We start from the raw sequence: 56,303 nt of genomic DNA on the forward strand, positions 1-56,303 counted from the left end.
TTAGTTATCCAAAAGGAATCCCAACCCCAGCCAAAGCTGAAGTACGGGGTAATTTGGCATTGAACATAGTGCACGCTGTTGAGTTCTCAAGGATCGGACGCACCCGACTTCAGGCCTTTCGGCTGTCGCTCCGGGGCAACTTCTCTACCTTACCACTTCGTTTTCGCCTGTCAAATCGATTGGCTTCTTCGGAGTGGGTTTCGATCCTACGACCCGAGACCGAGAGCTTCAAGAGCCATCTGGATTTCGGAGAGGATCTGGTCCCTCTTGAGGCCGGGGAGCTCTTCGGCTCTCCCGCACCTTTGGGGTGACGGGTAATGACTATACGCACGCCCCGAGACCCGCGCAAATCCACCGAGTCACCTCGGCGTGTCGCGCGGAATCTCAGGCCAGGCGCACTCCCGCGAGAGTGCGCTTGCCACGACGGATCACCGCGACGCCGCCCGCGAGCGCGGCACCCTCGAAGGTGGCCTGCTCGTCGTCGACCTTCGCGTTGTTCAGGTACACGCCACCCTGGGCGAGCGCGCGCCTGGCCTCGCCGAGGCTCTGCGCGAGTCCGGAGTCGACGAGCGCCTGGACGACGGTGGTCGACTCGGTGGCCTCCGTGCCGGGGAGCTCCCCCACTGCGGCCGCGAGCGTGTCGGCGTCGAGCGCCGTGAGATCGCCCTGCCCGAAGAGCGCCTGCGACGCGGCGATCGCCGCGTCCGTGGCCTCGACCCCGTGGACCAGGGCCGTCACGTCGTACGCGAGGGCGCGCTGGGCCTCACGACGGAACGGCGCCTCGACCGTGGCCTGCTCGAGCCGCTCGATCTCGGCACGATCCCGGAACGTGAACACCTTGAGGCGGGGGATCACGTCGGCGTCATCGGTGTTGAGCCAGAACTGGTAGAACGCGTACGGGCTCGTGAGCCGAGCATCCAGCCAGACGGCGTTGCCCTCGCTCTTGCCGAACTTCGTCCCGTCGGAATTGGTGATGAGCGGGGTGCCGATGGCGTGCACGCTCACCCCCTCGGCGCGGTGGATCAGGTCGGTGCCGCTCGTGAGATTGCCCCACTGATCGCTTCCCCCGGTCTGCAGCACGCAGCCGTACGACCGGTAGAGCTCGAGGTAGTCCATCCCCTGCAGGATCTGGTAGCTGAACTCGGTGTAGCTGATGCCCGCATCGGAGTTCAGCCGCGCGGACACGGCGTCCTTCTTGAGCATCGTGCCCACACGGAAGTACTTCCCGATGTCGCGGAGGAAGTCGATGGCCGAGAGCGGCTCGGTCCAGTCGAGGTTGTTGACCATCCGGGCCGCGTTCTCGCCCTCGAAGCTGAGGTACCGCTCGATCTGTCCTCGCAGGTAGCCCACCCACTCGGCCACAGTCTCGCGCGTGTTGAGAGTGCGCTCGGCCGTCGGCCGGGGATCGCCGATCAGCCCGGTCGATCCGCCGACGAGTCCGAGCGGCTTGTGGCCGGCCAGCTGCAGCCGCCTCATCGTGAGGATCTGGACCAGGTTGCCGAGGTGCAGGCTCGGGGCCGTGGGGTCGAAGCCGCAGTAGTACGTGATGGGAGGACCGGCGAGCAGCTCCTTGAGAGCGGCGGCGTCGGTGGAGACGTGGATGAGTCCGCGCCAGACGAGTTCGTCCCAGATGTCGTCGAACGACTCGTCGTTGTGCTGCGCGGACAGGGTCGTCGTGGCACTGTCCATCACGCCTCCGAGCGTATCAGCGCTGCACGCCCCGATCCGCGCGGACGGATCGCAGCGACGGATGGACCTTGTACGGCGAGACCGTCGGCTCGTCCCGCAGGGCGAACCTCCACCGGAACGGATCGGCCCCGCCTGGGCCGCTGACGCCGGTCCGCAGCGTCTCCTCGTAGCCGGAGGCCGGAACGGAGGGCAGCTCCAGGTGGAAGGGCGGACGGTCGACGTCCGCGCCGTTGTCGGCCATCGAGATCCCCAGCGCCACGACGAGCCGGGCCGGTCCGCGGGCGAGGTCGCGCGCGGAGACCTTCTCGCCTCTCCGGTTGCGAGCCAGGTCCTCCCCCGCCACCACCTCGCCCGCCCGCAGCAGCACGGCGGAGGCGGAGCCCTCCGGCGAGCACACCACGTTGGCGCAGGTGTGCATGCCGTAGGTGAAGTACGTGTACAGCGTGCCGGGACGGCCGAACATCACCGAGTTGCGCGGTGTCCGGCCCCGATGGGCATGCGAGCCAGGGTCCTCCCCCGTCCCGAGATACGCCTCGACCTCCGTGATCCGGAGCGAGACGAGTCCCGCTGGTGAGTCGTGGCTGAGCACGGCTCCCAGCAGCGCCGGCGCGACCACGACGGCGGAGGCGGCGAGGTCGACGGGCATCCGGGTCAGAACAGCTTCACGCCGAGCGAGAGCGACACCACGATCGCCGCGACGACGATCGCGGCGGCCACGCCGATCAGCGTCCAGACCGCCCACGAGGGAAGGGGCCGGCGCCAGAACCCCGGGTCGCCGGGATCGCGTGGGGGCTTCGACGTGCTCATCCGAGCCTCCCTTCCCCGTGCGAGAGCGCCGCGGCGAGCGTGCGGATGCGCGCGGTGAGGTTCGCCAGCTGCTCCCGGACCCGCTCGGGCGCCGTGCCGGCCGCCCCGGCCCGGCTCGCCACCGAGCCCTCGATCGTCAGCACCTCGCGCACCGCCGGGGTGAGGTGCGGCGAGAGCGCGGCGTACTGCTCGTCGGTGAGCTCGTCGAGCTCGAGCCCGTGCATCTCGGCGAAGCGCACCAGCGCCCCCGTGATCTCGTGAGCGTCGCGGAACGTCACGTGCTGCTTCACCAGCCACTCGGCGACGTCGGTCGCCAGCGAATAGCCCTGCGGAGCCAGCTCGGCCATCCGCTCGGTGTGGAACTCCATCGTCGCGACCATGCCGGTGAAGGCGGGCAGCAGGACCTCGAGCGTCTTGATCGAGTCGAAGACCGGCTCCTTGTCCTCCTGGAGGTCTCGGTTGTACGCCAGAGGCAGACCCTTGAGCGTCGCCAGCAGGCCGGTGAGGTTGCCGATCACCCTGCCGGCCTTGCCGCGCGCGAGCTCGGCGATGTCGGGGTTCTTCTTCTGCGGCATGATCGACGAGCCCGTGGAGTACGAGTCGGAGAGCGTGACGAAGCCGAACTCCTTGGTGTTCCAGAGGATGATCTCCTCGGCGAACCGGGAGAGGTCGATGCCCACCTGCGCGCAGACGTACGCGAACTCGGCGACCAGGTCGCGCGATGCGGTGCCGTCGATCGAGTTCTCGACGACCGCAGAGAAGCCGAGCTCGGCGGCGATCGCGCCCGGGTCGAGGCCGAGGGTGTTGCCCGCCAGCGCACCCGAGCCGTAGGGCGAGGCATCCGCCCGCGCGTCCCAGTCGCGGAGACGCTCGAGATCGCGCACGATCGGCCAGCAGTGCGCGAGCAGCTGGTGCGCGAGGAGCACCGGCTGCGCGTGCTGCAGATGGGTGCGGCCGGGCATGATCGCGGTCAGGTGATCGCCCGCCTGGGCGGCGATCGCGTCGACCAGGTCGACGAGCAGGGTCGAGAGCGTGCGAGCGTGGTCGCGGAGGAGCATCCGGACCAGGGTGGCGATCTGGTCGTTGCGGCTGCGCCCCGCCCGCAGTCGACCGCCCAGCTCGGCGCCGGCGATGTCGATGAGGCCGCGCTCGAGGGCGGAGTGGACGTCCTCGTCCTCGGGGAGCGGACGGAACGTGCCGTCGTCGACCGCCGTCGAGAGCGCGTCGAGCGCGGAGAGCATGCCCTCGAGCTCGTCGTCGCTGAGATACCCCGCCCGGGCGAGCGCCCGCGCGTGGGCTCGAGACCCCGCGATGTCGTACTGCGCGAGCTGCCAGTCGAAGTGCGTCGAGCGGCTGAGCTCGATCAGCTCCGGTGCCGGCCCGCCCTTGAAGCGACCGCCCCAGAGGGCGCCGGCCTCTCCGGACCGGTTGGCGACCTCGCTCATGCGGCCGCTCCCGCCCCCTCGAGCAGCCAGACCAGCAGCGCCTTCTGCGCGTGGAGGCGGTTCTCCGCCTCGTCCCAGATGACGCTCTGCGGGCCGTCGATGACGTCGGCCGTGACCTCGAACCCGCGGTCGGCGGGGAGGCAGTGGAGGAACAGCGCGTCCTCCTTCGCCGCGGCCATCAGCTCGCCGTCGACGGTGAAGGCGCCGAAGGTCGCGACCCGCTCCGCCTTCTCGTCCTCCTTGCCCATCGACACCCACGTGTCGGTCACGACGACGTCGACGCCCGACGCCGCGTCGACCGGGTCGGAGACGACGCGGACGGAACCGCCGGTCTCCGCCGCGCGGCGTTCGGCGTCGGCGATCACCTCGGCCGTCGGGGCGTAGCTCGCCGGGCAGCCGATCGTGACGTGCATGCCCGCGGTCGCTCCCGCCAGGAGGTACGACTGGGCCATGTTGCTGCGGCCGTCGCCGAGGAAGGCGACCTTCAAGCCGGCGAGATCGCCGCGGTGCTCACGGATGGTCAGCAGGTCGGCGAGCAGCTGGCAGGGGTGGAAGTCGTCGGAGAGCGCGTTGACCACCGGCACCCGGGTGCCGAGCGCCATCTCCTCGAGCCCCGACTGCGCATAGGTGCGCCAGACGATCGCCGCGACCTGGCGCTCGAGCACCCGCGCGGTGTCGGAGGCCGTCTCCTTGCCGCCGAGCTGACTCGACGCGGTGCTGATGATCAGCGGGCTGCCGCCGAGATCGGCGATGCCCACCGCGAACGACACCCGGGTGCGGGTGGACGACTTGTCGAAGATGACCGCCACCGTCTGCGGTCCCTCGAGCGGGCGGGCCTGGAATCGGTCCGCCTTCAAGCGCTCCGCCAGGTCGAGGATCTCGGCCTGCTCGGCAGGGGTGATGTCGTCGTCGCGGAGGAAGTGCCGTGTCATGCGTCGCCTTCGGGTGTCTCGTCGAAAGGTTCAGGATAGCGGTCGGCTACGCGCGCTCGACGGCGGCGAGGGCCGCGGCGAACCGGGTCGCGAAGGCCGCCACCTCGTCGTCGCCGATGATGAGGGGCGGTGCGATCCGGATGCTCGAGTCGTTGGCGGCGTTGACGATGAGGCCCTCGGCGAGCGCCGCCGCGTTGACCTCGTTGGCCACGGGCTCGGTCAGGCCCACGCCGATGAGCAGTCCCCGACCGCGGATCTCCTCCACGAGCGGGGAGCCGATCGCGGCGATCGCCTCGCGGATCTCGGCCCCCCGGCGCGCAGCGTTGGCCACGAGACCGGAGTCCTCGATCTCGGTGAGCACGGCGTTGGCGGTCGCCGCGGCGAGCGGGTTGCCCCCGAAGGTGGACCCGTGCTGTCCGCGCTGGAAGAGGTCGGACGCGTGGCCGAACGTGACCAGGGCGCCGATCGGGAACCCGCCGGCGATGCCCTTGGCGATGGTCACCGCATCCGGCACGACGCCGTCGTGCATGTAGGCGAACCACTCCCCCGTACGGCCCACCCCGGTCTGGATCTCGTCGACGATGAGGAGCGCCCCGTGCTGCTCGGTGAGCTCACGCGCGCGGACGAGGAAGCCCGGCGGGAGGTCGACGACCCCGGCCTCGCCCTTCACCGGCTCGACGAAGAGCGCCGCGACGGTGTCGTCGATCGCCGCCTCGAGGGCTTCGATCGTCGTGTCGATGTGCTCGACGTTGCCGGGCAGGGGCTCGAACGCCTCGCGCATCGGCGGCTTGCCCGTGAGGGCGAGGGCGCCCATCGTGCGTCCGTGGAACGAGTTGGTGAGCGCGAGGACCCGGCGACGGCGGCCGTCGCCGACGTTGAGGCGGGCGAGCTTGAACGCCGCCTCGTTCGCCTCGGCGCCGGAGTTGCAGAAGTAGGCGCGCCCGGAGTCACCCGCGCCGGTGAGGCGGCAGAGCCGCTCGGCGAGCTCGAGCTGCGGCGGCGTGGAGAAGTAGTTCGAGACGTGTGCGAGGGTCGCCGCCTGACGCGACACCGCCTCCACGAACACCGGATGCGCGTGCCCCAGCGAATTCACGGCGATGCCGGCGAGGAAGTCGAGGTACTCGCGGCCGTCGACGTCCCACACACGCGCTCCCTCACCTCGCACCAGGAAGAGCTGCGGCGCGCCGAGGGTTCGCATCATGCGGTCGGCAAAGCGCTCTCTCCAGTGGGCGGCGAGTGCGTCGGTGTCGTCGTGGGTCACGATCTCCTCCGGTCAGTGGGCGGCGGCGGGCACGACCTCGGTGCCGACACCGCCTGGGGTGAACACCTCGAGCAGCACGGAGTGCGGCTCGCGGCCGTCGATGATCGCCGCCTTGGCGACGCCCGCGTCGACGGCGTCGAGGCAGGCCGCCATCTTCGGGATCATCCCCGACTCGAGCGTCGGCAGCAGGGCGCGCAGCTCCTCGCTGTCGATGACCGAGACCAGCGAGTCGCGGTTCGGCCAGTCGGCGTAGAGCCCGGCGATGTCGGTGAGGATGACGAGCTTCGCGGCGCCGAGAGCGGCGGCGAGAGCACCGGCGGCCGCGTCGGCGTTGACGTTGAGCACCTGGCCGGGCTCGTCGATGTCGGGGGCGATGGACGAGACCACGGGGATCCGGCCGGCGTCGAGCTGGGCGAGCACCGCCTCCGGATTCACCCCGACGACGTCGCCGACCAGTCCGATGTCGACCTGCTCGCCGTCGACCTCGATCGTGCGTCGGCGTCCCTCGAACAGCCCCGCGTCCTCACCGGAGAGGGCCGCGGCGAGCGGACCGTGCTCGTTGATGTGGCTGACGATGTCGCGGCTGATCTGCCCGGTGAGCACCATGCGGACGACCTCCATGGCCTCCGGGCTGGTGACGCGGTATCCCCCGCGGAACTCGCTCTGGATGCCGAGCCGGTCGAGCATCCGCGTGATCTGCGGACCGCCGCCGTGCACCACGACGGGCCGGATGCCGGCGTACCGGAGGTAGACCATGTCCTCGGCGAACGTCCGCTGCAGGTCGGGATCGACCATCGCGTTCCCACCGAACTTCACGACGATGACCTGGCCGTGGAACCGCTTCAGCCACGGCAGCGACTCGATGAGGGTCTCGGCCTTGACGTGCGCGAGTCCGGTGTCGGCGGCGGGGTTCGTGATCATCAGCTGGCGTACGCGCTGTTCTCGTGCACGTAGTCGTGCGTGAGGTCGTTGGTGAAGATCGTCGCGGTGGCGTCGCCGGCCTTGAGGTCGATGAGCACGTGCACCGCGCGGGGCGTGAGGTCGACGAGGTCGCGGCTCTCGTACGGCTCGCCGGTGCGGCAGATCATGACGCCGTTCATCGACACGTCGACCGCGTACGGGTCGAACCGCGCCGCGGTCGTCCCGAGCGCGGCGAGCACCCGACCCCAGTTGGGGTCGTTGCCGAACACGGCGGCCTTGAAGAGGTTGCTGCGCGACACCGCGCGCCCCGCCTCGACCGCTTCGTCCTCGCTGGCGGCGTTCACGACCTCGATGGCGATGTCGTGGCTCGCGCCCTCCGCATCCGCCTGCAGCTGCAGGGCGAGGTCGCGGCACAGCTCGGTCAGCGCGCGCGTGAAGTCGGCCTCGTCGGGCACGACACCGGAGGCCGCGGAGGCCAGGAGCGTCACCGTGTCGTTCGTCGACATGCACCCGTCGGAGTCGAGGCGGTCGAACGTCACCCGCGTCGCGGCGCGGAGAGCGCGGTCCAGTGCGTCGGACGCAAGGTCGGCGTCGGTCGTCAGGACGACGAGCATGGTCGCCAGCCCCGGAGCGAGCATCCCCGCGCCCTTGGCCATGCCGCCGATCGTCCAACCCTCGGGCGAGGTGTGCACGGCCTCCTTGGGCTTCGTGTCGGTGGTCATGATGGCGATCGCCGCGTCGGCCCCGCCGTCTGCGCGGAGCGCCGCGGCCGCGAGCGGCACTCCCCCGACGACGGCGTCGCGGAAGGCCTGGTCGCCGACGCCGATGAGGCCGGTCGAGCACACGATGACGTCGCCCGCCGACACCTCGACCGCCTCGCCGACCGCCTCGGCGGTGGCGTGGGTGGTCTGGAAGCCGAACGACCCCGTGTAGCAGTTGGCGCCGCCGGAGTTGAGGACCACCGCCGAGACCCTGCCGTCGGTGATGACCTGCTCCGACCACAGGATCGGGTTGGCCTTGCACCGGTTGGACGTGAAGACCGCCGCGGCCGCGTTCGACGGGCCCCGGTTGACGACGAGGGCGAGATCGGGCGACCCGCTCGACTTGATGCCGGCGCGGATGCCGGACGCCTCGAACCCGGCGGGGGCGGTGACGCTCACGGGGCGACTCCGTTCACGGGAAGGCCGAGGGTCTCCGGGAGACCGAGGGCGAGGTTGGTGGACTGGATCGCGGCACCCGCGGTGCCCTTGACGAGGTTGTCGAGGACCGTGACGGTGACGACGCGCTCGGCGTCCTCGTCGATGGCGAGCCCGATGAGGGCCGTGTTGGCGCCGAGAGCGTCGCTGACGTTCGGGAACCGGCCCTCGGGCAGCAGGTGCACGAACGGCTCGTCGGCGTAGGCCAGCTCCCACGCGCTGCGGACGTCGGCCGCGCCGACGCCGGGCGCGAGACGCGCGGTGCTCGTGGCCAGGATGCCGCGCGCCATCGGCACGAGCACGGGCGTGAACGACACGGAGACGCCCTCCCCGCCCGCGAGAGTGAGGTTCTGCACGATCTCGGGCACGTGGCGGTGGACTCCCCCGACGCCGTACGCGTGCGCGCTTCCGAGCAGCTCGCTCGCGAGCAGATCGGTCCGCAGCGACTTGCCCGCGCCGGACGGCCCCACGGCGAGGACCGCCACGAGATCGGCCGCCCGGATGACCCCGGCCCGGATGCCCGGGGCGAGGGCGAGCGACACCGCGGTCACGTTGCAGCCGGGGACGGCGATGCGGTTCACCCCGGCGAGCGCGTCACGCTGCTTGCCCCCGGATCCGAGGATGAGCTCGGGCAGGCCGTACGGCCATGAGCCGAACCACTCGCTCCGATAGAAGCGCTCCCAGTCCGCGCCGCTCGTCAAGCGGTGATCGGCCCCGCAGTCGACCACGAGTCGAGCATCCGACAGCGCGTCGGCGAGCTCGCCCGACTTGCCGTGCGGAAGCGCGAGGAAGACCACGTCGTGACCGCGGAGGTTCTCGACCGTCGTGTCGACGAGCGTCAGCCCGGCGTAGGAGCGCAGGTGCGGATGCGCGGCCAGAAGCGGCTGGCCGGCGTTCGCGTGCGCGGTGACGGTGCGCACCTCGAACTCGGGATGCGAGGCGAGCAGCCTGAGGATCTCTCCCCCGGCATAGCCGCTCGCGCCGGCGATCGCGACGGAGTAGGTCATGGGTCCAATCTATCTGCCGCCCGCGACGCCCGCGGGCGGCCTCGTCCCGTCACTCGCGGACGGCGGCTCCGTGCTCCTCGGCGGCGCGCGCGGCGCCGGCGAGCTTGGCCTCGCTGGCCTCGGCCGCCGTCAGCGTGCGGTCGTTCGCCCGGAAGCGGAGCGCGAACGTGAGGGACTTCGTCCCCTCCGGAAGGCCGGCGCCGCGGTAGTCGTCGACCAGCTCGATCGACTCGAGGAGCTCGCCGGCACCCGCGGAGACGGATCGCTCGACATCGCCCGCGGGGACGTCGACCGCGACGACGAGCGAGAGGTCCTGGGTGGCGGCGGGGTACCCGCTGATCGGATGCACGTCCGCGAGCGGTCTCGCCGCGGCGAACAGCGCATCCCAGTCGAGCTCGACGACCGCGACCACACGGGGCAGGTCGAGCTCCGCCGTGAGCGCGGGCAGCGCCTCGCCGGCGAAGCCGACGGAGCGCTCCTCGCCGTCGCGCACCGCGAACACCTCGGCGGTGCGCCCCGGGTGGAGGGACGCGTGGGTCCCTTGCGCGATCCGCACCTCCACGTCGAGAGCCTGCGCGATCGTCCGCACCGCGTCGAGCGCGTCGGCGATGCCCGCGGGCACCGCCGGGCGGCCCGGGCGGCGCTCGAGGGCGTCGCCGAGGAAGAGCGCGGCGACGTGACGCGGCTGCGGCGGGATGCTCCGGTGCAGCTCGTCGAGCACGGCCTCCTCGGGCAGCTCGGCGCCCGCCGGGAGCGACGCGACGCCGTACGCGACGCCCTCGAGCGGCTGGAAGACCAGCCCGACCTCGAACAGCGCGAGGTCGGTCATCCCGCGCGAGACGTTGCGACGGGCGACGTCGAGGAGCCCCGGGACGAGCGCGGTGCGGAGGAACGGCGCGGCCGGATCGAGCGGGTTGGCCACGCGGACGGCAGGGACGGCCGCTCCCGTCGCCGACCCGAAGGACCGCGTCTGCTGCTCGGACGAGAACGGGTACGCCAGCACCTCGGTGAGGCCGGCGGCCGCCAGCGAGTCGCCGGTGCGCCGACGGGCGCGCTGTCCGGCGGTGAGGCCCCGGCCGGGAGGAGCGACGGGGAGCACCGAGGGGATGCGGTCGTAGCCGACGATGCGCGCGACCTCCTCGGCGAGGGTCGCCTTGTCGGTGAGGTCGGGACGCCAGGACGGCGGCGTGACGACGAGCACGTCGTCCTCGCGCTCCACGGCGGAGCCGATGCGGCGCAGGGAGTCGACGATCTCGTCGTCGGTGAACTCGGCGCCGATGAGCTCCGGCACGTATCCGATCGGCAGGTGGATAGCCGCCGGGTCGGCATGGGCGACGTGCACCGAGCCCAGCGCATCCGCCTGGCCGCCGCCGAGCTGCTCCAGCAGCTCCACGACGCGCGCCGCGGCCGCCTCGGCGACCTTCGGGTCGACCGAGCGCTCGAAGCGCTTGGACGCCTCGCTCGGCAGCTTGTGGCGACGAGCCGTCCGCGCGATGGACACCGGGTCGAAGTTCGCCGCCTCGACGAGGACGTCCTTCGTGGTCGAGGAGATCTCGGTCTCGGCGCCGCCCATGACGCCGGCGAGGCCGATGGCGCCGCGGTCGTCGGCGATCACGAGGTCCTCGGTGTGGAGCGTCCTGGTCTGGCCGTCGAGGGTCACGAGAGTCTCGCCCGACGCGGCGCGGCGCACGACGATGCCGCCCTGCAGCTCGTCGAGGTCGTACGCGTGGATGGGCTGCCCGTACTCGAGCATCACGTAGTTCGTGATGTCGACCACGAGCGAGATCGAGCGGATGCCGGCCAGCTTCAGCCGGGTGACCAGCCACGGAGGAGAGGGCCGGGTGGCGTCGACCCCGCGGACCACGCGGGTGATGAAGACGGACGCGCCGACACGCCCGCGGATCGGGGCCTCGTCGACGATCGCCACCGGGAACCCGGACGCCGGCGCCGGCGTCACACGGTCGACCGGGTCGCGGAAGGCCGCGCCCGTCGAGTGCGAGTACTCGCGGGCGATGCCGCGGATCGAGAACGCATAGCCGCGGTCGGGGGTGACGTTGACCTCGACGGCCGAGTCGTCGAGACCCAGCAGGGCGATCGCATCCGTCCCGACCTCGGGGTCGAGCCCCAGGGTGACCAGGCGCAGGATGCCCTCGTGCTCGTCGCTCAGCCCCAGCTCGCGGGCGGACGCGATCATGCCGTCGGAGACGTGACCGTACGTCTTGCGGGCGGCGATGGCGAAGCCGCCGGGCAGGACGGCGCCCGGGAGCGTCACGACGACCTTGTCGCCCACGACGAAGTTCCGGGCGCCGCAGACGATGCCACGGACGTCGTCGCCGCCGTCGGCGGCGCGGTGGCCCTCGGGCGCGACGCGCACCTGGCACCAGCGGATGGTCTTGCCGTTCTTCTGCGGCTCCTCGGTGAAGTCGAGCACCTCGCCGACGACGACCGGGCCGCTCACCTCGAAGTGGTGCGAGCCCTCCTCCTCGAGGCCGACCTTGACCAGGGCGGCGTGGATGTCGTCGATCGAGGCGCCCTCGGGGAGGTCGACGTACTCTGCGAGCCAGCTGACGGGGATGCGCATGTCAGACCACCATTCCGAACTGCTGACTGAACCGGACGTCGCCCTCGACCATGTCGCGCATGTCGTTCAGGTCGTTGCGGAACTGGAGGGTGCGCTCGATGCCCATGCCGAACGCGAAGCCCGAGTACTCGTCGGGGTCGATGCCCGCCGAGCGGAGCACGTTGGGGTTGACCATGCCGCAGCCGCCCCACTCCACCCAGCGCGCACCGCCCTTGGCGTTCGGCTGCCAGACGTCCATCTCGGCGCTCGGCTCGGTGAACGGGAAGTAGTTCGGACGCAGGCGGATGCGCGCCTCGTCGCCGAACATCTGCCGCGCGAAGTGCTCCAGGGTGCCGCGCAGGTGGGCCATGGTGAGACCGCGGTCGACCGCGATGCCCTCCACCTGGCTGAACACGGGCGTGTGGGTCGCGTCGAGCTCGTCGGTGCGGTAGACCCGCCCGGGCGCGATCACGTACACCGGCAGGTCGCGCTCGAGCAGCGAGCGCACCTGCACCGGCGAGGTGTGGGTGCGCAGCACGAGGTGCGACGACGGCGGGTCGATGAAGAAGGTGTCCTGCATCGCTCGAGCAGGGTGGTCCTCGTCGAAGTTGAGGGCGTCGAAGTTGAACCACTCGCTCTCGACCTCGGGGCCCTCGGCGACCTCCCACCCCATCCCGACGAAGATGTCGGCGATGGTCTCCTGCAGGAGGGTGAGCGGATGGCGGGCACCCAGCCGGCGCCGCGGGGCGACGGCGGTCACGTCGACCGCCTCCGCCTCGAGTCGTCGCTGCTCCTCGAGCGTCGCGACCTCGGCCTCGCGCTCGGCGAAGGCCTGGTTCACCCGCGCGCGCGCCTGTCCCACGAGCTTGCCCGCGGCGGCCTTCTGGTCGCCGGGCAGGGACTTGATCCGGCCGTTCAGCGCGGCCAGGGGCGAGGACTCGCCGATGTGAGCCGCCTTGGCGGCACGGAGCGTGGCCGAGTCGGTCGCGCCGGACAGCGCCGCGAGAGCGGCGTCGACCGCCTCCGCGACCTCGGCTTCCGAAATGGCGTGGGCATCAGACACGAGGACCGATTCTAGTCGCCCGCGGCGACCGGCTCGATCAGGAGCGGTGGGCGAACGCGCTCTCGTACAGGCACACCGAGGCGGCGGTCGCCAGGTTCAGCGACTCGGCCTGCCCGTAGATGGGCAGCGACACGACGCGGTCGACCAGCGTGAGATGCTCGTCGGTCATGCCCCGGGCCTCGTTCCCGAAGACCCAGGCGGTGGGCTGCGCGAGCACGCCCTCGCGCCGGATCGAGAGGAGGTCGTCGCCCTTGATGTCGGCCGCGAGACTGACCAGACCCGCAGCCGAGGCCCTCGCGAGCACATCCGACAACGTGGCCTCGATGGCGACGGGGAGGTGGAACAGCGACCCCGTGGTGGATCGGACGACCTTGGGGTTGTACAGGTCGACGCTCCGGCCGGTGAGGATCACGGCGTCGGCGCCTGCCGCATCCGCCGCCCGGATGATGGTGCCCGCGTTGCCCGGGTCGCGCACCTCCTCGAGGACGGCGATGAGCCTGGGTTCCCGCGCGAAGATCTCCTTCACGGCGGTCGGGAACTGCCTGCACACCGCGACGAAGCCCTGGGGGGTCACGGTGTCGGCCATCGCGTCGAGCACCTGCTCGGTCACGAACTCCACCTCGATGCCGTTCGCCTCGGCGAGGGCGCCGATCGCCTCGTGACGCTCGAGCGCCGTGGGGGTGACGAACAGGTCGACGACGAGCTCGGGATCGAAGCTCAGGACCTCGCGGACGGACTGCGGTCCCTCCACGAGGAAGAGCCCGGTCTCAGACCGGGCTCCTCTCTTGGCGAGCTTCGCCACAGCCCGGACGCGCGGTGAACGCGGATTGTCCAGCATGAGGCGAGGCTACAGGCGACGTGACCTACGCAGCGGTCTTCGGCGCCGACGTGTCGGCGGGAAGGGCGGCACGGGCGCTCTCGACCAGCGCAGCGAACGTCGCGGGCTCGTTCACGGCTAGCTCGGCGAGGATGCGGCGGTCGACCTCGATGCCGGCCAGGGCCAGACCCTGGATGAAGCGGTTGTAGGTGAGGCCGTTCTGACGCGACGCGGCGTTGATGCGCTGGATCCAGAGGCGACGGAAGTCGCCCTTGCGCGCACGGCGGTCACGGTAGGAGTAGACGAGGGAGTGGGTGACCTGCTCCTTCGCCTTGCGGTACAGGCGCGACCGCTGACCGCGGTAGCCCTCGGCGCGCTCGAGTACGACGCGACGCTTCTTGGCGGCGTTGACCGCCCTCTTCACTCTTGCCATCTGACTCTTCCTTCAGGTCGTCTCGTCGGCGCTGATCAGCGGCCGAGAAGCTTCTTCACGGTCTTGGCGTCGGCCGGGGACAGGACCTGGTCCTGGTTGAGGCGCGCCTTGCGGCCGGGGGCCTTCACCTCGAGGTTGTGGCGCATGCCGGCCTGCTGCTTCATGATCTTGCCGCTACCGGTGATCTTGAAGCGCTTCTTCGACCCGGAGTGGGTCTTGTTCTTGGGCATCGGGGTTTCTCCTTGTGTGTGGGTCAGTTGCCGGCCGGCTCGGCCGGTGCAGACTCCTCCGACGCGCTCTCGCGCGGCGGGCGGGTCTCACGCTTCGCATGGGCTTCGGCCTTGGCCTCCGCCTTGTTCTTCAACGGGCCGATGACCATGACCATGTTGCGGCCGTCGATGGTGGGGTTCGACTCCACCTGACCGAACTCGGCGACGTCCTCGGCGAAACGCTGAAGCAGACGCACGCCCTGCTCGGGACGGGACTGCTCGCGGCCGCGGAAGAGGATCATCGCCTTGACCTTGTCGCCCGCCTTGAGGAAGCCCTCGGCGCGCTTGCGCTTGGTCTCGTAGTCGTGCACGTCGATCTTCAGGCGGAAGCGCACCTCTTTGAGGATGGTGTTCGCCTGGTTGCGGCGGGCCTCCTTGGCCTTCTGCGCGGCTTCGTACTTGAACTTTCCGTAGTCCATGATCTTCGCGACCGGGGGCTTGGAGTTCGGTGCCACCTCGACGAGGTCGAGGTCCGCCTCCTGGGCAAGCCGAAGCGCGACGTCGATGCTGACGACGCCGACCTGCTCGCCACCGGGACCCACGAGGCGGACCTCGGGGACTCGGATACGGTCGTTGGTACGGGGATCGCTGATGCGTAGCTCCTTAGTTCGTTCGTGTCGAGCGCCCGATCCGGGGCTCGCGAAGGCGGAGCTGCTCACCGTGCGGCATGAGACACGCCGACACACCACGCACCCTGTCTGCTCGTCCGCCGGCCGGGGCCGTCGTCACGAGCGGAGTGCATTCGACCCGGTAACCTGTTGAAGCGGTATGCGCGGGTGGGAGAATCTCCACTTTCGGGCCGAGGGCGAGCCTCAGCCGCATAGAGTCTAGCAGACACTCCGTCCCAGCAGTGAGGAACCCGATGAGCGACGCCCACGACCACGCGATTGACGACGAGACGCTGGAGGCCGAGGCGCTCCGCGACATCGCGGAGGTCCCGGCGATCGAGGTCATCACGACCACCGCGGTGCACCTCATGAGCGCCGCCGCCGTCAAGTGCGGGCTCGCCGACGATCCCTCGCTCGAGACCGACCTCGACGAGGCCCGCAAGCTGATCACCGCCCTCGCCGGCCTGGTGACAGCCTCGGCGCCGTTCCTCGGCGATCAGCACGCGAGGAGCCTCCGCGACGGGCTCCGGTCCCTGCAGCTCGCGTTCCGCGAGGCGTCCCCCATCCCGGACGCCCCCGGCGAGGGCCCCGGCGAGAAGTACACCGGCCCGGTGTCGTAGTCGCGTCAGCGGAGCCTGACGGCCATCGAGTCGACGGCGCCGGCGATCACCTCGTCGGCCGCCCACGACTCCTGGAGGCGTCCGAGCAGCGCGGTCAGCGCGGCGGCGTCGAGGCCCGGCACGAGCGAGAGCTCGACCACCACCTCGGGTGCCGCGAGCCGCGCATTCGGATCACCGGCGGCGAGGGCGATCGCGGTCACGCTCGCCTCCCCCGCCACCGAGGAGCGGAAGGCCGCGAGGACCTCGGGCGACTCGACGGCGGGGCTCCACGGGGTGTCCTGCGCGATCGCCCAGAGCGCCGGACGACGCACGGCGAACTCGGTCGGCGACGCCGGATCGAGCACCAGGACGTCGGTCCGCTCCGCCGCGGCCGCGAGTGCCGCGCGTCGGGAGGCGACGGGGATCGGCCGAGCCGCGGGGTTCCACCGCGCCAGCGCCTCGACGCTGCTGAACACCGGCAGGACCGTGCGTCCATCCGGACCGGCGACGGTGACGAGGGAGAGCTCCTGCGTCTTGTCGACGCGTAGCCCCTCGGCCGTGTGCCCCTCCTCGCCGGCATGGGCGACCAGTGGGACCAGGAGGCGCGCGGTCCGCACGGCGTCGACCACGTCGGCCTGTCCGGCACGGCCCTCGCGGAACGCCGTCAGCGCCCCGATCAGCGCGGCCGACGCCGCACCGTCGTCGCGCTCGTAGCCGTGGGACTCGAAGTGGCGCCCCTTCCAGGGCTGCCCGGCGGAGTCGGCCAGCCGCGGGTCGTGGTCAGCGGCCGGCGACATCCAGCGCCTCAGCCAGCGTGAACGCACCCGAGTACAGCGCTCGGCCGACGATGGCGCCCTCGAGGCCGGCCGGCACCAGCTCGCGCAGGGCGACCAGGTCGTCGAGGCTCGAGATGCCGCCGGAGGCGACGACCGGACGCTCGGTGCGCGCCATCACCTGGCGCAGCAGGTCGACGTTGGGGCCCTGGAGCGTGCCGTCCTTCGTCACGTCGGTGACGACGTAGCGAGCGCAGCCGGCGTCCTCGAGCCGGGCGAGGACGTCCCACAGATCGCCGCCCTCCTCGGTCCAGCCGCGGGCGGCGAGCGTCGTGCCGCGCACGTCGAGACCGACGGCCACCGCCTCGCCGTACTGAGCGATGACGCTGGCCGCCCACTCGGGGTTCTCCAGGGCCGCTGTCCCGAGGTTCACGCGCTTCGCCCCGCTGTCGAGAGCGGTCTCGAGGCTCCTGTCGTCGCGGATGCCTCCCGACACCTCGACCGACACGTCCTTCGCCTCGCGGATGATCCGCTTGATCAGCGCGAGGTTGCTCCCCCGCCCGAACGCCGCGTCGAGGTCGACGAGGTGGATCCACTCCGCACCCTGCTCGGCCCAGTCGACCGCGGCGTCGACGGGATCGCCGTGGAAGGTCTCCGTGCCCGCCTCGCCCTGCGTCAGCCGCACGGCCTTGCCGTCGGCGACGTCGACCGCGGGCAGCAGGGTCAGCGCGGGCGCGGTGGTGAACTCTGTCATGGTGCTGGTGCTCTCCTCGGGTGGCGGACGACGGTCAGCGCAGACTGCCGATCCAGTTCGACAGCAGGCGGATGCCCGCCTCACCCGACTTCTCGGGGTGGAACTGGGTCGCGCTCAGCGGACCGTTCTCGACCGCGGCGATGAAGGGCTCCCCGTGGGTCGCCCAGGTGACGATCGGGTGCGCGCGGCGGCCGTCGTCGTCCATCTCCCACTCGCGAGCGGCGTACGAGTGGACGAAGTAGAAGCGCTCGTCGTGGAGACCGTCGAACAGGACCGAGTCGACGGGCGAGTCGATCGTGTTCCATCCCATGTGCGGGACGACGTCGGCCTCCAGCAGCTCGACCGTGCCGGGCCACTCCCCCAGCCCCTCCGTCTCGACGCCGCGCTCGATGCCGTTGCCGAACATCACCTGCATGCCCACGCAGATGCCGAGCACCGGTCGGCCGCCGGCGAGCCTGCGGTCGATGAGCTCGTCACCGCGGACGGCCCGAAGCTGCGTCATCACCGCGTCGAACGCCCCGACGCCCGGGACGAGCAGGCCGTCCGCCGCCATGATCGTCGCGCGATCGGAGGTCAGCGTCACCTCGGCTCCGGCGCGCTCGAGCGCCTTGACCGCGGAGTGGACGTTGCCGCTCCCGTACTCGAGGACGGCGACCGAGGGACGGCCCGTCACAGGGCGCCCTTGGTGGACGGGATGCCCGTCACCAGCGGGTCGTACGACTTGGCCTGACGGAACGCGCGGGCGAAGGCCTTGAACTCCGCCTCGGCGATGTGGTGCGGGTCGCGTCCGGCCAGGAGCGTCAGGTGCACGGTGAGACCGGCGTTGAACGTGATGGCCTCCATCACGTGCCGGACCATCGAGCCGGTGAAGTGCCCACCGATCAGGTGGAACTCGAACCCCGCGGGCTCGCCGGTGTGCACGAGGTAGGGCCGGTTCGAGATGTCGACCACGGCCTGCGCCAGGGCGTCGTCGAGCGGCACGAGGGCGTCGCCGAAGCGGGAGATGCCCGCCTTGTCGCCGAGCGCCTGCTTGATGGCCGTGCCGAGCGTGATGCCGATGTCCTCCACGGTGTGGTGGACGTCGATGTCGATGTCACCTGTGGCACGGACCCTCAGATCGGTGAGGGAGTGCTTGGCGAACGCCGTCAGCATGTGGTCGAAGAACGGGACCGAGGTCTCGAGATCGGCCACTCCGGTGCCGTCGAGGTCGAGCTCGAGGTCGATGCTCGACTCGCTGGTCTCCCGGTGGATGCTCGCGGTGCGGGGGGAGGACGCCATGGCGACCATCCTACCGAGCCGTGTACTCGGCCATGGCGTCGAGGAACGCGGTGGTCTCCGCCTCCGTGCCGGCGCTGACCCGGAGGTGGTTCGGGATGCCGAGGTTGCGGATGATGATGCCGCGCGCGAGCAGCCACTCGAAGAGCGCCTCGGGGTCGTCGACACCGCCGAACAGGACGAAGTTGGACGCGGTCGGCCAGACCTCGTAGCCGAGCTCGCCGAGCCGCTCAACGATCCGATCGCGCTGGCGCTTGATGTCGTCGACCATCGCGAGCATCTCCGGCGTGTGGTCGAGGGCGGCCACTGCGGCCGCCTGCGTCAGCGCCGAGAGGTGGTACGGCAGGCGCACCAGCCTCAGCGCATCCGCCACCGCCGGGTCGGCCGCCAGGTAGCCCAGACGAGCGCCGGCGAAGGCGAACGCCTTGCTCATCGTGCGCGACACGAGGAGTCGCTGACGTCCGGGGAGGAGGCTCAGCGCGTTCGGCGTCCCGGCGGGGGCGAACTCCTCGTAGGCCTCGTCGACCACGACGACACCGCGCGCCGCCTCGTAGGCGGCCTCGATGGTCTCGAGCGGCAGCGGGGTGCCGGTGGGGTTGTTGGGCGCGCAGAAGAAGACGAGGTCGGGATCGGTCTGCTCGATCCATCGCACGGCGGTCTCGGGCGAGATCTGGTAGCCGGGGTCGCGTTCGCCCTCGACCCACTCCGTCCCGGTGGAGGAGGCGATGATCGAGTGCATCGAGTAGGTGGGCGGGAACCCCAGCACCCTGCGGCCCGGGCCGCCGAACGCCTGGAGGATGTGCTGGAGGACCTCGTTGGAGCCGTTCGCCGCCCAGATGTTGGCCTCGGTGAGCCCGTGACCGAGGTAGCGGGCCAGCGCCTGGCGGAGCTCGGTGAACTCGCGATCCGGATACCGGTTGATCGTGAGGAGCGACGCGGCGATCCGTTCGATGATGTCGCGGGCGACGTCCTCCGGGATCGGATGCGTGTTCTCGTTGACGTTCAGCTCGACCGGCACGTGGAGCTGAGGTGCGCCGTACGGCTGGCGGCCGCGCAGATCGTCGCGGAGAGGCAGTGCATCGAGCGGAGTGGTCACCCCCCGAATCCTACCGATCGGACGGATCCTCCCGACCGCGCGGGACCGCTCAGTCGGCGTACTGCTGGGGCACGGCCAGCTTCTGACCGGGCTGCACCTCGGAGCCGACCAGCCCGTTGAGGTTCTGGATGGACGCGATGACCTCACGCGGATCGGCGCCCGGCGCGAGGTCTTCGGCGATCGCCCACAGGCTCTGACCCGCGTGGACCGTCACGTAGGAGAACTCGCCGGAGCCGGACGAGTCGGTCGCGGTGGCGGAGCCGCCGCCGAACAGGGCGAGGAGACCGAAGGTCAGGGCGAGGCCGAGACCGAGGACGGAGGCCAGCACGACCTGCCCTCTGCGCGTGATGCGCAGACGAGTGCGCGTGACGGGTGCTGCTGCGGTTGCGGTGGTGCTCATCGGTGCCTCCTCGTGGAGATCGTCGCGGCGACCGGCCGGGGCCGCCGCGACGAAGCTGTGTTCCGAATATACGTTCTACTCTTCGAACCGTCAAGATCCGATGCGATCGAAGACATCCCGCGACACGCTCGAACACGCGTGCGTTCTCGAGTCGTTCTCGGATACAGTTTCGATCGACAGGTGAAGTGAATCACCCGCCACCGACATCGAAGCGCAGACCACCGACATCGGCCCCGGGAGAGGGGCGGGAACGACGGAACGAGGATCCAGTGGGCACCGAGAACGGCCGTACCAGGCGACGCAAGAGCCTGAGCGACAAGCAGCTCGCCATCCTCGAGGTGATCCAGCGGTCGGTCTCCACCCGGGGCTATCCGCCGAGCATGCGCGAGATCGGCGACGCCGTCGGCCTCGCGTCGCTGTCGAGCGTGACGCACCAGCTCAACCAGCTCGAGCTGAGCGGGTACCTGCGCCGCGACCCGAACCGCCCGAGGGCGATGGAGGTCCTCATCGACGTGCCCGGGAGCGAGGGCTCCGACGTCGACACCGCACCCCCCGTCGGCGACGCCACGCTCGTCCCCCTGGTCGGGCGGATCGCCGCGGGAATCCCCATCACGGCGGAGCAGCAGGTCGACGAGGTCTTCCCGCTCCCCCGCCAGCTCGTCGGCAACGGCGAGCTGTTCATGCTCAAGGTCGTCGGTGAGTCGATGATCGACGCGGCCATCTGCGATGGGGACTGGGTCGTCGTGCGACAGCAGAACACCGCCGAGAACGGCGACATCGTCGCGGCGATGCTCGACGAGGAGGCCACCGTCAAGGTCTTCCGCCAGCGCGACGGGCACACCTGGCTGCTCCCCCGCAACAGCGCCTTCGAGCCGATCCTCGGCGACTACGCGACCGTGCTCGGCAAGGTCGTGGCGGTGCTGCGCGCGGTCTGACCGCGACGGCACCGCCACGACGGCGGAGCCTCCGCTCAGCGGGTGAAGGCCGCCAGGCGCTCCTCGAACTCCGGGTTGATGAGCGCCTTCACGTGGGTGCCGGCCTCCTCGTACTCGGTACTCAGGACGATGTTCCGCTCGTGGAGCATGGTCACGACGTCGCCGCGCTCGTACGGGACGAGCAGGTCGACCTCGATGCTCGGCATGGGGATCCGCCGGGCGATCGCGTCGCGCAGCTCGGCGATGCCCTCGCCGGTGCGCGCCGAGACGAACAGGGCGCCCGGCTCGAGACCGCGGAGCACCAGTCGGTCATCCTCGGAGAGCAGGTCGCTCTTGTTGAAGACGATCATCTCCGGCACGTCGCGGGCGCCCGCGTCGCCGACGACGTCGCGGACCGTCGCGATCTGGCTCGCCGGATCGGGGTGCGACCCGTCGACGACATGCACCAGCAGGTCGGCGTCGGCCACCTCCTCCAGCGTCGAGCGGAACGCCTCCACGAGCTGGTGGGGCAGCTGGCGGACGAACCCGACGGTGTCGGTGAGCGTGTAGGGCCTGCCGTCATCGGTCGCCGTGCGGCGCACGGTGGCGTCGAGGGTCGCGAACAGCGCGTTCTCGACCAGGACTCCGGCGTGCGTGATGCGGTTGAGCAACGAGGACTTGCCCGCGTTGGTGTAGCCCGCGATCGCGACCGACGGCACCGCGTTGCGCTTGCGGTTGGCGCGCTTGGCCTCGCGGGCGGGCTTCATGCCCGCGATCTGCCGGCGCAGCTTCGCCATGCGGCTGTGGATGCGGCGACGGTCGAGCTCGATCTTCGTCTCACCCGGACCGCGCGAGCCCATCCCGGCGCCCGCGCTTCCCACCTGGCCACCGGCCTGACGGGACATCGACTCACCCCATCCGCGCAGACGCGGGAGGAGGTACTCGAGCTGTGCGAGCTCGACCTGGGCCTTGCCCTCGCGGCTCTTCGCGTGCTGGCTGAAGATGTCGAGGATCACGGCCGTCCGGTCGATCACCTTCACCTTCACCACGTCCTCGAGCGCGCGCCGCTGGCTCGGGGCGAGCTCGGTGTCGGCGATCACGGTGTCGGCGCCGAGCGCCGCGACGATGCCCGCCAGCTCCTCGGCCTTGCCTCGACCGAAGTACGTGCTCGGATCGGGGTGCGGCCGGCGCTGCAGGAGCCCGTCGAGCACCACGGCGCCCGCGGTCTCGGCCAGCGCCGCCAGCTCGTGCAGCGAGTTCTCGGCGTCGTCGAGGCTGCCCTGCGAGTAGACGCCGATGATCACGACGTTCTCAAGCCGCAGCTGCCGGTACTCGACCTCGGTGACGTCCTGGAGCTCGGTCGACAGACCCGACACGCGCCGGAGCGCCTGCCTGTCCTCGCGATCGAACTGCTCGCCGTCGTACTGGCTGCCCCCTGCGGTCTCGGTGCCCTGGAGGGCCTGGGCCGAGCCGCCGAAGCGGGCGTACGTCGCTGCCGAGTCTCCGGCGGCGAGCACGCGGGCGACGGCGTCGTCGTCTCTGCTTCGGTCTTCTGTGGTGGATGGGGTCATCGGCATAAAGAATAGTCTCCTGGTTTGCTAGATTTCCCTCTCATGGAGGGCGAGCACTACTTCTCGACGCGACCGTCGGGGGAAGCGGCTCTGCGCGACCTCGACGTCACGCTGGCGGGGACGCGGGTCAGACTGACGACCGCGTCGGGGATCTTCAGTCCGGATCGCATCGACACGGGCACGCAGGTGCTGTTGGCGTCGGTGCCGACGCCCCCGCCCAGCGGGAACCTGCTCGACATCGGATGCGGCTGGGGACCGATAGCGCTCACGCTCGCCCTGGAGTCACCGCATTCGACGGTGTGGGCGGTCGATGTGAACGAGAGGGCGCTCGATCTCGTCCGGCGTAATGCTGAATCACTTCATCTCACCAATGTGAACGCCGTCCGACCCGAGGATGTTCCCGACTCGGTGCGATTCACCACGATCTGGTCGAACCCGCCCATCCGCGTGGGCAAGAACGAGCTCCACGACCTGCTCCGCCGGTGGATGCCGCGCATCGACGACGGCGGCGACGCCTGGCTCGTCGTACAGAAGAACCTCGGCGCCGATTCGCTGCTGCGCTGGATGGAGACGGAGTTCGGCGACCTGGCGTTCCAGCGCACGACCACCAACAAGGGCTTCCGCGTGCTGCACGCCCGGCGCAGGCCCCCTCGGGCGGACTAGGACCGCGATGCGGTCAGGCGATCGACAGGTCGCCCTCGAACACCAGCTCGGCCGGACCGGACAGGGCCACGTGCTCGCCGTCCTCCGCGGGGAACATGCGCACTCCGACCGTGCCACCCGGCACGTCGACCCGCCACTCGTTCGGAGCCCCCGCTCCCGCCCAGTGCCGTACGGCGAGTGCGGCGGCCGCAGCACCCGTTCCGCAGGAGAGCGTCTCCCCGCTTCCCCGCTCGTGCACGCGCATCCGGATGCGACCCACGCCGTCGCGGACCAGCGGCTCGCGCGGGACGACGAACTCGACGTTCGCACCCTCCACCGGCGCGGGGTCGAGGTGCGGGATCACCGTGAGGTCGGCGGCCTCGAGCTCGGCGTCGTCGGCGAGAGCGACCACGACGTGCGGGTTGCCGACGTCGATGCCGAGTCCCGGACGCGCCACCGGCACCTCACGGGCGCTGACGAGCGTCTCGTCCGGCTCCAGCCGCCACCGCCCGAGGTCCACTTGGAAGCCGGTGCCGCTGCGGATCACGTCGCGCACGCCCGCGCGTGTGCCGATCGGCAGGGTCCGGCCGGGGACGAGCTCGACGACGCCGTTCTCGATCAGGTACCGGACGAAGACCCGGATGCCATTGCCGCACATCTCGGCGATCGACCCATCGGCGTTCCGGTAGTCCATGAACCACTCGGCGGCCGGGTCCTCCGCCAGCGCGGCACCACCCGCCGCAATGTTCTCGGAACGGACGGCGCGCAGGACGCCGTCGGCGCCGATCCCGAACCGGCGGTCGCAGAGGGCCGCCACCTGGCTCGGCGAGAGATCGTGGTGGCCGTCGGGATCGAGGAACAGCACGAAGTCGTTGCCCGTGCCCTGGCCCTTGGTGAAGCGGAGGTCGACGGACATGCCGATCAGTCTACGGCCGCACGGACCAGGCCCTGCACGACGTCGCGGGTCGCCGCGCCGTCGCGGGGGTCGAGGTCGACCGCGTCCTCGTACCGCCGGAACCAGCTGACCTGCCGGCGCGCGTAACGCCTGGTCAGCGCCTGAGTGGCGGTGACCGCCTCGTCACGCGTGAGGACGCCGTCGAGCTGGTCGAGGGCCTGGGCGTAGCCGATCGCCCGCGTGGCCGTCGAGCCGTCGCGGAGCCCATGCGCGGCAAGCAGGGCGACCTCGTCGAGCAGACCCGACGACCACATCCGCTCGACGCGGCGGTCGAGCCGCTCGACGAGATCGGCGCGGTCGATGCCGAGTCGGATCACCGTCGTGGGACGCCAGGGCGCCGCCTCGGCGGGCAGACGCCCCGAGACCGGCTCGCCTGTCACCGTCGCGACCTCCAGGGCCCGGACGAGCCGCCGCCCGTTGTGCGGTCCGATCGCCTCGGCCGACGCTCGATCCAGGCTCACCAGGTCGCGGTAGAGCGCCCCGGGGCCCCTCTCGTCGAGCTCCTTCTCCAGTCGCGCCCGCACGGCCTCGTCGCGGGCGGGGAACTCGAAGGGGAAGAGCACGCTGGAGACGTACAGCCCCGATCCGCCGACCAGGACGGGGACCGCTCCGCGGGCCACGATGGCGTCGATGTCGGCGCGGGCGTGCCGCTGATACGCGGCCACCGAGGCCTCGTCGACGACGTCCAGCACGTCGAGCTGGTGATGCGGGTGCCCTCGTCGCTCCTCGAGGGCGAGCTTCGCCGTCCCGATGTCCATGCCGCGATAGAGCTGCATGGCATCGGCGTTGACGATCTCGGCCCGCCGTCCCGCCTCGGCGAGGGTGTCGGCGATCGCCAGCGAGAGGTCGGACTTGCCTGTTCCCGTCGCTCCGACAACGGCGAGCACGCGGCCGTCGCCGCCCACGCTCACCCCTGGCGCTCGGACGCCGTGCGCAGGTCGTCTGAGGGGCTGTAGATCGGCGAGGTCGCCACTCGGAGCGTGGGCAGACCCAGCGACACGGGGCCCGCGGAGGCGCCGGACGCGCCGTGGGACGGCACCGCGCAGCTCTCGGCCTGGGCGCGGTCCCATGCGTCGCCCGCCCGGGTCGCACGGACGTCGAGCGTCGCGCCGTCGGGGCCGGCGATCAGGTAAAACGGGGTCGCGCGCGACACACGGACGGTCACGACATCGCCCGGCCGGGGCCGCGCCGAGCCCGACGGCACGTCGAAGTGCACCAGACGCGAGTCGCGCGCCCGGCCGCTCATCCGGTGCGTCTCGTCGTCTCGTCGGCCCTCGCCGTTCGCCACGAGCACCTCCACCTCGCGTCCGATCAGGCGGTCGTTCTCCTCCTGGCTGATGCGCTCCTGCAGCGCGATCAGACGCTCGTAGCGCTCCTGCACCACCTCGCGCGGAACCTGCTCGTCGTACTCCGCCGCGGGCGTGCCGGGCCGGATCGAGTACTGGAACGTGAACGCCGAGGCGAACCTGGCCTCCTCGACCACGCGCAGGGTGTCCTCGAAGTCGGCGTCGGTCTCGCCCGGGAATCCGACGATGATGTCGGTGCTGATCGCCGCGTCCGGGATGCGGTGACGGACCCGCTCGAGGATGCCCAGGAACTTCGCCGACCGGTAGGACCGGCGCATGGCGCGCAGGATGCGGTCGGAGCCGGACTGGAGGGGCATGTGGAGCTGAGGCATGACCGACGGGGTCTCGGCCATCGCGTCGATCACGTCGTCGGTGAACGCCGCGGGATGAGGGCTCGTGAAGCGGATCCGCTCGAGACCCTCGATCGCCCCGGCCGCGCGGAGGAGCTTGCCGAAGGCGAGACGGTCGCCGAACTCGACACCGTACGAGTTGACGTTCTGTCCGAGCAGCGTGACCTCGATGGCGCCGTCATCGACGAGCGACTGCACCTCGGCCAGCACGTCACCCGGCCGGCGGTCCTTCTCCTTGCCGCGGAGCGACGGCACGATGCAGAAGGTGCACGTGTTATTGCAGCCGACCGAGATCGACACCCATCCGCTGTAGGTCGAGTCGCGCTTGGTCGGCAGCGTCGACGGGAAGACCTCGAGGGACTCCAGGATCTCGAGCTCGGCCGCATCGTTGTGCCGCGCCCGCTCGAGCAGCGCGGGGAGCGAGCCCATGTTGTGAGTGCCGAAGACGACGTCGACCCAGGGCGCCTTCTCGAGGATGACGCCCTTGTCCTTCTGCGCGAGGCAGCCGCCGACGGCGATCTGCATTCCCTCGTGCCCGCGCTTGACCGCGGCGAGATGACCCAGGTTGCCATAGAGCTTGTTGTCGGCGTTCTCGCGGACGGCGCAGGTGTTGATCACCACGACGTCCGGCTCGACGCCGTCGGCCCTCACGTAGCCGGCGGCCTCGAGCGACCCGCTGAGCCGTTCGGAGTCGTGCACGTTCATCTGGCAGCCGTAGGTGCGCACCTCGTAGGTGCGGGCACGCCCCTCGGTGTCGAGGGCGGCCGACGACGGCGAGATGGTGGTCGCGCCGGCGGCCGTTCGGGGATCGCTGAGAATGGTCATGAGGCGACCAGTCTACGAACTCGAGGCGGTCAGACGAACCGCGGCCCGCGACGCTCGTTCCGCGTCGCCATCGCCACGCGAGTCGCCTCGCGCACGACCGGGGACGGGTACCCCCTCCGCGCCAGGAAACCCATGAGACGGCGCTCGGCCGTGTCGTCGTCGTAGGACGACAACTGGCGCACGCGCTTGAGAGCGGCCGCCTCGGCGAGCTCGCGCTCCTCCTCGTCGTCGACGACCGAGAGCGCATCGGTGATGCACTCCTGCGGGATGCGGCGGGCGGACAGCTCGCGGGAGATGACGGCGCGGCTCTTGTTGTGACGCGATCGGAGACGCTCGACGAGGACCTCGGCGAGCATCCGATCGTCGACGTAGCCGAGCTCGCGATAACGGCTCACGAGCACCTCGGCCTCGTCGGGCTCGGCCCCCTGGGCGATGAGGAGGTCGACGGTCTCGGCCGCGGAGAGCTGGCGCCGCCCGAGAGCGCGGATCACCGTGTCGCTCACCCGGGCGAGGCGCTCCTCATCGGTCTCCGGGGTCTCGACGGGACCGGCCTCGACGCCGTGCGCGGCGGCAGTGCGCTCGCGGCGCACGGCGTCGAGGCTGATGATGTCGTTCATCGCGCTGGTCAGGCGCCCTTCTTCGAGGCCATCTTCGCCTGGAGCGACTCGACGGGGGCCGGGGCCTCAGCCTTCGCCCCGCCGATGCCGAGCTTGGCGAGGATCTTCGTCTCGATCTCGGCGGCGATGTCGGTGTTCTCGGAGAGGAACCGGCGGGCGTTCTCCTTGCCCTGACCCAGCTGGTCGCCGTCGTAGGTGTACCAGGCACCGGACTTGCGGACGATCTCGTGCTCGACGCCGAAGTCGATCAGGCTGCCCTCGCGGGAGATGCCGACGCCGTACAGGATGTCGAACTCGGCCTGCTTGAAGGGCGGCGCCATCTTGTTCTTGACGACCTTCACGCGGGTGCGGTTGCCGACGGCCTCGGTGCCCTCCTTGAGGGTCTCGATGCGACGGATGTCGAGCCGGACCGACGCGTAGAACTTCAGCGCCTTGCCGCCCGCGGTGGTCTCGGGGCTGCCGAAGAACACGCCGACCTTCTCGCGGAGCTGGTTGATGAAGATCATCGTGGTGTTGGTCTGGTTGAGCGCACCCGTGAGCTTGCGGAGGGCCTGCGACATCAGCCGGGCCTGGAGGCCCACGTGGGCGTCGCCCATCTCGCCCTCGATCTCGGCGCGGGGCACGAGAGCGGCCACGGAGTCGATCACGATGAGGTCGATCGAGCCGGAGCGGACGAGCATGTCGGCGATCTCGAGGGCCTGCTCACCGGTGTCGGGCTGCGAGACCAGAAGGGAGTCGATGTCGACTCCGAGCTTCTGGGCGTAGTCGGGGTCGAGCGCGTGCTCGGCATCGATGAACGCGGCGATGCCTCCCGCGCGCTGGGCGTTCGCGATGGCGTGGAGCGTCAGCGTGGTCTTACCCGACGACTCCGGGCCGTAGATCTCGACGATGCGGCCGCGGGGGATGCCGCCGATGCCGAGGGCGACGTCGAGGGCGATGGACCCCGTGGGCACGACCTCGACGGGCGCACGCTCGTCGCTGCCGAGGCGCATCACCGAGCCCTTGCCGAACTGACGGTCGATCTGGGCGAGGGCGGTCTCGAGGGCCTTCTCGCGGTTGGCTTCGGTGGGCATGTCTGCTCCTTCTGCTGGTGCGGCCCGCGCCGCGGTGGTGTGCCCATAGGCTGTCGTTTCCCGCTCGAACCACGAGACGGGCGACAGGGCGTCACGGGAGTGTCGAACCCTTCACACGGTACGGATGGCCACCGACATCGTCGCTGTCCGGTCGCATTCTGTGTAGAACGTGTTCGATTCTCTCGATGTGCAGGAGCCTACGCGCGTTCGAAACTGTCTTCGACTGCGACACGCCGCCTCGCAGACATGACGAGAGCCCCGGGTGCTCTCGCATCCGGGGCTCTCGTGGTCTGTCGGGGCGCCTGCTCAGCGCTTGGGCTCGGGCCGACCCGCTCCGTGCCAGTGCGACCGCGGCACGTCGGCCGCCTTGCACAGCGCCAGCCACACCTCTCGCGGCGTGCGCCCGGCTCGGAGCGCCTCCTCCGCCGTGCGCTCGCCGAGGTCGGAGATGACGAGGTCGTTGGTGACGACCGCGCCGTACCCGCGCCCGAACTCGTCGTCGACGGCGCGTCGGAACTCGCTCAGTCGCATGAGCTCACACGCCCTCGGCCGGCGGCCGTGGCGTCACCCGTCACCGTGCAACGAGATCGGCGTCGAAATCCGCCACGAAGTCGTCGGGCACGGTGTCGGGGATGGGCTCGAGGCCCTCCAGCACCGCGAGACGCTCGCCGACCTCCCGCATGATCACGGAGATCGGGGTGTCGAGCGCATCGGCGACCGAGGCGAGGATCTCGCTCGACGCCTCCTTCTGACCGCGCTCGACCTCGCTGAGGTAACCGAGCGCGACGCTGGCCTTGCTCGCCACCTGGCGGAGCGTACGGCCCTTCTGCAGGCGGAAGTCCCGAAGCACGTCGCCGATTTCCTGACGAACTAGAATCACTGGACCCTCCTCGCGTGTCACGTCACCGTCTCTGAAGTGGTGCTGAACCTCTCCGGGGAGTGATTCGTAGCAAAGACTCTAGACGACGGGTACTGATGTTTTGTTGTGAACGACATCACCTGTAACCAGATCGACACACCGGGCATTCCCGGCCTCAGGCGGTGAGCAGCTCTTCGAGCAGGGCGAGCGCCCGCTCGGTCGTCTGACGTCGGATCGACTCGCGGTCGCCGTCGAACCGCTCGGCCACGGCGCGCACGTCGGACCCGATCGCGATGCCGATGAAGACCGTGCCGGGCGGCTGGCCGTCCTGCGGATCGGGCCCGGCCGCGCCGGTGGTCGACAACCCGATCGCGGCCGCCTCCCCCTCGATCTGGAGGGCGTCGCGCACGCCGCTCGCCATCTGCATCGCGACATCGGGATGGACCGCCCCGTGCGCGGCGAGGGTCTCCGCGGCCACGCCGAGGAGGGTGTGCTTCACCGGCGTCGCGTAGGCGACGACGCCGCCCCGGAACACGGCGGAGGCACCCGGCACCGAGACGATCTCGGCGGCGAGCATCCCGCCGGTCAGGGACTCGGCGACCGCGAGGCTGGTGTGCGACGCCGTGAGCATCTCCACGATGCGCCGCGCGGCGCTCATCGCTGAGCGGGACGGCGGTTGAGCCGCTGGTCCTGCACGATGTAGTCGATCCCGGTCACCACCGTCAGCACGAGGGCGATCGCCATGAGGACCCAGTTGACCCAGTACATCCAGTCGCCGAGGACGTTCGGCAACGGGACGAGCGCGAACGAGATCGCGAAGGACTGGAACAGCGTCTTGAGCTTGCCGCCGCGGGACGCCGGGACGACACGATCGCTCAGCACCAGGAAGCGCCAGACCGTGATCCCGATCTCGCGGACGAGGATCACGATCGTGACCCACCACCACAGCTCGCCCAGGATCGACAGACCCACGAGAGCGGCCCCGGTCAGCACCTTGTCGGCGATCGGGTCGAGCAGCTTCCCGAGGTCGGTGACGAGGTCGTACTTCCGGGCGATGTGACCGTCGATGCCGTCGGTGGCGATCGCGACGATGAAGAGCGCCGCGGCGGCCCAGCGGAGCGGGCCGTCCTGTCCGTTGTCGACGAGCAGCATGATCAGGAAGACCGGCGCCAACAGGATGCGCACGATCGTGATCACGTTCGGCACGTTGAGATTGCTGGGCTTCGACGCCGGGGTCAGAGCCCCACCCGCACTGGTCACGTCTTACTCCCTGCCGGTCAGCTGCCAGGCATCCTCGTCGGAGGAGGCCTCCTCCTCAGGGTATAGCCCCGCGTCGAAGCTCGACACCGGGTCGCGACCATCGGAACCGCTGGGACCGCCTCCGCTCGAACCGGACGGACCCGAGGGAGCGGGGCCGCCACCACCCCGCAGCATCGCGAGCACCTCGGGGAGCTGCTCCGGTGTCACCAGCACGTCGCGCGCCTTCGACCCCTCCGAGGGCCCGACGATCTCGCGGGACTCGAGGAGGTCCATGAGGCGCCCGGCCTTGGCGAAGCCGACCTTGAGCTTGCGCTGCAGCATCGAGGTCGACCCGAACTGGCTGTTGACGATGAGCTCGGCCGCCTGGAGCAGGAGGTCGAGGTCGTCGCCGATGTCGGAGTCGATCTGCTTCTTCTCGGCGACCGCCGTGACGTCGTCGCGGTACTCGGGACGCGCCTGACGGGTGACGTGCTGGACGACGCCCGCGATCTCGCTCTCGGACACCCAGGCGCCCTGGACACGGATGGGCTTCGAGGCGCCCATCGGCAGGAACAGCCCGTCGCCCTGGCCGATCAGCTTGTCGGCCCCGGGCTGGTCGAGGATGACGCGGGAGTCGGTGACGCTCGTCACCGCGAAGGCGAGGCGGGAGGGCACGTTCGCCTTGATGAGACCCGTGACGACGTCGACGCTCGGCCGCTGGGTCGCGAGCACGAGGTGGATGCCCGAGGCCCGGGCGAGCTGCGTGATGCGGACGATCGAGTCCTCGACGTCGCGGGGAGCGACCATCATCAGGTCGGCGAGCTCGTCGACCACCACGAGGAGGTACGGGTAGGGCTTCAGCACCCGCTGGCTCGCGGGCGGAAGCGTGATCTCGTCGTTGATGACGGCGCGGTTGAAGTCGTCGATGTGCCGGAAGCCGAAGCTCTCGAGGTCGTCGTACCGCATGTCCATCTCCTTCACCACCCAGGAGAGGGCCTCGGCGGCCTTCTTCGGGTTGGTGATGATGGGCGTGATGAGGTGCGGGACACCCTGGTAGGCCGTGAGCTCGACGCGCTTGGGGTCGATGAGCACCATGCGCACCTCGCTGGGCTTCGCACGCATGAGCAGCGACGTGACCATCGAGTTGATGAAGCTCGACTTGCCGGACCCGGTGGAGCCGGCCACCAGGAGGTGAGGCATCTTCGCGAGGTTCGCGAGCACGAACTTGCCCTCGACGTCCTTGCCGACGCCGATGGTCATCGGGTGCGGGTCGTTCATCGCCTTGGCCGAGCGGAGAACGTCGCCGAGCACCACGGTCTCGCGGTCGGTGTTCGGGATCTCGACGCCGATCGCGCTCTTGCCGGGGATGGGCGAGAGGATGCGCACCTCGTTCGACGCGACCGCGTAGGAGAGGTTCTTCGACAGGGCCGTCACACGCTCGACCTTGACGCCGGGGCCCAGCTCGATCTCGTACCGGGTGACGGTCGGACCGCGCGAGAACCCGGTGACCGTCGCGTCGACCGAGAACTGCTGCAGCACGTCGGTGATCGCGCGCACCACGTCGTCGTTGACCGCGGACCGCGCCTTGGCCGGGGCGCCCGACTCGAGCGACGCCACGCTGGGCAGCCGGTAGTCGGCGGCGGAGGTGTCGGGGGCGGGCGAGAGCTCGCCCGTGTTCGCGAGCGACTCGGGCAGCTCGACCGGGATCGTGGCACCGGAGAACGCGGGCAGCGCATCCGACCCGGAGTCGTCGAGGAGGCTCGTCGCCGACGGCCGCCCGGGGAGGATCTCGCCCGTGACCCGCTTGATCGCCTGCTCGGCGGCAGCGAGGTCGCCGAAGACGACGTCGTCGAAGCTGCCCTGGCCGTAGGACTCGGTGGCGATCTCGGCGGCGGAGTCGTAGGGCTCCTCGGCCGCGGGCGTCCTGTCCTCGATCGTGGGACGGATGAGCGGGGTGTCGAACGCCGGATCCTCCTCGCGACCGCTGGAGTTGCGACGCCACCACGGGAGCTCGCCCTCGGCGGACTCGTCGCCCTCGTCGTCGGTCGCGCCGCGCTTGCCGCGCTTCGGCTTCCGGGCCGTCGCCTCGTCGACCGCCGGCTCCTCGTCGGTGGGCGCAGTGGCGCCGAAGAGGTAGGCGTACAGCTCGCGGAGCCGCCGCCCGACGCGGTTCGGCGGGGTCTTGGTGAGGATGAACAGCGACAGCAGGAGGAGGGCGCTCAGGAGGACGGTCGCACCGATCGGCGTGATCACGGCCGCGAGGGGTGCGCCGACCAGCCAGCCGATGACGCCGCCGGCGACGGCGAGGCCCTCGATGCCGGCCGCGGGATCGGGCCGGCCGCCCCAGATGTGGCAGATGCCGGACGTCGTCACGATGAGCAGGCCCAGGCCGATCCCGATCCGGCCGTTGTCGTTCACCGAGGCGGGATGGCGGAAGAGCCAGAACGCCACCAGCAGGAGCACGACGGGCAGGGCGTAGGAGACACGGCCGAACAGCCCGCCGAACGACCAGGCGTTCAGCACGGCGGCGACCGCGTTGGAGGCGAGGAACCACTCCACCACCGCGCCGATCACGGCGAGCAGCACGAACAGGAAGGGCAGGCCGTCGCGGCGCTCGTCCTTCTCCAGCTTCTCCGGGCCGAAGGCCCGAGCCGCACCGCCGACCAGGTGCGCGAGGCCCATCCAGCCGGAGACCAGCGGGTTCGGCCGCTCCTCGGCGGCGGGGAACTTCAGCGTCTTCTGGGCGGTCGTGGTGCGCTTCGACGAGGACGCGCGAGTGCTCGCGGCCGTGCCTCCGCGCGTCGAGCCGGCGCGGGAGCGCGTCGTCGACTTGCTGCTCGTGGCCATGGTCTCACGCTACCCGGGAGGGGTCGAGAAGCCCGGTCATGGCGGCCGGGTGTCGAGACCCGGCCGCCTGATCGGGGGTGTGCAGGAGTCCGAGCGGTCAGGCCTCGATGACGAGCGGCACGATCATCGGACGGCGGCGCAGCTTCGTGTTGACCCAGCGGCCGATGGTGCGCCGCACCACCTGCTGCAGCGCATAGGTGTCGCGGGTGCCGTTCTCGACCGCCTCCGAGAGCGCCGCGGCGATCTTCGGCTTGACCCCGTCGAAGACAGACTCGTCCTCGGCGAAGCCCTTGGCGTGGATCTCCGGACCGACGATGACCCGGCCGGTCTGCGCCTCCACCACGACGATGATGGAGATGAACCCCTCCTCGCCGAGGATCCGGCGATCCTTGAGGTCGGCATCGGTGATTTCGCCCACGCTGGAGCCGTCGACGTAGACGAAGCCGAGGTCGTACTGGCCGACCACCGTCGCCACACCGTCTCGGAGGTCGACCACGGTGCCGTCGTCGCCGAGGATCGTGTGGGACTCGGGCACGCCGGTCGCGATCGCCAGCGCCGCGTTCGCGAACAGATGACGGTACTCACCGTGCACCGGCATGACGTTCTTCGGCTTCAGGATGTTGTAGCAGTACAGGAGCTCGCCGGCGGCCGCGTGACCGGAGACGTGCACCTTGGCGTTGCCCTTGTGCACCACGGTGGCGCCGAGCTTCGTGAGTCCGTTGATGACGCGGTAGACGGCGTTCTCGTTGCCCGGGATGAGGCTCGAGGCGAGGATCACGGTGTCGCCCTCCCCCACCTCGATCTGGTGCTCCAGGTTCGCCATGCGACTGAGCACGGCCATCGGCTCGCCCTGCGACCCGGTCGACATGTAGACGATGCGGTCGTCGGGGATGTCGCCGGCCTTCTTGAAGTCGATCAGGACGCCCTCGGGCACCTTGAGGTAGCCGAGCTCGGCCGCGATGGTCATGTTGCGCACCATCGAGCGGCCGAGGAGCGCGACCCGGCGACCGTGGGCGTGGGCGGCGTCGAGCACCTGCTGCACGCGGTGCACGTGGCTGGAGAAGCTCGCCACGATGACGCGACGGGGTGCCCGCTCGATGATCGACTCGAGCACCGGGCCGATGTCCTTCTCGAGCGGCGTGAAGCCGGGCACGTCGGCGTTGGTGGAGTCGACGAGGAACAGGTCGACCCCCTCCTCGCCGAGGCGGGCGAACGAGCGGAGATCGGTCAGCCGGCCGTCGAGCGGCAGCTGGTCCATCTTGAAGTCGCCGGTGTGCAGCACGACGCCGGCGGGCGTCTTGATGGCGACGGCCAGCGCATCCGGGATCGAGTGGTTGACCGCCACGAACTCGCACTCGAACGGGCCGAGCTGCTCCGTCTGGCCCTCGCGCACGTCGAGCGTGTAGGGCGTGATGCGATGCTCCTTGAGCTTCGCCTCGGTGAGGGCCAGCGTCAGCGGCGAGCCGATGATGGGGATGTCCTCGCGCAGCTTGAGCAGGTACGGGACGGCTCCGATGTGGTCCTCGTGCCCGTGGGTGAGCACGATGCCCACGACGTCGTCGAGACGATCGCGCACGACGCTGAAGTCGGGGAGGATCAGGTCGACGCCGGGCTGGTTCTCCTCGGGGAACAGCACGCCGCAGTCGACGATGAGCAGCTTGCCCTCGTACTCGAACACGGTCATGTTGCGGCCGATCTCGCCGAGACCGCCCACGGGGACGATGCGGAGGGTGCCCGGTGCGAGGGCGGGGGGATCGACGATGGTGCTCTTCATGGGCCTCCTAGGGCGTTCGAGCGATGGATGCGGGCGGCACGCCTAACGGGTGGTGCCGGCCACCTTGGGCAGCGCGCCACCGGCGGCTGCGTTGCGATCGGGGCGGAACCTCGACAGGTCGAGGCCCGGGATGGAGCGGACGAGGTCGATCTCGTTCTCGATGTCGGCGGCCTCCCACTCCTCGGGGCCGACGAGCGGCAGCCTCACGCGGGGGCTGGCGATGCGGCCGAGGCCGTGCAGGACGTACTTCGCCGCCACCGTGCCGGGCACATGCGTCATCACGGCGCGGACGAGCGGTTCGAGCGCCTGGTGCATCGCGGTGGCCGCCGGGAGGTCGCCGCGGTTCACCGCGTCGACGATGGTGCGATAGGCCCCGGGGACGATGTTGGCCGTGACGCCGATGAGCCCGGTCGCACCGATCGCCAGGTGCGGCAGCACGTTGGCGTCGTCGCCGGAGAAGTACATCAGGTCGGTCTGGTTCATCACGCGGCTGACCTCGCTGAAGTCGCCCTTCGCATCCTTCACGGCGAGGATGTTCGGGTGCTTCGCCAGGCGCAGCAGGGTCTCGTACCGGATGGGCACGCCGGTGCGGCCGGGGATGTCGTAGAGGATGACCGGGAGGTCGGTGGCATCGGCGATCATGCGGAAGTGCGTGAGGATGCCGGCCTGGGTGGGCTTGTTGTAGTACGGGGTGACGACGAGGTTGCCGTCGGCGCCCGCCTTCTCGCTCTGCTGCGCGAGCTGCATGGCGTGGGCGGTCTCGTTGGAGCCGCCCCCGGTGATGATCTTGGCGCGCCCGGAGGAGACCGACTTCGTGACCTCGACGAGCTTGAGCTTCTCGGGGTCGGTGAGCGTCGACGTCTCGCCCGTCGTCCCCGACACGACGATGCCGTCGGCGCCGTTCGAGATCAGGTCGTCGGTGAGCCGCTCGACGCCCGGCCAGTCGACCTCGCCGTCGGCGGTGAAGGGCGTGACCATGGCGACGAGCACCTGGCCGAACGGATTCTCCTGTGCAGACACGTCCACCAGGCTATCGGTTCGCAGCGCTCAGAAGCCCAGGCGGCCCAGCTGCTTGGGGTCGCGCTGCCAGTCCTTCGCCACCTTCACGCGGATGTCGAGGTACACCTGCGAGCCGACCAGCTGCTCGATCTCGCCGCGGGCGCGCCTGCCCACGGCCGACAGGCGTGACCCGCCCGGGCCGATGATGATGCCCTTCTGGCTGTCGCGCTCGACGAAGAGGTTCGCGTAGATCTCGAGCAGGTCGCGGTCGTCGCGCCGCTGCATGTCGTCGATCGTGACGGCGATCGAGTGCGGCAGCTCGTCGCGCACGCCCTCGAGCGCCGCCTCGCGGATGAGCTCCGCGATCCGCTCCTCCTCCGACTCGTCGGTCACCGCGTCGTCGGGGTAGAGCGCCTGCTCCGACTCGGGCAGGAGGCCGATGAGCTCCTCGACGAGCACGTCGAGCTGGATGCGGTCGACCGCCGAGACCGGCACTACGGCATCCCAGTCGCGCAGCTGCGAGATCGCCAACAGCTGCTCGCCGACGGCCTGCTTAGAGGCGTCGTCGATCTTGGTCACGATCGCGACCTTCTTGGCACGCGGGAACGAGTCGAGCTGCTGGTTGATGAAGCGGTCGCCCGGGCCGATCCTCTCGTCAGCGGGAACGCAGAAGCCCACTACGTCGACGTCGCCCAGGGTCGACTCGACGAGGGCGTTGAGCCGCTCCCCGAGCAGGGTGCGCGGCCGGTGCATCCCCGGGGTGTCGACGATCACGAGCTGACCGGCCGGCGCGTTCACGATGCCGCGGATGGCCCGACGCGTCGTCTGCGGCTTCGCGCTGGTGATCGCGATCTTCTCGCCCACCAGCGCGTTGGTCAGCGTCGACTTGCCCACGTTGGGTCGTCCGACGAACGAGACGAATCCGCTCCTCACGCCGCACCCTCCTTCTGCTCGATCCGGTCGTCCGGTCTGGTCCTGCTCTTCTTCGACTGCTCGGCCGTCGGCTCCTCGTCGGACCCGTCCGCCCGGCGGGCGACCACGCTGACGAGCTGCTTGCGGCGCCCCTCCACCCGGTCGGCGGTGAGCACGAGCCCGGCGACCTCCACGGTCGACCCGGTCACGGGCAGCCTGCCGAGGAGCTTCGCCACCAGCCCGCCGACGGTGTCGACGTCGTCGTCGTCGAGCTCGAGGCCGAACAGCTCCCCCAGCTCGTCGACGGGGAGCCGGGCGCTCACCCGGTACGCGCCGTCGCCGAGCTCGGTCACGTCGTCGGTGTCGTGGTCGTACTCGTCGGAGATGTCGCCCACGAGCTCCTCGATGAGATCCTCGAGGGTCACGAGCCCCGCGATGCCCCCGTACTCGTCGACGACCATCGCCAGGTGGTTCGACTGCGCCTGCATCTGACGGAGCGTGTCGTCGACCTTCTTCGACTCGGGCACGAAGACGGCGGGGCGCATCAGCGACTCGACGCGGGCGGAGTCGATCGTCTCCGGCCGCTCGTAGCTGAGCCTGGCCGCGTCGCGCAGGTAGAGCACCCCCACGACGTCGTCGGCGTCGTCGCCCACCACGACCGGCATGCGGGAGACGCCGCGGCTGAGGAAGAGCCCGAGGGCGTGCCCGACCGTCTCGGTGCTCCCCACCGTCACCATGTCGGTGCGCGGGATCATGACCTCGCGCACCACGGTGTCGTTGAACTCGATGATCGAGTGGATCAGCTCGCGGTCGTCCTCCTCGAGCACGGCCAGTTCGGTGGCCTCGTCGACCATGCTGAGCAGCTGCTCCTCCGACGCGAACGTGCCCGACCCCGGTCGGCCCGGGGTGACGCGGTCGCCGATCGCGACCAGCGCGTGGGCGATCGGACCCAGGATCACGCGCACGACGTGCACGGGCAGGGCCGCCCAGCGGAGCACCTCGCGTGGCCGCACGCGGCCCACGCTGCGCGGGCTCGATCCGACCAGAACGAAGGAGACCGCCGTCATGATGAGCGCCGAGAGCAGCAGCGCGAGCCACAGCACGTCGATGCCGAACGACAGCGCGATGGTGACGAACACGGCCGCGGTCATCTCCGAGACGACGCGGGCGAAGTTCACGGCGTTCAGGTGCGCATCCGTCTGCTCAGCGATGGCCCGCAGGGAGCGCTTCGGCCGCGAGGTCGCCGCCAGCTCGAGGATATCGGCACGGGAGAGGGAGAGGATGGCCGCGTCGGCCGCCGCGAGCAGACCGCCGAAGCCGGCGAGGAGCAGCGCGACGAGGAGGAACGCGACGATGCTCATCGTCGGCGGCGCTCCACGAGGGCGAAGCCGACCAGGATGTCGCGCTGGATGCCGAACATCTCGCGCTCCTCATCCGGCTCGGCGTGGTCGAAGCCGAGCAGGTGGAGGATGCCGTGCGTCGTCAGGAGCAGCAGCTCCTCCAGCGTGGAGTGCCCCGCGGCCTCCGCCTGCACCTCGGCCACCTGCGGGCAGAGCACGATGTCGCCCAGGAGTCCGGGCGGGGTGGGCGACTCCTCCGTGCCGGGGCGCAGTTCGTCCATGGGGAAGCTCAGCACGTCGGTCGGGCCGGGCTCGTCCATCCACTGCACGTGGAGCTGCTCCATGGCGCCCTCGTCGACCAGCACGATCGCGAGGTCGGCGTCGGCGTGCACGTGCATCTGCTCGAGCGCGAACGCGGCCAGGCGCAGGATCGCGGCCTCGTCGACCTCGACCTGCGACTCGTTGTTGATCTCGATCGTCATCTCTACCGCCTGCTCGCCCTGTAGCGCCGATCGCGCTCGCTGACCTGACCCCCGCCGGCCCCGCGGGCGGCGTCGTCGCGCTGCCGCTTGGCCATCTGCTCCTGGTCGTACTTCGTGTACGCGTCGACGATGCGGCCCACCAGGGTGTGACGCACCACGTCGTCGCTCGTGAGCGTGGCGAAGTGGATGTCGTCGACCCGGTCGAGGATGCGCGAGACGACCTGGAGGCCGCTGATCCCCATCGGCAGGTCGACCTGCGTGATGTCGCCGGTGACGACCATCTTCGAGTTGAACCCGAGACGGGTGAGGAACATCTTCATCTGCTCGGGCGTGGTGTTCTGCGCCTCATCGAGCACGATGAAGGAGTCGTTCAGCGTGCGACCGCGCATGTACGCCAGCGGCGCCACCTCGATCGTGCCCGCCGCCAGCAGCTTGGGGACGATCTCCGGGTCCATCATCTCGTTGAGCGCGTCGTACAGCGGCCGCAGGTAGGGGTCGATCTTGTCGGTGAGGGTGCCCGGCAGGTAGCCCAGCCGCTCCCCCGCCTCCACGGCGGGACGCGTGAGGATGATGCGGTTGACCTCCTTGCGCTGGAGGGCCTGGACCGCCTTCGCCATGGCGAGGTACGTCTTGCCGGTACCGGCAGGGCCGATGCCGAACACGATCGTGTTGTGGTCGATCGCGTCGACGTACTGCTTCTGCCCCATCGTCTTGGGCCGGATGCTCTTGCCCCGGGCCGTGAGGATGGCCTGGCTCAACAGCTCGGCCGGGCCCACCCCGCCTCGGTCGCGTTCGAGGATGCGGGCGGAGCTCGAGACCTCGACAGGGGTGAGCTCCTGGCCGTTGCGGACCATCTGCAGCAGCTCCTCCACGAGGCGCTGGGCATCGGCCACCTGATCGGGCTCGCCGCTGATCGTGATGTCGTTGCCCCTCACGTGCACCTCGACGAGCGGGTACTGACGCTCGAGCGTGGTGAGCAGGCGGTCCTGCGGGCCGAGCAGACGCACCATCTCGATGCCGTCCACGTGCAGGCGCGCCTCGGTGCGCGCCTGGCTGGCTGCGGTGTCGTCAGCCGGTCGTTCCAAGTGAATCCTCCTTCGCGCCGCCTGCCAGCACGTGAGCGTGCACGTGGAAGACGGTCTGCCCCGCCTCGGGGCCGGTGTTGAACACGAGACGGAAGTCGCCGTCGGCGAGGTCTCGTGCGATCTTGTGGGCGAACGCGACCATCTCGGCGAGGAGGGCCGGATCTCCGGCGGCCAGCTCGACGACGTCGCGGTACTGCTCTGTCTTCGGGACGACGAGCACGTGCACCGGCGCCTGGGGCGCGATGTCGTGGAATGCGATGAGGTGCTCGTCCTCGGCGACGACCGACGCGGGGATCTCACGGCGGATGATGCGCGTGAAGATCGAGGGCTCTGCCTGGTCGTGGGTGGTCGCGTCGGTCATGAGTCCATCCTAGGTTTCGCCGCCGACGAGCGGACGGGCCGATCGGATCCCGGCCGCCGTGATCGCTGCGGGCGCAACGCGGGGGCGATCACCAGCGCCCGAGGGCCACCGCGAGCGCCGCGATGGCCGCGGGGCCCGCGGTCGAGGTCCGCAGGACCTCGGGGCCGAGCCGGACGGGGGTGGCGCCGGCCTGCTGCAGACGGTCGAGCTCGACGGGCGAGAGGCCGCCCTCGGGGCCGACGACGAGGACGACGTCGCGGAGATCCTCACCGTCGGCGCGATCCTCCTCGCGCGGCCACTCCGACAGACGCGCGGACGCGCTGGGCTCGAGGACGAGCATGCGGCTGCGCGTCGCGAGCCCGACCAGGTCGGCGGTGGACGCGAGGGATCCCACCTCCGGCACCCAGGGCCGGATCGCCTGCTTGGCGGCCTCGCGCACGATCGAGCGCCAGCGCTCCTCGCCCTTCGCCACCTTCGGGCCGGACCACCGCGAGACCGAGCGCTCCGCCTGCCACGGCACCACCGCATCCGCCCCCAGTTCCGTGGCGGCCTGGATGGCGAGCTCGTCGCGGTCGCCCTTCGCGAGCGCCTGCACGAGCGTCAGCCGCACGGCGGGCGGATCGGTCCGCCGCACGCCGTCGACGGCGATCACCACCCGCTTCGGCTCGACGGACGTGACCGTTCCCGACACGACGAGGCCACGGCCGTCGCCGAGGCTCGTCGACTCCCCCACGCGCATCCGGTTGACCGTCGCCGCATGGCGGGCCTCGTCGCCGGTGAGCTCGACCTCGTCGCCGACCGCGTGCGGCACAGCGGCGAGGTCGTCGCGGAGGAACAGCGAGCTCATGCGCCTCAGCCCAGGAAGCGGTCGCGGAGCTTCGAGAACAGGCCCTGCTGGAACTGCGTGAGCGACGGCTTCTGGCCCTTGTGGGACGCGGCGAGCTGGCGGATGAGGTCCTTCTGCTTGCCGTCGAGCTTCGTGGGGGTGAGCACGTGCACGCCGACCCTGAGGTCGCCGCGGCCCGCGCCGCGCAGGTGCGTGATGCCGCGCCCCTTCACGGTGAGCACGTCACCGCTCTGGACGCCGGGGCGCAGCTCGAGCTCGATGTCGCCGTCGAGCGCCTGCACCGTCGTGGTGGTGCCGAGGACCGCATCCCACATCTGCACCTCGAGGGTGCAGAGCAGGTCGTCGTCGGCACGGCTGAAGACGTCGTGGTGGCGCACCTTGATCTCGAGGTACACGTCGCCCTGGGGGCCGCCCGCCGGGCCGACCTCGCCCTGGCCTGGCAGCTGCAGGCGGAGCCCCGACTCGACGCCGGCGGGGATGTCGACGGGGATCGTGCGACGAGCGCGGACGCGGCCCTGGCCCTGGCAGGTGTTGCAGGGGTAGGGGATGACCGTGCCGTAGCCGCGACAGGTACCGCAGGGGGCGCTCGTCACGACGTTGCCGAGCAGCGAGCGGACCGTGCGCTGGATCTGGCCCGAGCCGCGGCAGACGTCGCAGGTCACCGGCTGGGTGCCCGGCTGGCAGCAGCTGCCCTGACAGGTCTCGCACACCACGGCGGTGTCGACCTCGATGTCGCGATGGGTGCCGAACACCACCTCGCCGAGGTCGACCTCGACACGCAGCAGCGCATCCTGACCCCGCTCTGCCCGGGAACGCGGCCCGCGCTGAGCGCCGGTCGCGCCACCGAAGAAGGTCTCGAAGATGTCGCCGAACCCGCCGAAGCCTCCGGCGCCCTGACCGAACCCGGGCTGGGGGCCCCGGTCGTAGTCGCGTCGAGCGCCGGGGTCGCTCAGCACGTCGTAGGCGTGCGTGACCTGCTTGAACTTCTCCTGCGCCTCCGGGCTCGGGTTGACGTCGGGGTGCAGCTCGCGGGCGAGCTTGCGGTAGGCCTTCTTGATCTCGTCGGGCGTCGCCTCGCGGGAGACGCCGAGGACGTCGTAGTGGTCAGCCACCAGGGGCTACTCCTTCGTGTGGATCGGATCCGGACGGCGGCAGGCGCAGGACGGCACGGGCCGTCAGGCCTCGCCGAGGAGACGGGTGAGGTACCGCGCGACGGCGCGCACGGCCGAGATGTTGCTCGAGTAGTCCATACGGAGCGGCCCCAGAACGCCCAGACGCGAGACGGCCGAGCCGCTGCCGCTGTAGCCGCTGGCGAGCACCGAGGTCTCACCGAGGCCGAACGACTCGTTCTCGCGGCCGATGCTCACCGAGACGCCGCGCTGGTCGGCCTCCATCTCGCTGAACAGACGCAGGAGCGTCACCTGCTCCTCCACCGCCTCGAGCACGGGGAGGATGCTGCCGCGGAAGTCCTCCTCGGTGCGCACCAGGTTCGCGGCGCCGGCGATGATGAGCTTCTCCTGCCGGTTGGCGGCGAACTGCTCCTGGAGGGTCGCGAGGATGCTCGACTCCACGCCGTCGCGGGCGTCGGCCGCGGCGAGCACGTCGAGGGCGGCGGCGGCGTCGAGGAGCCCACGATCGACGACCACGCTGTTGACCACGGCACGGAAGTCGGCGAGCGTGCTCGCATCGACGTCGGCGGGCGTCTCGATGACGCGCTGCTCGACCTGCCCCGAGTCGAAGATCGCGACGGACATCAGGCGCCTCGGCGCCAGCGAGACGAGCTCGACGTGACGGACCCTGGCCTGGTGCCGCGACGGGTACTGCACGAGAGCCACCTGGTGGGTGAGCTGCGAGAGCAGGCGGACCGTGCGGGCGAGCACGTCGTCGAGGTCGGCGGAGGCCCCGAGGAAGGCCTCGATGGCGTGCCGCTGGGCGGACGAGAGCGGACGGAGCTCGGACAGGTGGTCGACGAAGAGGCGGTACCCCTTGTCGGTGGGCACGCGCCCGGAGGACGTGTGCGGAGCCGCGATGAGCTCCTCCTCCTCCAGCTGCGCCATGTCGTTGCGGATGGTCGCCGCCGAGACCCCGAAGGAGTGGCGCTCGACGATCGTCTTCGAGCCGACGGGCTCGCGGTTGGCCACGTAGTCCTGCACGATGACCCTGAGGACCTCGAGGCTGCGTTCGGACACCATGCCGGACCTCCTCTCACCGCCCGCGCCGACGAGCGTTCCGACCGGCGCTGCGGTCCTGGCACTCGGACCGCTGGACTGCCAATCCTACCGCGCCTGAGTCGGAGTCGTCCCCCGACATCCTGAGCAACGGTCATTGCCGCGGGGCCGAGGTGCCGCTATCTTGGCACCCGACAGAGGCATGTGTCTCCAAGCGAAAGGCCCAGACGTGACCGACCCCAACAACCCCTACGACCCCAACGCCGGTCAGCCCACGCCTCCCCCGCAGGGCGGATACCAGCAGCCCCCGCAGCAGCCCGGCTACCAGCAGCCTCAGCAGCCCGGCTACCAGCAGCCCGGGTACCAGCAGCCTCAGCAGCCCGGGTACCAGCAGCCGTACGGCGCCGCTCCCGCCGCGGCCCCGCTCAGCCCGGCCGAGGACAAGCAGTGGGCGTTCCTCGCGCAGCTCGGCGGCATCCTCGGCTGGATCCCGCCGCTCATCATCTGGCTCATCTTCAAGGACCGCGGCCCCCTCACCAACCAGGAGGGCAAGGAGTCGCTGAACTTCCAGATCACCGTCGCGATCTTCGTGGTCGGCCTCTACATCATCGGCACGATCACGGCCTTCATCTTCATCGGCTTCCTGTTCTACTTCCTCGCGTGGGCGGTGCAGATCGTCGGCCTCATCTTCGCGATCATCGCGGGTGTGAAGGTGAACCAGGGCGGCACCTACCGCTACTTCTTCAACTTCCGCTTCATCAAGTAGTCCGTTCGACTCGTCGAACCACGAGAGGGCGCCCCTCCGGAGCTTCCGGAAGGGCGCCTTCTCGCTGTCCGGCGTCCCTCCGCCGTGCCAACTCCGGACATTCGGTGCGACACGCCGCGGCAGATCCGGAGTCAGCTCAGATCAGGACGAATCTCCGGAGTTGGCTCAACCCGGGCCCGGCCGGGGCGGGGTCAGGTGAGGCGGCGGACGACGGCGTCGGCGAGGAGGCGGCCGCGGCGGGTGAGGGTGAGGGTGCCGGCGAAGGCGGCGGCGGGGTCGACGAGGCCGTCGGCGAGGAGGCCCGCCACCTCGCGACGCGCGGTCGGGAGCAACGACGACAGGGCGATCCCCTCGCGCACCCGTGTGAGCAGCAGGATGCGCTCGAGCTCGGCGGACGCGGCGCCGATCCGCTCGCGACCGGCGGCGGGCGACACCCCCTCCGCGATGCGCGACGCGTACGCCGACGGGTGCTTCACGTTCCACCAGCGCGTGGCGCCGACGTGGCTGTGCGCACCGGGACCGACACCCCACCAGTCGTGGCCGAGCCAGTAGCCGAGGTTGTGCCGCGAGCGCGTCCCGGTGGACCGCGACCAGTTGCTCACCTCGTACCACTCGTACCCGTGGGCGGCGAAGGCGTCGTCGGCGAGCTCGTACATGTCGGCCTGCAGGTCGTCGTCGGGCTCGGGGACCGATCCCGTGCGGATCTGCCGGGCGAGCCGGGTGCCCTGCTCGACGATGAGCGCGTACGCGGAGACGTGGTCCGGCCCGTTCTCGAGGACCGCGTCGACCGAGCGGCGCCAGTCGTCGAGGGTCTCCCCCGGCGCCCCGTAGATGAGGTCGAGCGAGACCTGCAGCCCCGCCGCGCGCGCCCAACGCACCACGTGCGGGATGCGCTCCGGGTCGTGGGTGCGATCGAGCGTCGCGAGCACCGACGGCACCGCCGACTGCATCCCGAAGCTCACGCGGGTGAAGCCCCCCTCCGCCAGCTCGGCGAGGTAGCGCTCGTCGACGGAGTCGGGGTTCGCCTCGGTCGTGACCTCGGCGCCCTCGGCGAGACCGGCGACCTCGCGAGCCGTGCCGAGCATCCGCACCAGGTCGGCGGCGGGCAGCATCGTCGGGGTGCCGCCGCCGAGGAACACCGTCGAGAAGGGGCGCGAGACGACGCCCGAGGCATCGAGCACGTCGGCGGCGAACCGCAGCTCGGCGGACGCCTGCGACGCGTAGTCGGACGGACGCGCGCCCTTCAACTCGCCCGAGGTGTACGTGTTGAAGTCGCAGTAGCCGCAGCGCACTCGGCAGAAGGGGACGTGCACGTAGAGGCCGAGGTCGCGCGACGACGAGAGCTCGGCGTCGGCGAGGGGCAGGAGTCCGTCGGGCGGCGCCGGGTCTCCGAGGGGAAGCGCTCCGGCCACGGCCCTCAGGCCCCGCTGGCGGGTGAGAGGGCTCGGAGGTAGCGGCGCGTGATGCCGGCCTGCATGAAGCGGACGAGCGGGGCCGCGAGCCGGTAGTACCAGGTGGACGGACGCGAGAAGGCGCGCACCACGAGCCAGACCGAGTCGTCCTGGTAGTGCTCGACCACGAAGGACTCCTCGCCGCTGGCCGGATGCCCGGGCAGGGTGCCGTAGGCGAAGCCGACCCGTCCGGGCTCGGCCACCTCGTAGACGACGCGCACCGGCGCGGTGAAGGACCGCCCGAACGCCCGCACCGTGAGGTCGGCGGTGGCGCCGGCGGCGACCTGCGGCGTGCCGTCCGCCTCGTACGTCTGCTCCGGATGCGCGACCCGCGTCCCGACGGCCGTCCCGGCCGCGTCGTAGAGCAGGCCCGCGTAGTCGGTGTCGCTCGGGGCGGGCAGCTGGATGTTGCGCACCTCGAGGCCGGCGCCGCGCTGCACGCCCCAGGCGAGGAGCTTTGACGAGGCAGCGGCGAAGCGGGCGTCGCCGCTGCCCAGCCGCACCCGGCGCTCGACGGGCCGGAACCCGGCGGGCGGATACGCGAGGAGGTCGTCGGCCTTCGTCGCTCCGACGGCGGCGTACGTGAGCGGCACCCCCGCGGAGGTGCGGCGCACGGGTCGCGCCGTCTCGGCGCTCACTTCTTGTCCTTCTTCTCGACGTCGCCGGAGAGGGCGGCGATGAACGCCTCCTGGGGGACCTCGACCCGGCCCACCATCTTCATGCGCTTCTTGCCCTCCTTCTGCTTCTCGAGGAGCTTGCGCTTGCGGGAGATGTCGCCGCCGTAGCACTTCGCGAGGACGTCCTTGCGCATGGCGCGGATGGACTCGCGGGCGATGATGCGGGCGCCGATCGCCGCCTGGATGGGGACCTCGAACTGCTGCCGAGGGATCAGCTCGCGGAGCCGGCTCGTCATCAGCACGCCGTAGGCGTAGGCCTTGTCGCGGTGCACGATCGCGCTGAACGCGTCGACTCGCTCGCCCTGGAGGAGGATGTCGACCTTCACGAGGTCGGCCTCCTGCTCACCCGCGGGCTCGTAGTCGAGGGAGGCGTAGCCCGCCGTCTTGGACTTCAGCTGGTCGAAGAAGTCGAACACGATCTCGCCGAGCGGCATCGTGTACTTGATCTCGACGCGGTCTTCACCGAGGTAGTCCATGCCCTGCAGGGTGCCGCGGCGGCTCTGGCAGAGCTCCATGATCACGCCGACGTAGTCCTTCGGCGCCAGGATCGCGGCGTTCACGACGGGCTCGGACACGCTCGCGATCTTGCCCGCGGGGAACTCGCTCGGGTTGGTGACCTCGATCTCCTTCTTGTCCTCCGTCGTGACGTGGTAGATCACGCTCGGAGCCGTGGCGATGAGGTCGAGGCCGAACTCGCGCTCGAGGCGCTCGCTGATGATCTCGAGGTGGAGGAGGCCGAGGAATCCGCAGCGGAAGCCGAACCCCAGAGCGACCGAGGTCTCGGGCTCGTAGGCGAGCGCCGCATCCGACAGCTTGAGCTTGTCGAGCGCCTCGCGCAGCAGCGGGTAGTCGCTGCCGTCGATCGGGTAGAGGCCCGAGAACACCATCGGCAGCGGCTCGGTGTAGCCGGGCAGCGCCTGTGTGGCGGGCTTCGCGGCGGTGGTCACCGTGTCGCCGACCTTCGACTGACGGACGTCCTTCACACCGGTGATGAGGTAGCCCACCTCGCCGACGCCCAAGCCCTTGCTCGGCGTGGGCTCCGGGCTCGACACCCCGATCTCGAGGATCTCGTGGGTCGCCTTCGTCGACATCATCTGGATGCGCTCGCGCGGCTTCAGCTCGCCGTCGATCATCCGGACGTAGGTGATGACACCGCGGTAGGCGTCGTAGACCGAGTCGAAGATCATGGCGCGGGCCGCCGCATCCGCCTCGCCCACCGGGGCGGGGATGAGCTCGACCACGCGGTCGAGGAGCTCCTCGACGCCGACGCCGGTCTTGCCTGAGACACGGAGCACGTCGGCCGGGTCGCCGCCGATGAGGTTCGCGAGCTCGGCGGCGTACTTCTCCGGCTCGGCCGCAGGGAGGTCGATCTTGTTGAGCACCGGGATGATCTGGAGGTCGTTCTCGAGCGCCAGGTAGAGGTTCGCGAGGGTCTGCGCCTCGATGCCCTGCGCGGCGTCGACCAGGAGGATCGCGCCCTCGCACGCGGCGAGCGAGCGGCTGACCTCGTAGGTGAAGTCGACGTGGCCCGGGGTGTCGATCATGTTCAGCGCGAAGGTCTCGCCGCCGACCGACCAGGGCATGCGCACGGCCTGGCTCTTGATGGTGATGCCGCGCTCGCGCTCGATGTCCATGCGGTCGAGGTACTGGGCGCGCATGTCGCGATCGGAGACGACGCCCGTGATCTGCAGCATGCGGTCGGCGAGGGTGGACTTCCCGTGGTCGATGTGCGCGATGATGCAGAAGTTGCGGATCTGCGCGGGGTTCGTCGACGCGGGCTCGAGCGGCTTCAGCGCTGTAGGGCTCACGCTTTCCTTACTGGTCGGGAAGGATTCCCTCTGGTCGGGAAGGATTTCCGGGGACGACCTATTGTGCCATGTATGGCCATCCTCCTCACCGGCGCGACCGGATACATCGGTTCCCATGTCCTCCAGATCCTCCGTGCGCAGGGCCGCGACGTCGTCGCCCTCGTCCGCGACGAGTCGAAGGCGCGCCAGGTCGAGGCGGCCGGCGCCACCGCCGCGATCGGGACCATCGGCGACCGCGGCCTCGTCGAGCAGCTCGCCACCGACAGCGACGGCGTGATCCAGCTCGCCGCCCCCGGCGACGGTTCGGATGCGGAGGTCACCGAGACCTTCGTCGACGCGGTCCTCGCGGGCCTGGAGGGCAGCGACAAGCCCTTCGTGCACACCTCGGGCATCTGGGTCTACGGATCGAACGCCGACATCTCGGAGACGTCTCCGCTCGACCCGCCCGCGCTCACCGCGTGGCGCGTCCCTCTCGACGAGCGCGTGCAGAAGGCGGAGGGCGTGAAGACCACCGTCATCGCCCCCGGCATCGTCTACGGCCACGGCGGCGGCATCCCCGCACTCGTCGCGGGCGCCGACCAGGTCGATGGCGCGCTGCAGCTCATCGGCTCGGGCGACCAGCACTGGACCACCGTCTTCGTCGACGACCTCGCGGAGCTCTACGTCCTCGCCTTCGACCTCGCCGAGGGAGGATCCCGGTACATCGGCGCGGGCGGCGACAACCCGACCGTGCACGAGCTCGGCGTGGCCGCAGCGACCGCAGCCGGCCTGGAGGGCCGGGTCGTCCCGACCACGATCGACGAGGTGCATGCGAAGCTCGGCGTACCCTTCGGCGACGCCCTGCTGCTCGACCAGCAGGCGCGGGGCACGTCGGCCCGCATCGACCTCGGCTGGGAGCCGAACGGCCCCACGCTCGTCGAGGAGCTGCGCAGCGGGTCCTACACGGGCTGAGCCCGGCACGACACTGCTCCGGCGCCGCGGTCAGCGCCGGCGGAACACCTCGCGCGGCACCCGCGCGGGAGGGACGAACCGGCCCGTCGACTCGACCTCGTGGACCAGCGCGACCAGGCGCTCGTTCACCGGGGTCGGCAGGCCGACCGCCCTGCCTTCGGCGACGACCGCCCCGTTGAGGTGGTCGATCTCGGTGGGCTGACCACGGCGGATGCTCTGCAGCGTCGAACCGGGATTGGGCGTCGACCCCATCCGCCGTGCCATCTGCTGAGGGAGGATCTCCGCCCAGCGCAGGGGCGCCATCGAGAACACGGTGAGCAGTCCCTCGCCGAGCCCGGACATCGGCTCGAAGCGGACGCCGCGCGCCCGGGCGACGACCACCGCCTCGCGCATCGACGCGGTCATCACCTGTCTCAGCACGGGCACCCGCACCACGTCCTGCACGCTCATCCCCGTGATGGCGGGCAGCGCGTTGACCTGGTTGACGATGAGCTTCGTCCACTGGGCGCCCACGAGGTTCGTCGTCGTCGTGACGGGCACGGCGGCGCCGAGCGCGCTCGCGACCCGCGCCAGGGCCTCGGCATCGCGGTCGGCGTCCACCGGCCCGAGGATGGTCGGTCCGGGGGTGGTGATCGCCACACGCCCGGGCGAGAGGAACGAGGCCGCGTAGAGCGCCAGCCCGCCGAGCACCGCGGACTCGGGCAGCGCGGCAGCGACGCGCTCGGCCCCGCCGAGACCGTTCTGCACCACGAGCACATCGGTGCCCCGGAGCGCCGAGGCGTTCTCGGCGACGGCACGATCGGCGTCCTGCGCCTTCACGGCGATGATCGCGAGGTCCGGGCGCTCGTCCAGGGCCTCCCGCACCGCCACCCGGGCCCGGTGGTCGCCCCATCCGCCCGTCAGCAGGAGCCCGTCTCGCCGGATGGCCTCGCGGTGCTCTCCGCGGGCGGTGACCACGACGTCCCGTCCAGCGCGGTCGAGGGCGGCGGCCAGGGTCCCGCCGACCGCTCCGGCGCCGATCACCGCGACGGTCATCGCGCGACCTCGGGTCGCGTGGACTCGGGTCGCGCGGCCTCGGTCCGCGCCGCTTCAGCAGGCGCCGCGGTGGCCGACGCCGCGGCGACCGGCGCCGTGGGGGCCGTCGCCGGCTGCGGCGGGTCGGGCAGCCTGCTCAGCCCTTCGACGAGGTCGGCCTCCGATGCGGCGACGCACACCCTGATCCAGCCCTCGCCCATCCGCCCGAAGGCGCTGCCCGGCGCGACCGCGACCCGCCGCTCGATCAGGAAGCGTTCGGCCCAGGCGGCGACATCGCCCTCCGTCGCGTACGACAGGTCGACCCAGAGGTAGAAGGCGCCGGATGGCTCGAGGTAGCGGATGCCGCGCTCCCGCAGGAGCGTCGTCGCCACGTCGAGGTTCTCGCGGTAGTGGACCGCGGCGCGGTCGACGTGCTCCTGGTCGCCGGTGAGCGCGGCGACCACCGCGATCTGGGCCGGGGTGTTGATGCAGCTCACGATCGCCTCCTGCGCCGACCGCAGCAGCGGCGCGAAGCCCGGAGGCGTGACGAGCCACCCCACGCGCGCGCCGGTCAAGGCGTACGTCTTCGACGCGGAGAACACCGCGAGCACCCTCTCGTCGTCGCCGAGGCCCAGCATGCTCGTGTGCGGCACCCCGTAGGTGAAGCGCTCGTACACCTCGTCGCTGATCACCCACAGGTCGTGCTCGCGGGCGAAGGACAGGATGCGCTCCATCGTCTCGCGCGGGAAGATCGCGCCGAGCGGGTTGGACGGCGAGTTGACGATGATGGCCCGCGTCCGATCGGTGAGGAGACGGGCGAGCTCGTCGAGGTCGGGGGCGAAGCCGCGGTCGGGATGGAGCGGGTACGGCACGGGCTCGGCCGACAGCAGGTGGGCGTTCATGGTGAAGGTCGTGTAGCCCGGGTCGGGCACCAGCACCTCGTCACCCGCGTCGAGCACCAGGTTCATCGCCAGGTGCAGGGCCCCGGTCGCGCCGTTCGTCACCCACACCCGCTCCCGGTCGACCTCGACGCCGTGGCGCGCCCTCAGGTCGTCGCGGATCGCGTCGCGCAGGGGCACGATGCCGCCGTTGGGCGTGTAGTCGGTCTGATCGGCCGTCCAGGCGGCTGCGGCCGCCTCCAGGATGTGGGGGGCCACCTCCACGTCGGGCTCGCCGACGGCGAGGTACACGACGTCGTCGAGCGAGTGTGCGAGCTCGAAGACGCGTCGGATGCCGGACGGGGGAACGGTGTCGGTATGGGACGCGAGACGCGGCATAGTCATCCACGCTACTCCGTCCGATTGTCGTGCCTCCGACGACCTGGTAATGTTGTCTGTTGGCTTACGCATCCGCAGGTTTTCGAAGGATGCGAACAGCGGCCGCGCGACGCGCGACGCGCCTCGAACGGCCGCACCGCATCCATCCGAAGAAGACACAAGAGGTTATTCCCCGTGGCAAACATCAAGTCGCAGATCAAGCGCATCGGCACCAACAAGAAGGCGCAGGAGCGCAACAAGGCCGTCAAGAGCGAGCTCAAGACCGCCCTCCGCACCACCCGCGCCGCGGTCACCGCCGGCGACAAGGCCAAGGCCGAGGCGTCGTACGCCGTGGCCGCGAAGAAGCTCGACAAGGCCGTGAGCAAGGGCGTCATCCACAAGAACCAGGCGTCGAACCGCAAGTCGGCCATCGCCAAGCAGGTCGCCGCTCTCTGAGCCGCACCGCTCACCTGACGAAGCCCCGCCTCGGCGGGGCTTCGTCATTTCTCGGCAGTACTGCACGCCCCGCCTCGACGGGGCTTCGTCGTCTCCGCTGTGCGCGCCACGATCGCGGTCGCGGACTACGGTCGAGGCATGAGGGAGTCCGACACCGAGCCGTTCCGCGCGATCCGAGATGCGGAGCTCTCGCTCCTGACGTCCGAGACGCGGCGGGACGCCACCAGGACGGCCGCTCTGCTCGCCGACGGCTTCGTCGAGATCGGGCGGTCGGGTCGGCGCTGGACGGCACCGGAGATCGTCGCGGCCCTGGCCGAGGAGCCCGAGAGGCCCGCTCCGACGACGTCGGACTGGCTCTTCAATCGCGTCGCGGCGGACCTCGTGCTCGTGACCTACGTCATCCGGAGCGACGGGAGCGAGAGCAGGCACTCGTCGCTCTGGCGGACGGACGGACCGGTGCTGGTGTTCCACCAGGGCACGGTGGTCGCGTCGTGACACGGACCACCGGACGGTGCGCCGTCAGGGACGGGCGCCGCGGGCGGCGATCGTTGCGACGACGGTCTCGAGGGCGTAGACCGGATCGCGCGAGGCGCCCTTGACGTTCTCGTCGGCGGCGGCGAGCGCCAGGATGACCTGGCCGAGCCCCTCGCTGGTCCAGCCGGAGAGGTCACGGCGGGCGCGGTCGATCTGCCAGGGGGCGAGGCCGAGCTGGCCCGCCAGCTGACCGGACCCGCCGCGAGTGCCTGCGACCTTCGCCATCGTCCGGATCTTCATCGCGAACGCGGCGACGATCGGCACCGGATCGGCCCCGGAGGCGAGGGCGTGCCTGAGCAGCGCCATCGCCTCGCCGTACCGGCCCGCGATCGCGGCGTCAGCCACCGAGAACGCGTTGGTCTCGACCCGCCCGGCGTAGTAGCGCTCGACGGTCGCCTCGGTGATCTCGTCGCTCGCATCGGCGATGAGCTGCGAGCAGGCGCTGGACAGCTCGGCGAGGTCGTCGGTGAAGGCGGAGACGAGCGCGCGCACGGCGCCGGGGGTCACGCGTTTGCCCGCCGCCTTGAACTCGGCCACGGCGAACTCGTAGCGCTCGGTGTCCTTCTTCAGCTCGGCGCAGACGATCTCGATCGCCGTGCCCGAGGCGGCGCGGATCCCCTCGAGGAGCTTCTTGCCCCGCACGCCGCCCGCGTGCCGGATGACGACGTAGGTGTCGTCGGCCGGTGAGGCGAGGTAGTCGAGGGCCTCCTCGAGGAACGCATCGGAGGACTTCTCGGCGGCGGACACGCGGATGAGCCGCGGCTCCTGGAAGAGCGACGGGCTGGCCAGCGTCAGCAGCTCGCCCGGGGCGTACGACGCCGCGTCGATGTCGTTCACCTCGAGGCTCGGATCCTCGGCCCGGAGCAGGTCGCGCAGGATGCGGCCCGCCCGATCGGCGAGGAACCCCTCGGACCCGGTGATGAGCACGACCGGGGCTGGACGGACCTCGCTCCAGCTCAGCTGCGGGATGGCCGACTTCGGCGACTTCGCCGAGCCCCGCGCGGGCGCGGGGCGTGACCGACTCGTCGCCATGGTGCCCTCCTCGTCGCTCTCCGGCGCCGTGGTCGAACGCCTCCTGAAGCCTACCCGCGACGTCCGACGCGGCCCCGCGGGGGGGGCGACCGGGACGCCTCCGCTGCAGGAGGTGCCCGCTCGGACCACATCGTGATCCGGCCGGACGAGCCCGCGACGAGGATGAGCCCGTCGAGATCGGTGCGGAACGCCGTCGTCCCGATCCCGTCGAGGATGCCGAGCAGTCTCTGCGTCGGATGCCCATAGTCGTTGCCCGCGCCGACCGAGATCAGACCGACGCTCGCCCTGACCTCCCGATACAGAGCCTCGCTCTGGTCGGCGGAGCCGTGGTGCGACACCTTCACCACGTCGACGACGGGGAGCGGGCCCGCGGCGCGGAGGCGGTCTTGAGCAGACTCGCTCAGATCCCCGAGGAACAGCATCCGCAGCGCCCCGGTCACGAGGAGCGTCACGCTCGCGTCGTTGCCCTCGGTGCGCGACCCCTCCGGTGGCCAGAGCACGTCCCAGCGCAGGGAGCCCAGGGTGCCGTGCATCCCTCTCCACGTGGGAAGGATCTGCGCACCTGCACGGCCGAGCACCCCGCGGAGGCGCGCTCCCCTGCCGCTCGGGTCGGGCCCGACCAGGACCTCGTCGACCCGCCCCGCGAGCGCAGAGGCCCCGCCGACGTGATCGTGGTCGTAGTGGGTGAGCACGGCGAGGTCGAGACGGGAGACGCCGAGCCTGGCGAGGCACGCCTCGAGGAGCGCCGGATCGGGCCCGGCGTCGATCAGCGCGAAGCGGCCGGCGCTCCGGACCACCAGTGCGTCGCCCTGGCCGATGTCGCACGCCGCGACGACCCAGTCGCCGGGGATCGAGACGGAGCGCGCGACCGTCCGGCCGACGCCGATCGCCACTGCGGCCAGCACCATGACGAGGGAGCCCGAGAGCAGCACGACGCCCAGCCGTGGTCGCCGCGTCAGGAGAACGGCGCCCACCAGGGCGGCGGCGCAGCAGAGGGCGACCAGCGGCGCGACGACCGCCGGGCTGCCCTCCGGCCGGATCACAGCGCCGGGCAGCGACGCGAACGTGCGTGCCACGGCGGCGATCCAGGCGGAGCCGAGCCACGGGAGCCACCCGGCGACCGCGGCGAGAGGAGGTGCGAGCGGGGCGAGGACGCAGACGATCGACCCCGTGATCGTCGTGAACGCGGCCGCAGGCTCGGCGAGGAGGTTCGCCGGGACGGCATAGAGCGCGATGCTCGGGTCGAGGAGGAACAGGAGCGGCTGGCACGCCACCTGCGCCGAGACGGGCACGGCGATCACCGTGGCGAGCGGTCGCGGCATGACGCGGGCCAGCAGCGACGCGGTAGGGGCGGACACGACGAGGAGCCCGCCCGTCGCCGCCACGGAGAGCGCGAAGCCCGCGCTAGCGGCGAGGCCAGGATCGGCGGCCAGCAGGAGGACGACGGCCAGCGCGAGCGCCGAGAGGCCCTGGCGCGATCTCCCCAGCGCACTGGAGATCAGCACGACCGCCGCCATCACGGCGGCGCGCAGGACGCTCGGCTGGGGCGTCACCAGCACGACGAACGTGGCCAGGAGGAGCCCACCGACGACGAGTCGAGAACGGAGCCCCGCCCCCGCGACCGCCGCGAGCGCGACACCCGCACCGACGACGATGGCGCAGTTCGCCCCGGAGACGGCCGTGAGATGGGTGAGGCCGGTGTCGAGCATCGCCTGGCGGAGATCCTCGGGCAGCTCGCTGTCGTCCCCCACCACCAGGCCGGTCAGGAGGTCGCCACCATCGGCGGGGAGACCGTCGGCCACGTCGCGGAACGCCGACCGCACCGTCTGCGCCCACCCGAGCCACCAGGGCGGAGCCGCGACGACCTCGAGCGGCCCGTCGGCGACGAGCAGCGCATCCCGCGTGTCGCCGGAGGATCTCGGGACGAGGGAGGAGTCGAACCGGAGGCGTTGGCCGAGCGCATGTGCTCGTGGGTCATCGACCTCGGCGAGCACGGTCACCGGCATCGCCGCCCGGACGACCGACCCGCCGCGCTCCATGGACTCCAGCGTCGCCGAGAACCGCACCGCGACCGCGGGCTGCCCACCGGCGTCACCCTCGGCGGGTCCCGGGGCCTCGGACCCGGCGTGGCTCCGCCTCTCGACGAAGGACGTGATCTCGACCGTCGCGACGCCGTGCCGGGCGCCGGAGCCGCTTTCCAGAGCAGGTGGACTGCGGAGCGGCGCCGTGGCCAGGACGACCCCCACGACGAGCGCCGCGGCCGCCACGGCGACGACGAGCGCGCCCCAGAGACCGGCCGAGGTCCTCCGGCGCAGGAGCAGCGCGACCACGACGAGCACGATGATGATGCTCCAGAGAGCGACCCCCAGGGGAAGCGCGCACGCCGGCCACAGGGCGGTCAGCGCGCCCGCTCCCCACGCGCATCCGGCGGCCGGGACGAGTCGCACGACCTCACACCCTCACGAGGTCGCGGAGACCGTCGAGCGTCTTGTCGCCGATGCCCGGCACCTCGAGGAGGTCGTCGACGCTCGAGAAGGGACCGTGCTCCTCGCGATAGTCGATGATGCGCTGGGCGGTCGCCGGCCCGATGCGGGGCAGCTCGTCGAGCTCGGCCGCCGTGGCCCGGTTGAGATCGACGGGCCCCGAGGCGCTGCCGCCGGCGGCCGCGCCCTCCGCCGGCCCGGGCGGCGGCGCCTCCCCCTGGGCCAGCACACGGAGCTGCTCTCCGTCGGCGACCGGACGGGCCAGGTTGACGCTGGCGTGGTCGGCCTCCGCCGCGAAGCCCCCGGCCGCCGCGATCGCATCGACCACCCGGGCCCCACGCGACAGCCTGTAGAGGCCCGGCGTCACGACGGAGCCGAGCACGTGGACCAGCAGCGCCTCCCCGGCTGCACCATCGGCCTCTCCGCCGACAGCACCGACTCCACCGGGCTGACCGGGCTCACCGGGCTGACCGGGCTCCCCACCCGACGGCGCGCGGCCCGTCGCCGACGGCACCACGACTCCCGTGGACCCGGCCGGGCTCGCCGCGCTCACGAGGACGGTGACGACGAGGGCGACGATCACGAGCACGATCGCAGCGCCCACGCCGATCCTCAGCGAGCGCGGACGCGCCTCGGGGAGCTCGGCGGACGGAGCGGGGCCTGGGTCGAGATCGGACATGGCGCCACGGTAGATCGCGCGCTCGACGCGGGGCCGGGCTCGAGCGGATCTGTGGAGAAGCCGTCGTCTCGGCGGGCCTGTGACG

At 70.9% G+C, this 56,303-nt stretch carries 57 protein-coding genes; 7 read left to right on the plus strand and 50 right to left on the minus strand.

The annotated features are described in order from the left end of the window. Nucleotides 1–384: 384 nt before the first annotated feature. From tyrS to infC, 15 genes are read right to left on the minus strand one after another with little or no spacing between them, the layout of a single operon-like run. On the minus strand, nt 385–1,689 hold the full coding sequence (gene tyrS, locus IEX69_RS16850; protein ID WP_085019118.1) for a tyrosine--tRNA ligase: 1,305 nt from the start codon (nt 1,687–1,689) through the stop codon (nt 385–387). 16 nt (nt 1,690–1,705) lie between these two features. Then, entirely contained in the window at nt 1,706–2,335 is a 630-nt protein-coding gene (locus IEX69_RS16855; RefSeq protein WP_085019117.1) for a DNA-3-methyladenine glycosylase, read from the minus strand. A gap of 5 nt (nt 2,336–2,340) precedes the next feature. Continuing rightward, complete coding sequence (locus IEX69_RS16860; RefSeq protein ID WP_157127129.1) at nt 2,341–2,496, minus strand: hypothetical protein; 156 nt, start codon at nt 2,494–2,496, stop codon at nt 2,341–2,343. Beyond that, a complete protein-coding gene (gene argH / locus IEX69_RS16865) occupies nt 2,493–3,941 on the minus strand; it encodes an argininosuccinate lyase (protein ID WP_085019116.1) in 1,449 nt (482 codons plus the stop codon). Before argH ends, IEX69_RS16860 begins: the two co-directional genes overlap by 4 nt. Continuing rightward, on the minus strand, nt 3,938–4,873 hold the full coding sequence (argF, locus tag IEX69_RS16870) for an ornithine carbamoyltransferase (protein WP_085019115.1): 936 nt from the start codon (nt 4,871–4,873) through the stop codon (nt 3,938–3,940). The genes argH and argF overlap by 4 nt, the downstream gene beginning before the upstream one ends. 46 nt (nt 4,874–4,919) lie before the next feature. Beyond that, nucleotides 4,920–6,134: an acetylornithine transaminase gene (locus IEX69_RS16875; RefSeq protein WP_268235439.1), complete on the minus strand. Its 1,215-nt coding sequence runs from the start codon at nt 6,132–6,134 to the stop codon at nt 4,920–4,922. Nucleotides 6,135–6,146: 12 nt separating this feature from the next. After that, entirely contained in the window at nt 6,147–7,055 is a 909-nt protein-coding gene (gene argB, locus IEX69_RS16880) for an acetylglutamate kinase (protein WP_085019114.1), read from the minus strand. Next, nucleotides 7,055–8,215 (minus strand): bifunctional glutamate N-acetyltransferase/amino-acid acetyltransferase ArgJ, encoded by a 1,161-nt coding sequence (gene argJ, locus IEX69_RS16885; RefSeq protein WP_085019113.1) that lies wholly within the window; start codon nt 8,213–8,215, stop codon nt 7,055–7,057. The genes argB and argJ overlap by 1 nt, the downstream gene beginning before the upstream one ends. Then, on the minus strand, nt 8,212–9,258 hold the full coding sequence (gene argC / locus IEX69_RS16890) for an N-acetyl-gamma-glutamyl-phosphate reductase (RefSeq protein WP_085019112.1): 1,047 nt from the start codon (nt 9,256–9,258) through the stop codon (nt 8,212–8,214). Before argC ends, argJ begins: the two co-directional genes overlap by 4 nt. Nucleotides 9,259–9,307: 49 nt before the next feature. After that, nucleotides 9,308–11,839, minus strand: a complete 2,532-nt coding sequence (gene pheT, locus IEX69_RS16895; protein ID WP_085019111.1) for a phenylalanine--tRNA ligase subunit beta — start codon at nt 11,837–11,839, stop codon at nt 9,308–9,310. 1 nt (nt 11,840) lies between these two features. Beyond that, nucleotides 11,841–12,881, minus strand: a complete 1,041-nt coding sequence (gene pheS / locus IEX69_RS16900) for a phenylalanine--tRNA ligase subunit alpha (RefSeq protein ID WP_085019110.1) — start codon at nt 12,879–12,881, stop codon at nt 11,841–11,843. Nucleotides 12,882–12,918: 37 nt separating this feature from the next. Beyond that, on the minus strand, nt 12,919–13,719 hold the full coding sequence (locus IEX69_RS16905; protein ID WP_085019109.1) for a TrmH family RNA methyltransferase: 801 nt from the start codon (nt 13,717–13,719) through the stop codon (nt 12,919–12,921). A gap of 25 nt (nt 13,720–13,744) precedes the next feature. Further along, a complete protein-coding gene (rplT, locus tag IEX69_RS16910) occupies nt 13,745–14,131 on the minus strand; it encodes a 50S ribosomal protein L20 (protein ID WP_085019108.1) in 387 nt (128 codons plus the stop codon). 35 nt (nt 14,132–14,166) lie between these two features. Next, nucleotides 14,167–14,361 carry a 50S ribosomal protein L35 gene (gene rpmI, locus IEX69_RS16915; RefSeq protein ID WP_085019107.1) on the minus strand — a complete coding sequence of 65 codons (195 nt, stop codon included), beginning with the start codon at nt 14,359–14,361 and terminating at the stop codon, nt 14,167–14,169. 23 nt (nt 14,362–14,384) lie between these two features. Continuing rightward, a complete protein-coding gene (gene infC, locus IEX69_RS16920; RefSeq protein WP_085021396.1) occupies nt 14,385–14,993 on the minus strand; it encodes a translation initiation factor IF-3 in 609 nt (202 codons plus the stop codon). Between the two features lie 269 nt (nt 14,994–15,262). On the opposite strand from infC, the gene IEX69_RS16925 reads away from it, so the two are divergent. Beyond that, a complete protein-coding gene (locus IEX69_RS16925; RefSeq protein WP_085019106.1) occupies nt 15,263–15,628 on the plus strand; it encodes a DUF1844 domain-containing protein in 366 nt (121 codons plus the stop codon). A 5-nt stretch (nt 15,629–15,633) separates the two neighbouring features. Here the strand turns inward: IEX69_RS16925 and IEX69_RS16930 are convergent, their stop codons facing one another. The 6 genes from IEX69_RS16930 to IEX69_RS16955 are packed head-to-tail and all read right to left on the minus strand — an operon-like array spanning nt 15,634 to nt 19,905. Then, nucleotides 15,634–16,404, minus strand: a complete 771-nt coding sequence (locus IEX69_RS16930) for an SseB family protein (RefSeq protein WP_085019105.1) — start codon at nt 16,402–16,404, stop codon at nt 15,634–15,636. Beyond that, nucleotides 16,388–17,134 (minus strand): bifunctional 1-(5-phosphoribosyl)-5-((5-phosphoribosylamino)methylideneamino)imidazole-4-carboxamide isomerase/phosphoribosylanthranilate isomerase PriA, encoded by a 747-nt coding sequence (gene priA, locus IEX69_RS16935; RefSeq protein WP_085019104.1) that lies wholly within the window; start codon nt 17,132–17,134, stop codon nt 16,388–16,390. Before priA ends, IEX69_RS16930 begins: the two co-directional genes overlap by 17 nt. A 34-nt stretch (nt 17,135–17,168) precedes the next feature. Beyond that, complete coding sequence (hisH, locus tag IEX69_RS16940) at nt 17,169–17,807, minus strand: imidazole glycerol phosphate synthase subunit HisH (protein ID WP_085019103.1); 639 nt, start codon at nt 17,805–17,807, stop codon at nt 17,169–17,171. Beyond that, nucleotides 17,804–18,412, minus strand: coding sequence for an imidazoleglycerol-phosphate dehydratase HisB (gene hisB, locus IEX69_RS16945; RefSeq protein WP_085019102.1), 609 nt, complete (start codon nt 18,410–18,412; stop codon nt 17,804–17,806). Before hisB ends, hisH begins: the two co-directional genes overlap by 4 nt. A 10-nt stretch (nt 18,413–18,422) precedes the next feature. Continuing rightward, on the minus strand, nt 18,423–19,505 hold the full coding sequence (locus IEX69_RS16950) for a histidinol-phosphate transaminase (RefSeq protein WP_085019101.1): 1,083 nt from the start codon (nt 19,503–19,505) through the stop codon (nt 18,423–18,425). A 49-nt stretch (nt 19,506–19,554) separates the two neighbouring features. Then, nucleotides 19,555–19,905, minus strand: a complete 351-nt coding sequence (locus tag IEX69_RS16955) for a LysM peptidoglycan-binding domain-containing protein (protein WP_085019100.1) — start codon at nt 19,903–19,905, stop codon at nt 19,555–19,557. Nucleotides 19,906–20,174: 269 nt separating this feature from the next. Here IEX69_RS16955 and lexA point away from each other — a divergent pair, with 269 nt between their 5' ends. Next, nucleotides 20,175–20,840 carry a transcriptional repressor LexA gene (lexA, locus tag IEX69_RS16960; protein ID WP_115364298.1) on the plus strand — a complete coding sequence of 222 codons (666 nt, stop codon included), beginning with the start codon at nt 20,175–20,177 and terminating at the stop codon, nt 20,838–20,840. A 35-nt stretch (nt 20,841–20,875) separates the two neighbouring features. On the opposite strand, the gene hflX is transcribed toward lexA, so the two are convergent. Next, complete coding sequence (hflX, locus tag IEX69_RS16965; RefSeq protein ID WP_085021394.1) at nt 20,876–22,390, minus strand: GTPase HflX; 1,515 nt, start codon at nt 22,388–22,390, stop codon at nt 20,876–20,878. A 42-nt stretch (nt 22,391–22,432) separates the two neighbouring features. On the opposite strand from hflX, the gene IEX69_RS16970 reads away from it, so the two are divergent. Further along, nucleotides 22,433–23,053, plus strand: coding sequence for a class I SAM-dependent methyltransferase (locus IEX69_RS16970; protein WP_085019099.1), 621 nt, complete (start codon nt 22,433–22,435; stop codon nt 23,051–23,053). A gap of 13 nt (nt 23,054–23,066) precedes the next feature. Here IEX69_RS16970 and dapF read toward each other — a convergent pair whose 3' ends face one another. The 20 genes from dapF to hrcA form a co-directional block, all read right to left on the minus strand. After that, nucleotides 23,067–23,948, minus strand: coding sequence for a diaminopimelate epimerase (gene dapF / locus IEX69_RS16975; protein WP_085019098.1), 882 nt, complete (start codon nt 23,946–23,948; stop codon nt 23,067–23,069). 5 nt (nt 23,949–23,953) lie between these two features. Further along, nucleotides 23,954–24,898: a tRNA (adenosine(37)-N6)-dimethylallyltransferase MiaA gene (gene miaA, locus IEX69_RS16980; protein WP_373284498.1), complete on the minus strand. Its 945-nt coding sequence runs from the start codon at nt 24,896–24,898 to the stop codon at nt 23,954–23,956. Beyond that, on the minus strand, nt 24,895–26,508 hold the full coding sequence (gene miaB, locus IEX69_RS16985; RefSeq protein WP_085019096.1) for a tRNA (N6-isopentenyl adenosine(37)-C2)-methylthiotransferase MiaB: 1,614 nt from the start codon (nt 26,506–26,508) through the stop codon (nt 24,895–24,897). The genes miaA and miaB overlap by 4 nt, the downstream gene beginning before the upstream one ends. Before the next feature lie 29 nt (nt 26,509–26,537). After that, entirely contained in the window at nt 26,538–27,125 is a 588-nt protein-coding gene (locus IEX69_RS16990; protein ID WP_085019095.1) for a regulatory protein RecX, read from the minus strand. Nucleotides 27,126–27,133: 8 nt separating this feature from the next. Then, nucleotides 27,134–28,198, minus strand: coding sequence for a recombinase RecA (gene recA / locus IEX69_RS16995; protein ID WP_085019094.1), 1,065 nt, complete (start codon nt 28,196–28,198; stop codon nt 27,134–27,136). A 306-nt stretch (nt 28,199–28,504) separates the two neighbouring features. Next, nucleotides 28,505–28,729, minus strand: a complete 225-nt coding sequence (locus IEX69_RS17000; protein ID WP_085019093.1) for a DUF3046 domain-containing protein — start codon at nt 28,727–28,729, stop codon at nt 28,505–28,507. A gap of 40 nt (nt 28,730–28,769) precedes the next feature. After that, a complete protein-coding gene (locus IEX69_RS17005; protein ID WP_085019092.1) occupies nt 28,770–29,078 on the minus strand; it encodes a helix-turn-helix domain-containing protein in 309 nt (102 codons plus the stop codon). A 154-nt stretch (nt 29,079–29,232) separates the two neighbouring features. Continuing rightward, nucleotides 29,233–29,715, minus strand: coding sequence for a CinA family protein (locus tag IEX69_RS17010; protein WP_085019091.1), 483 nt, complete (start codon nt 29,713–29,715; stop codon nt 29,233–29,235). Next, nucleotides 29,712–30,317, minus strand: a complete 606-nt coding sequence (gene pgsA, locus IEX69_RS17015) for a CDP-diacylglycerol--glycerol-3-phosphate 3-phosphatidyltransferase (RefSeq protein ID WP_085019090.1) — start codon at nt 30,315–30,317, stop codon at nt 29,712–29,714. The genes IEX69_RS17010 and pgsA overlap by 4 nt, the downstream gene beginning before the upstream one ends. A gap of 3 nt (nt 30,318–30,320) precedes the next feature. After that, nucleotides 30,321–33,143 carry an FtsK/SpoIIIE family DNA translocase gene (locus IEX69_RS17020; protein ID WP_085019089.1) on the minus strand — a complete coding sequence of 941 codons (2,823 nt, stop codon included), beginning with the start codon at nt 33,141–33,143 and terminating at the stop codon, nt 30,321–30,323. Between the two features lie 97 nt (nt 33,144–33,240). Then, on the minus strand, nt 33,241–34,917 hold the full coding sequence (locus tag IEX69_RS17025) for a ribonuclease J (RefSeq protein ID WP_085019088.1): 1,677 nt from the start codon (nt 34,915–34,917) through the stop codon (nt 33,241–33,243). Nucleotides 34,918–34,959: 42 nt separating this feature from the next. Continuing rightward, nucleotides 34,960–35,937, minus strand: coding sequence for a 4-hydroxy-tetrahydrodipicolinate synthase (gene dapA / locus IEX69_RS17030; protein WP_085021393.1), 978 nt, complete (start codon nt 35,935–35,937; stop codon nt 34,960–34,962). A 27-nt stretch (nt 35,938–35,964) separates the two neighbouring features. Beyond that, nucleotides 35,965–36,849, minus strand: coding sequence for a GTPase Era (era, locus tag IEX69_RS17035; protein WP_085019087.1), 885 nt, complete (start codon nt 36,847–36,849; stop codon nt 35,965–35,967). Then, nucleotides 36,846–38,189, minus strand: coding sequence for a hemolysin family protein (locus IEX69_RS17040; RefSeq protein WP_085019086.1), 1,344 nt, complete (start codon nt 38,187–38,189; stop codon nt 36,846–36,848). The genes era and IEX69_RS17040 overlap by 4 nt, the downstream gene beginning before the upstream one ends. Beyond that, nucleotides 38,186–38,650, minus strand: coding sequence for an rRNA maturation RNase YbeY (gene ybeY, locus IEX69_RS17045; RefSeq protein ID WP_085019085.1), 465 nt, complete (start codon nt 38,648–38,650; stop codon nt 38,186–38,188). The genes IEX69_RS17040 and ybeY overlap by 4 nt, the downstream gene beginning before the upstream one ends. Nucleotides 38,651–38,652: 2 nt before the next feature. Then, nucleotides 38,653–39,660 carry a PhoH family protein gene (locus IEX69_RS17050; protein ID WP_085021392.1) on the minus strand — a complete coding sequence of 336 codons (1,008 nt, stop codon included), beginning with the start codon at nt 39,658–39,660 and terminating at the stop codon, nt 38,653–38,655. Nucleotides 39,661–39,718: 58 nt separating this feature from the next. Beyond that, entirely contained in the window at nt 39,719–40,096 is a 378-nt protein-coding gene (locus tag IEX69_RS17055; RefSeq protein WP_085019084.1) for a histidine triad nucleotide-binding protein, read from the minus strand. Nucleotides 40,097–40,184: 88 nt separating this feature from the next. Continuing rightward, nucleotides 40,185–40,943 (minus strand): 16S rRNA (uracil(1498)-N(3))-methyltransferase, encoded by a 759-nt coding sequence (locus tag IEX69_RS17060; protein WP_085019083.1) that lies wholly within the window; start codon nt 40,941–40,943, stop codon nt 40,185–40,187. Nucleotides 40,944–40,948: 5 nt separating this feature from the next. After that, entirely contained in the window at nt 40,949–42,055 is a 1,107-nt protein-coding gene (dnaJ, locus tag IEX69_RS17065) for a molecular chaperone DnaJ (protein ID WP_085019082.1), read from the minus strand. 63 nt (nt 42,056–42,118) lie between these two features. Then, entirely contained in the window at nt 42,119–43,135 is a 1,017-nt protein-coding gene (hrcA, locus tag IEX69_RS17070; RefSeq protein WP_085019081.1) for a heat-inducible transcriptional repressor HrcA, read from the minus strand. 205 nt (nt 43,136–43,340) lie between these two features. Here hrcA and IEX69_RS17075 point away from each other — a divergent pair, with 205 nt between their 5' ends. Next, nucleotides 43,341–43,877: a DUF4870 domain-containing protein gene (locus IEX69_RS17075; RefSeq protein WP_174604416.1), complete on the plus strand. Its 537-nt coding sequence runs from the start codon at nt 43,341–43,343 to the stop codon at nt 43,875–43,877. A gap of 191 nt (nt 43,878–44,068) precedes the next feature. Here the strand turns inward: IEX69_RS17075 and hemW are convergent, their stop codons facing one another. From hemW to lepA, 3 genes are read right to left on the minus strand one after another with little or no spacing between them, the layout of a single operon-like run. Then, nucleotides 44,069–45,289, minus strand: a complete 1,221-nt coding sequence (gene hemW, locus IEX69_RS17080; RefSeq protein ID WP_085019079.1) for a radical SAM family heme chaperone HemW — start codon at nt 45,287–45,289, stop codon at nt 44,069–44,071. A 5-nt stretch (nt 45,290–45,294) separates the two neighbouring features. Next, nucleotides 45,295–45,966 carry a DUF1990 domain-containing protein gene (locus tag IEX69_RS17085; protein WP_229756443.1) on the minus strand — a complete coding sequence of 224 codons (672 nt, stop codon included), beginning with the start codon at nt 45,964–45,966 and terminating at the stop codon, nt 45,295–45,297. Then, a complete protein-coding gene (gene lepA, locus IEX69_RS17090) occupies nt 45,963–47,813 on the minus strand; it encodes a translation elongation factor 4 (protein WP_085019078.1) in 1,851 nt (616 codons plus the stop codon). The genes IEX69_RS17085 and lepA overlap by 4 nt, the downstream gene beginning before the upstream one ends. Before the next feature lie 72 nt (nt 47,814–47,885). Between lepA and IEX69_RS17095 the strand changes: the two genes are divergently transcribed. Further along, a complete protein-coding gene (locus IEX69_RS17095; protein ID WP_085019077.1) occupies nt 47,886–48,764 on the plus strand; it encodes an NAD-dependent epimerase/dehydratase family protein in 879 nt (292 codons plus the stop codon). Nucleotides 48,765–48,794: 30 nt separating this feature from the next. Here the strand turns inward: IEX69_RS17095 and IEX69_RS17100 are convergent, their stop codons facing one another. Continuing rightward, the gene (locus tag IEX69_RS17100) at nt 48,795–49,799 is read right to left on the minus strand and encodes a ketopantoate reductase family protein (protein ID WP_085019076.1); all 1,005 of its coding nucleotides are present in this window, start codon (nt 49,797–49,799) and stop codon (nt 48,795–48,797) included. Continuing rightward, nucleotides 49,796–51,055, minus strand: a complete 1,260-nt coding sequence (locus IEX69_RS17105) for a pyridoxal phosphate-dependent aminotransferase (RefSeq protein ID WP_085019075.1) — start codon at nt 51,053–51,055, stop codon at nt 49,796–49,798. The genes IEX69_RS17100 and IEX69_RS17105 overlap by 4 nt, the downstream gene beginning before the upstream one ends. A 174-nt stretch (nt 51,056–51,229) precedes the next feature. Here IEX69_RS17105 and rpsT point away from each other — a divergent pair, with 174 nt between their 5' ends. Continuing rightward, on the plus strand, nt 51,230–51,490 hold the full coding sequence (rpsT, locus tag IEX69_RS17110; RefSeq protein WP_085019074.1) for a 30S ribosomal protein S20: 261 nt from the start codon (nt 51,230–51,232) through the stop codon (nt 51,488–51,490). 138 nt (nt 51,491–51,628) lie between these two features. Beyond that, entirely contained in the window at nt 51,629–51,985 is a 357-nt protein-coding gene (locus IEX69_RS17115; RefSeq protein ID WP_157127128.1) for a nuclear transport factor 2 family protein, read from the plus strand. A 24-nt stretch (nt 51,986–52,009) separates the two neighbouring features. Here IEX69_RS17115 and holA read toward each other — a convergent pair whose 3' ends face one another. Genes holA through IEX69_RS17130 form a run of 3 tightly spaced genes read right to left on the minus strand, consistent with a single transcriptional unit; the run spans nt 52,010 to nt 56,218 of the window. Further along, entirely contained in the window at nt 52,010–53,056 is a 1,047-nt protein-coding gene (holA, locus tag IEX69_RS17120) for a DNA polymerase III subunit delta (protein WP_085021390.1), read from the minus strand. A gap of 50 nt (nt 53,057–53,106) precedes the next feature. Then, entirely contained in the window at nt 53,107–55,503 is a 2,397-nt protein-coding gene (locus IEX69_RS17125) for a ComEC/Rec2 family competence protein (protein WP_085019072.1), read from the minus strand. A 4-nt stretch (nt 55,504–55,507) separates the two neighbouring features. Next, the gene (locus IEX69_RS17130; protein ID WP_085019071.1) at nt 55,508–56,218 is read right to left on the minus strand and encodes a ComEA family DNA-binding protein; all 711 of its coding nucleotides are present in this window, start codon (nt 56,216–56,218) and stop codon (nt 55,508–55,510) included. Between the last annotated feature and the right edge of the window lie 85 nt (nt 56,219–56,303).

Source organism: Cnuibacter physcomitrellae (genome assembly GCF_014640535.1).
Lineage (GTDB): Bacteria > Actinomycetota > Actinomycetes > Actinomycetales > Microbacteriaceae > Cnuibacter > Cnuibacter physcomitrellae.

Bases quoted from the DNA above. Each gene is read 5' to 3' on its own strand.
- tyrS (WP_085019118.1), bottom strand. From the start codon at position 1,689: ATGGACAGTGCCACGACGACCCTGTCCGCGCAGCACAACGACGAGTCG.
- IEX69_RS16855 (WP_085019117.1), bottom strand. From the start codon at position 2,335: ATGCCCGTCGACCTCGCCGCCTCCGCCGTCGTGGTCGCGCCGGCGCTG.
- IEX69_RS16860 (WP_157127129.1), bottom strand. From the start codon at position 2,496: ATGAGCACGTCGAAGCCCCCACGCGATCCCGGCGACCCGGGGTTCTGG.
- argH (WP_085019116.1), bottom strand. From the start codon at position 3,941: ATGAGCGAGGTCGCCAACCGGTCCGGAGAGGCCGGCGCCCTCTGGGGC.
- argF (WP_085019115.1), bottom strand. From the start codon at position 4,873: ATGACACGGCACTTCCTCCGCGACGACGACATCACCCCTGCCGAGCAG.
- argB (WP_085019114.1), bottom strand. From the start codon at position 7,055: ATGATCACGAACCCCGCCGCCGACACCGGACTCGCGCACGTCAAGGCC.
- argC (WP_085019112.1), bottom strand. From the start codon at position 9,258: ATGACCTACTCCGTCGCGATCGCCGGCGCGAGCGGCTATGCCGGGGGA.
- pheT (WP_085019111.1), bottom strand. From the start codon at position 11,839: ATGCGCATCCCCGTCAGCTGGCTCGCAGAGTACGTCGACCTCCCCGAG.
- IEX69_RS16905 (WP_085019109.1), bottom strand. From the start codon at position 13,719: ATGCTGGACAATCCGCGTTCACCGCGCGTCCGGGCTGTGGCGAAGCTC.
- rplT (WP_085019108.1), bottom strand. From the start codon at position 14,131: ATGGCAAGAGTGAAGAGGGCGGTCAACGCCGCCAAGAAGCGTCGCGTC.
- rpmI (WP_085019107.1), bottom strand. From the start codon at position 14,361: ATGCCCAAGAACAAGACCCACTCCGGGTCGAAGAAGCGCTTCAAGATC.
- IEX69_RS16925 (WP_085019106.1), top strand. From the start codon at position 15,263: ATGAGCGACGCCCACGACCACGCGATTGACGACGAGACGCTGGAGGCC.
- IEX69_RS16930 (WP_085019105.1), bottom strand. From the start codon at position 16,404: ATGTCGCCGGCCGCTGACCACGACCCGCGGCTGGCCGACTCCGCCGGG.
- priA (WP_085019104.1), bottom strand. From the start codon at position 17,134: ATGACAGAGTTCACCACCGCGCCCGCGCTGACCCTGCTGCCCGCGGTC.
- hisB (WP_085019102.1), bottom strand. From the start codon at position 18,412: ATGGCGTCCTCCCCCCGCACCGCGAGCATCCACCGGGAGACCAGCGAG.
- IEX69_RS16955 (WP_085019100.1), bottom strand. From the start codon at position 19,905: ATGAGCACCACCGCAACCGCAGCAGCACCCGTCACGCGCACTCGTCTG.
- hflX (WP_085021394.1), bottom strand. From the start codon at position 22,390: ATGACCCCATCCACCACAGAAGACCGAAGCAGAGACGACGACGCCGTC.
- IEX69_RS16970 (WP_085019099.1), top strand. From the start codon at position 22,433: ATGGAGGGCGAGCACTACTTCTCGACGCGACCGTCGGGGGAAGCGGCT.
- dapF (WP_085019098.1), bottom strand. From the start codon at position 23,948: ATGTCCGTCGACCTCCGCTTCACCAAGGGCCAGGGCACGGGCAACGAC.
- miaB (WP_085019096.1), bottom strand. From the start codon at position 26,508: ATGACCATTCTCAGCGATCCCCGAACGGCCGCCGGCGCGACCACCATC.
- IEX69_RS16990 (WP_085019095.1), bottom strand. From the start codon at position 27,125: ATGAACGACATCATCAGCCTCGACGCCGTGCGCCGCGAGCGCACTGCC.
- recA (WP_085019094.1), bottom strand. From the start codon at position 28,198: ATGCCCACCGAAGCCAACCGCGAGAAGGCCCTCGAGACCGCCCTCGCC.
- IEX69_RS17000 (WP_085019093.1), bottom strand. From the start codon at position 28,729: ATGCGACTGAGCGAGTTCCGACGCGCCGTCGACGACGAGTTCGGGCGC.
- IEX69_RS17010 (WP_085019091.1), bottom strand. From the start codon at position 29,715: ATGAGCGCCGCGCGGCGCATCGTGGAGATGCTCACGGCGTCGCACACC.
- IEX69_RS17020 (WP_085019089.1), bottom strand. From the start codon at position 33,143: ATGGCCACGAGCAGCAAGTCGACGACGCGCTCCCGCGCCGGCTCGACG.
- IEX69_RS17025 (WP_085019088.1), bottom strand. From the start codon at position 34,917: ATGAAGAGCACCATCGTCGATCCCCCCGCCCTCGCACCGGGCACCCTC.
- IEX69_RS17040 (WP_085019086.1), bottom strand. From the start codon at position 38,189: ATGAGCATCGTCGCGTTCCTCCTCGTCGCGCTGCTCCTCGCCGGCTTC.
- ybeY (WP_085019085.1), bottom strand. From the start codon at position 38,650: ATGACGATCGAGATCAACAACGAGTCGCAGGTCGAGGTCGACGAGGCC.
- IEX69_RS17050 (WP_085021392.1), bottom strand. From the start codon at position 39,660: ATGGTGCGTCTGCTCGGCCCGCAGGACCGCCTGCTCACCACGCTCGAG.
- IEX69_RS17055 (WP_085019084.1), bottom strand. From the start codon at position 40,096: ATGACCGACGCGACCACCCACGACCAGGCAGAGCCCTCGATCTTCACG.
- IEX69_RS17060 (WP_085019083.1), bottom strand. From the start codon at position 40,943: ATGAGCTCGCTGTTCCTCCGCGACGACCTCGCCGCTGTGCCGCACGCG.
- hrcA (WP_085019081.1), bottom strand. From the start codon at position 43,135: ATGGTGTCCGAACGCAGCCTCGAGGTCCTCAGGGTCATCGTGCAGGAC.
- IEX69_RS17095 (WP_085019077.1), top strand. From the start codon at position 47,886: ATGGCCATCCTCCTCACCGGCGCGACCGGATACATCGGTTCCCATGTC.
- IEX69_RS17100 (WP_085019076.1), bottom strand. From the start codon at position 49,799: ATGACCGTCGCGGTGATCGGCGCCGGAGCGGTCGGCGGGACCCTGGCC.
- IEX69_RS17105 (WP_085019075.1), bottom strand. From the start codon at position 51,055: ATGCCGCGTCTCGCGTCCCATACCGACACCGTTCCCCCGTCCGGCATC.
- IEX69_RS17115 (WP_157127128.1), top strand. From the start codon at position 51,629: ATGAGGGAGTCCGACACCGAGCCGTTCCGCGCGATCCGAGATGCGGAG.
- holA (WP_085021390.1), bottom strand. From the start codon at position 53,056: ATGGCGACGAGTCGGTCACGCCCCGCGCCCGCGCGGGGCTCGGCGAAG.
- IEX69_RS17130 (WP_085019071.1), bottom strand. From the start codon at position 56,218: ATGTCCGATCTCGACCCAGGCCCCGCTCCGTCCGCCGAGCTCCCCGAG.